General features: G+C 63.0%; 55 protein-coding genes and 5 tRNA genes (1 of these 60 only partly in view). 23 read left to right on the forward strand and 37 right to left on the reverse strand.

Going from position 1 to position 55,585, the window contains the following annotated elements:
• Positions 1-47: 47 nt before the first annotated feature.
• Complete coding sequence (locus DBR47_RS21090) at positions 48-800, reverse strand: protein-L-isoaspartate(D-aspartate) O-methyltransferase (RefSeq protein WP_124453926.1); 753 nt, start codon at positions 798-800, stop codon at positions 48-50.
• 200 nt (positions 801-1,000) lie between these two features.
• Complete coding sequence (gene surE / locus DBR47_RS21095) at positions 1,001-1,750, reverse strand: 5'/3'-nucleotidase SurE (RefSeq protein ID WP_124453803.1); 750 nt, start codon at positions 1,748-1,750, stop codon at positions 1,001-1,003.
• 122 nt (positions 1,751-1,872) lie between these two features.
• On the opposite strand from surE, the gene DBR47_RS21100 reads away from it, so the two are divergent.
• The gene (locus DBR47_RS21100) at positions 1,873-2,850 is read left to right on the forward strand and encodes an NADPH:quinone oxidoreductase family protein (RefSeq protein ID WP_124453806.1); all 978 of its coding nucleotides are present in this window, start codon (positions 1,873-1,875) and stop codon (positions 2,848-2,850) included.
• A 122-nt stretch (positions 2,851-2,972) separates the two neighbouring features.
• Complete coding sequence (locus tag DBR47_RS21105; RefSeq protein WP_124453928.1) at positions 2,973-3,716, forward strand: response regulator transcription factor; 744 nt, start codon at positions 2,973-2,975, stop codon at positions 3,714-3,716.
• A 191-nt stretch (positions 3,717-3,907) separates the two neighbouring features.
• On the opposite strand, the gene DBR47_RS21110 is transcribed toward DBR47_RS21105, so the two are convergent.
• The 8 genes from DBR47_RS21110 to uvrC form a co-directional block, all read right to left on the reverse strand.
• Positions 3,908-3,983: transfer RNA gene (locus DBR47_RS21110), tRNA-His, on the reverse strand.
• 146 nt (positions 3,984-4,129) lie between these two features.
• Positions 4,130-6,040 carry a SurA N-terminal domain-containing protein gene (locus DBR47_RS21115; protein WP_124453808.1) on the reverse strand — a complete coding sequence of 637 codons (1,911 nt, stop codon included), beginning with the start codon at positions 6,038-6,040 and terminating at the stop codon, positions 4,130-4,132.
• Positions 6,041-6,175: 135 nt separating this feature from the next.
• Positions 6,176-6,251: transfer RNA gene (locus DBR47_RS21120), tRNA-Val, on the reverse strand.
• 24 nt (positions 6,252-6,275) lie between these two features.
• Positions 6,276-6,548 (reverse strand): HU family DNA-binding protein, encoded by a 273-nt coding sequence (locus DBR47_RS21125; protein WP_124453810.1) that lies wholly within the window; start codon positions 6,546-6,548, stop codon positions 6,276-6,278.
• A gap of 253 nt (positions 6,549-6,801) precedes the next feature.
• On the reverse strand, positions 6,802-7,749 hold the full coding sequence (locus DBR47_RS21130; protein ID WP_231512432.1) for a DMT family transporter: 948 nt from the start codon (positions 7,747-7,749) through the stop codon (positions 6,802-6,804).
• 43 nt (positions 7,750-7,792) lie between these two features.
• On the reverse strand, positions 7,793-8,359 hold the full coding sequence (gene pgsA / locus DBR47_RS21135) for a CDP-diacylglycerol--glycerol-3-phosphate 3-phosphatidyltransferase (protein ID WP_124453812.1): 567 nt from the start codon (positions 8,357-8,359) through the stop codon (positions 7,793-7,795).
• Between the two features lie 97 nt (positions 8,360-8,456).
• Positions 8,457-8,804 carry a hypothetical protein gene (locus tag DBR47_RS21140; protein ID WP_197047208.1) on the reverse strand — a complete coding sequence of 116 codons (348 nt, stop codon included), beginning with the start codon at positions 8,802-8,804 and terminating at the stop codon, positions 8,457-8,459.
• Between the two features lie 316 nt (positions 8,805-9,120).
• Positions 9,121-11,022: an excinuclease ABC subunit UvrC gene (gene uvrC / locus DBR47_RS21145; protein WP_124453933.1), complete on the reverse strand. Its 1,902-nt coding sequence runs from the start codon at positions 11,020-11,022 to the stop codon at positions 9,121-9,123.
• A 174-nt stretch (positions 11,023-11,196) separates the two neighbouring features.
• Between uvrC and earP the strand changes: the two genes are divergently transcribed.
• A complete protein-coding gene (gene earP, locus DBR47_RS21150; RefSeq protein WP_124453814.1) occupies positions 11,197-12,312 on the forward strand; it encodes an elongation factor P maturation arginine rhamnosyltransferase EarP in 1,116 nt (371 codons plus the stop codon).
• A gap of 273 nt (positions 12,313-12,585) precedes the next feature.
• Positions 12,586-13,140 (forward strand): elongation factor P, encoded by a 555-nt coding sequence (gene efp, locus DBR47_RS21155; protein ID WP_124453817.1) that lies wholly within the window; start codon positions 12,586-12,588, stop codon positions 13,138-13,140.
• 80 nt (positions 13,141-13,220) lie between these two features.
• On the opposite strand, the gene ilvB is transcribed toward efp, so the two are convergent.
• A complete protein-coding gene (ilvB, locus tag DBR47_RS21160) occupies positions 13,221-14,999 on the reverse strand; it encodes a biosynthetic-type acetolactate synthase large subunit (protein ID WP_124453819.1) in 1,779 nt (592 codons plus the stop codon).
• Between the two features lie 97 nt (positions 15,000-15,096).
• Here ilvB and DBR47_RS21165 point away from each other — a divergent pair, with 97 nt between their 5' ends.
• On the forward strand, positions 15,097-15,564 hold the full coding sequence (locus DBR47_RS21165) for an Lrp/AsnC family transcriptional regulator (RefSeq protein ID WP_124453821.1): 468 nt from the start codon (positions 15,097-15,099) through the stop codon (positions 15,562-15,564).
• Here the strand turns inward: DBR47_RS21165 and DBR47_RS21170 are convergent, their stop codons facing one another.
• From DBR47_RS21170 to DBR47_RS21210, 9 genes are all read right to left on the reverse strand, one after another.
• Positions 15,565-15,927, reverse strand: a complete 363-nt coding sequence (locus tag DBR47_RS21170; protein ID WP_124453823.1) for a hypothetical protein — start codon at positions 15,925-15,927, stop codon at positions 15,565-15,567.
• 49 nt (positions 15,928-15,976) lie between these two features.
• On the reverse strand, positions 15,977-16,822 hold the full coding sequence (locus DBR47_RS21175) for a 2OG-Fe(II) oxygenase (RefSeq protein WP_124453825.1): 846 nt from the start codon (positions 16,820-16,822) through the stop codon (positions 15,977-15,979).
• Positions 16,823-16,851: 29 nt separating this feature from the next.
• Positions 16,852-17,634, reverse strand: a complete 783-nt coding sequence (gene yaaA / locus DBR47_RS21180; RefSeq protein ID WP_124453826.1) for a peroxide stress protein YaaA — start codon at positions 17,632-17,634, stop codon at positions 16,852-16,854.
• A 134-nt stretch (positions 17,635-17,768) separates the two neighbouring features.
• Complete coding sequence (locus tag DBR47_RS21185; protein ID WP_124453828.1) at positions 17,769-19,127, reverse strand: TolC family outer membrane protein; 1,359 nt, start codon at positions 19,125-19,127, stop codon at positions 17,769-17,771.
• Positions 19,128-19,217: 90 nt separating this feature from the next.
• Entirely contained in the window at positions 19,218-19,556 is a 339-nt protein-coding gene (locus tag DBR47_RS21190; protein ID WP_124453830.1) for a rhodanese-like domain-containing protein, read from the reverse strand.
• Between the two features lie 16 nt (positions 19,557-19,572).
• The gene (locus tag DBR47_RS21195; protein WP_124453832.1) at positions 19,573-20,226 is read right to left on the reverse strand and encodes a protein-L-isoaspartate O-methyltransferase; all 654 of its coding nucleotides are present in this window, start codon (positions 20,224-20,226) and stop codon (positions 19,573-19,575) included.
• Between the two features lie 49 nt (positions 20,227-20,275).
• Positions 20,276-23,509, reverse strand: coding sequence for an efflux RND transporter permease subunit (locus DBR47_RS21200; RefSeq protein ID WP_124453834.1), 3,234 nt, complete (start codon positions 23,507-23,509; stop codon positions 20,276-20,278).
• A 12-nt stretch (positions 23,510-23,521) separates the two neighbouring features.
• A complete protein-coding gene (locus DBR47_RS21205; RefSeq protein ID WP_124453836.1) occupies positions 23,522-24,682 on the reverse strand; it encodes an efflux RND transporter periplasmic adaptor subunit in 1,161 nt (386 codons plus the stop codon).
• An 85-nt stretch (positions 24,683-24,767) separates the two neighbouring features.
• Positions 24,768-25,442 carry a TetR/AcrR family transcriptional regulator gene (locus tag DBR47_RS21210; RefSeq protein WP_124453838.1) on the reverse strand — a complete coding sequence of 225 codons (675 nt, stop codon included), beginning with the start codon at positions 25,440-25,442 and terminating at the stop codon, positions 24,768-24,770.
• 220 nt (positions 25,443-25,662) lie between these two features.
• Between DBR47_RS21210 and DBR47_RS21215 the strand changes: the two genes are divergently transcribed.
• The 11 genes from DBR47_RS21215 to DBR47_RS21265 all read left to right on the forward strand — a co-directional run bounded on the left by DBR47_RS21215 (position 25,663) and on the right by DBR47_RS21265 (position 35,839).
• Entirely contained in the window at positions 25,663-26,400 is a 738-nt protein-coding gene (locus DBR47_RS21215; protein ID WP_124453840.1) for a TetR/AcrR family transcriptional regulator, read from the forward strand.
• Entirely contained in the window at positions 26,397-26,915 is a 519-nt protein-coding gene (locus tag DBR47_RS21220) for a DUF2867 domain-containing protein (RefSeq protein WP_124453842.1), read from the forward strand. The genes DBR47_RS21215 and DBR47_RS21220 overlap by 4 nt, the downstream gene beginning before the upstream one ends.
• On the forward strand, positions 26,912-28,246 hold the full coding sequence (locus DBR47_RS21225) for an AarF/ABC1/UbiB kinase family protein (RefSeq protein ID WP_124453844.1): 1,335 nt from the start codon (positions 26,912-26,914) through the stop codon (positions 28,244-28,246). Before DBR47_RS21220 ends, DBR47_RS21225 begins: the two co-directional genes overlap by 4 nt.
• A complete protein-coding gene (locus DBR47_RS21230) occupies positions 28,246-28,608 on the forward strand; it encodes a DUF6463 family protein (protein WP_231512433.1) in 363 nt (120 codons plus the stop codon). The genes DBR47_RS21225 and DBR47_RS21230 overlap by 1 nt, the downstream gene beginning before the upstream one ends.
• A 61-nt stretch (positions 28,609-28,669) precedes the next feature.
• Entirely contained in the window at positions 28,670-29,494 is an 825-nt protein-coding gene (locus tag DBR47_RS21235) for an undecaprenyl-diphosphate phosphatase (RefSeq protein ID WP_124453846.1), read from the forward strand.
• Positions 29,495-29,550: 56 nt separating this feature from the next.
• Positions 29,551-30,363, forward strand: a complete 813-nt coding sequence (map, locus tag DBR47_RS21240) for a type I methionyl aminopeptidase (protein ID WP_124453848.1) — start codon at positions 29,551-29,553, stop codon at positions 30,361-30,363.
• A gap of 5 nt (positions 30,364-30,368) precedes the next feature.
• Complete coding sequence (locus DBR47_RS21245; RefSeq protein WP_124453850.1) at positions 30,369-33,002, forward strand: [protein-PII] uridylyltransferase; 2,634 nt, start codon at positions 30,369-30,371, stop codon at positions 33,000-33,002.
• A complete protein-coding gene (gene mnmH / locus DBR47_RS21250; protein WP_124453852.1) occupies positions 32,999-34,066 on the forward strand; it encodes a tRNA 2-selenouridine(34) synthase MnmH in 1,068 nt (355 codons plus the stop codon). Before DBR47_RS21245 ends, mnmH begins: the two co-directional genes overlap by 4 nt.
• 150 nt (positions 34,067-34,216) lie before the next feature.
• A complete protein-coding gene (locus DBR47_RS21255) occupies positions 34,217-34,999 on the forward strand; it encodes a DUF2189 domain-containing protein (protein WP_231512434.1) in 783 nt (260 codons plus the stop codon).
• Between the two features lie 5 nt (positions 35,000-35,004).
• Positions 35,005-35,214 (forward strand): DUF2788 domain-containing protein, encoded by a 210-nt coding sequence (locus DBR47_RS21260; RefSeq protein WP_124453854.1) that lies wholly within the window; start codon positions 35,005-35,007, stop codon positions 35,212-35,214.
• Positions 35,207-35,839, forward strand: coding sequence for a YitT family protein (locus tag DBR47_RS21265; protein WP_231512435.1), 633 nt, complete (start codon positions 35,207-35,209; stop codon positions 35,837-35,839). The genes DBR47_RS21260 and DBR47_RS21265 overlap by 8 nt, the downstream gene beginning before the upstream one ends.
• Positions 35,840-35,864: 25 nt before the next feature.
• Here the strand turns inward: DBR47_RS21265 and DBR47_RS21270 are convergent, their stop codons facing one another.
• The 11 genes from DBR47_RS21270 to glpD all read right to left on the reverse strand — a co-directional run bounded on the left by DBR47_RS21270 (position 35,865) and on the right by glpD (position 48,280).
• Positions 35,865-38,123: a S9 family peptidase gene (locus DBR47_RS21270; RefSeq protein WP_197047209.1), complete on the reverse strand. Its 2,259-nt coding sequence runs from the start codon at positions 38,121-38,123 to the stop codon at positions 35,865-35,867.
• Between the two features lie 59 nt (positions 38,124-38,182).
• Positions 38,183-39,052, reverse strand: a complete 870-nt coding sequence (locus DBR47_RS21275) for an alpha/beta hydrolase (RefSeq protein WP_124453856.1) — start codon at positions 39,050-39,052, stop codon at positions 38,183-38,185.
• A gap of 139 nt (positions 39,053-39,191) precedes the next feature.
• Positions 39,192-40,058, reverse strand: coding sequence for a nickel transporter (locus DBR47_RS21280; RefSeq protein WP_124453858.1), 867 nt, complete (start codon positions 40,056-40,058; stop codon positions 39,192-39,194).
• Between the two features lie 201 nt (positions 40,059-40,259).
• Positions 40,260-41,993: an ABC transporter substrate-binding protein gene (locus tag DBR47_RS21285; RefSeq protein ID WP_124453945.1), complete on the reverse strand. Its 1,734-nt coding sequence runs from the start codon at positions 41,991-41,993 to the stop codon at positions 40,260-40,262.
• Between the two features lie 105 nt (positions 41,994-42,098).
• Positions 42,099-42,407, reverse strand: a complete 309-nt coding sequence (locus DBR47_RS21290) for a DUF2160 domain-containing protein (RefSeq protein ID WP_124453860.1) — start codon at positions 42,405-42,407, stop codon at positions 42,099-42,101.
• The gene (locus DBR47_RS21295) at positions 42,400-42,774 is read right to left on the reverse strand and encodes a hypothetical protein (RefSeq protein WP_124453862.1); all 375 of its coding nucleotides are present in this window, start codon (positions 42,772-42,774) and stop codon (positions 42,400-42,402) included. The genes DBR47_RS21290 and DBR47_RS21295 overlap by 8 nt, the downstream gene beginning before the upstream one ends.
• Positions 42,774-43,589 (reverse strand): carbohydrate ABC transporter permease, encoded by an 816-nt coding sequence (locus tag DBR47_RS21300; RefSeq protein WP_124453864.1) that lies wholly within the window; start codon positions 43,587-43,589, stop codon positions 42,774-42,776. The genes DBR47_RS21295 and DBR47_RS21300 overlap by 1 nt, the downstream gene beginning before the upstream one ends.
• The gene (locus tag DBR47_RS21305; RefSeq protein ID WP_124453866.1) at positions 43,582-44,466 is read right to left on the reverse strand and encodes a carbohydrate ABC transporter permease; all 885 of its coding nucleotides are present in this window, start codon (positions 44,464-44,466) and stop codon (positions 43,582-43,584) included. Before DBR47_RS21305 ends, DBR47_RS21300 begins: the two co-directional genes overlap by 8 nt.
• A complete protein-coding gene (locus DBR47_RS21310) occupies positions 44,463-45,584 on the reverse strand; it encodes an ABC transporter ATP-binding protein (protein ID WP_124453867.1) in 1,122 nt (373 codons plus the stop codon). The genes DBR47_RS21305 and DBR47_RS21310 overlap by 4 nt, the downstream gene beginning before the upstream one ends.
• Positions 45,584-46,678 carry an ABC transporter ATP-binding protein gene (locus tag DBR47_RS21315; RefSeq protein WP_124453869.1) on the reverse strand — a complete coding sequence of 365 codons (1,095 nt, stop codon included), beginning with the start codon at positions 46,676-46,678 and terminating at the stop codon, positions 45,584-45,586. The genes DBR47_RS21310 and DBR47_RS21315 overlap by 1 nt, the downstream gene beginning before the upstream one ends.
• Positions 46,679-46,735: 57 nt before the next feature.
• A complete protein-coding gene (gene glpD / locus DBR47_RS21320; RefSeq protein WP_231512439.1) occupies positions 46,736-48,280 on the reverse strand; it encodes a glycerol-3-phosphate dehydrogenase in 1,545 nt (514 codons plus the stop codon).
• A 253-nt stretch (positions 48,281-48,533) separates the two neighbouring features.
• On the opposite strand from glpD, the gene DBR47_RS21325 reads away from it, so the two are divergent.
• Positions 48,534-49,298, forward strand: coding sequence for a DeoR/GlpR family DNA-binding transcription regulator (locus DBR47_RS21325; protein ID WP_124453873.1), 765 nt, complete (start codon positions 48,534-48,536; stop codon positions 49,296-49,298).
• Between the two features lie 30 nt (positions 49,299-49,328).
• Entirely contained in the window at positions 49,329-50,822 is a 1,494-nt protein-coding gene (glpK, locus tag DBR47_RS21330) for a glycerol kinase GlpK (RefSeq protein WP_124453875.1), read from the forward strand.
• Positions 50,823-50,837: 15 nt separating this feature from the next.
• Here glpK and DBR47_RS21335 read toward each other — a convergent pair whose 3' ends face one another.
• Both DBR47_RS21335 and DBR47_RS21340 read right to left on the reverse strand, forming a co-directional pair.
• Positions 50,838-51,134, reverse strand: a complete 297-nt coding sequence (locus DBR47_RS21335) for a hypothetical protein (RefSeq protein ID WP_124453877.1) — start codon at positions 51,132-51,134, stop codon at positions 50,838-50,840.
• Positions 51,134-51,394: a DUF3297 family protein gene (locus DBR47_RS21340; RefSeq protein ID WP_124453879.1), complete on the reverse strand. Its 261-nt coding sequence runs from the start codon at positions 51,392-51,394 to the stop codon at positions 51,134-51,136. The genes DBR47_RS21335 and DBR47_RS21340 overlap by 1 nt, the downstream gene beginning before the upstream one ends.
• 204 nt (positions 51,395-51,598) lie before the next feature.
• Between DBR47_RS21340 and DBR47_RS21345 the strand changes: the two genes are divergently transcribed.
• From DBR47_RS21345 to DBR47_RS21365, 5 genes are all read left to right on the forward strand, one after another.
• Complete coding sequence (locus DBR47_RS21345; RefSeq protein WP_124453881.1) at positions 51,599-51,973, forward strand: YciI family protein; 375 nt, start codon at positions 51,599-51,601, stop codon at positions 51,971-51,973.
• 196 nt (positions 51,974-52,169) lie between these two features.
• Positions 52,170-52,568: a VOC family protein gene (locus DBR47_RS21350; protein WP_124453883.1), complete on the forward strand. Its 399-nt coding sequence runs from the start codon at positions 52,170-52,172 to the stop codon at positions 52,566-52,568.
• Positions 52,569-52,648: 80 nt separating this feature from the next.
• Positions 52,649-52,879, forward strand: a complete 231-nt coding sequence (locus tag DBR47_RS21355) for a DUF4287 domain-containing protein (RefSeq protein WP_124453885.1) — start codon at positions 52,649-52,651, stop codon at positions 52,877-52,879.
• A gap of 49 nt (positions 52,880-52,928) precedes the next feature.
• Entirely contained in the window at positions 52,929-53,339 is a 411-nt protein-coding gene (locus DBR47_RS21360; RefSeq protein ID WP_124453887.1) for a VOC family protein, read from the forward strand.
• Complete coding sequence (locus DBR47_RS21365) at positions 53,336-54,637, forward strand: RNA polymerase sigma factor (RefSeq protein ID WP_370454941.1); 1,302 nt, start codon at positions 53,336-53,338, stop codon at positions 54,635-54,637. Before DBR47_RS21360 ends, DBR47_RS21365 begins: the two co-directional genes overlap by 4 nt.
• Positions 54,638-54,731: 94 nt before the next feature.
• Here DBR47_RS21365 and DBR47_RS21370 read toward each other — a convergent pair.
• The 4 genes from DBR47_RS21370 to dnaQ form a co-directional block, all read right to left on the reverse strand.
• Positions 54,732-54,806 (reverse strand) — tRNA-Val (locus DBR47_RS21370).
• Between the two features lie 106 nt (positions 54,807-54,912).
• A tRNA-Val gene (locus DBR47_RS21375) sits at positions 54,913-54,987 on the reverse strand.
• Positions 54,988-55,077: 90 nt separating this feature from the next.
• A tRNA-Val gene (locus tag DBR47_RS21380) sits at positions 55,078-55,152 on the reverse strand.
• 117 nt (positions 55,153-55,269) lie between these two features.
• Positions 55,270-55,585 carry the 3' end of a DNA polymerase III subunit epsilon gene (gene dnaQ / locus DBR47_RS21385; protein WP_124453889.1) on the reverse strand. The gene runs 407 nt beyond the window's last position, so only the last 316 of its 723 coding nucleotides appear in the window; its start codon lies beyond the right edge, outside the window; it ends in the stop codon at positions 55,270-55,272.

Below are 55,585 nucleotides of genomic sequence, written 5' to 3' on the forward strand. Positions count from 1 at the left end.
CACTTCGCGCTGCCGGCCAGATGAGAAAGCCGCGAGGCTTCTTCAATCTATAACACGCCTGATTTTAGAGGCACGAAATGCACAGCCTCATACTCGCTGCGAACATAGCGGCTGATGCCGGCCTCGACCAGATGATCCACCAGCACCAGGATTTGCCCGCGCCCACCCGGCGCCACCATGGGCGCCACCAAGCGACCACCGGGCGCCAGCTGAGCCAGCCAAGCGGCCGGCAAATCCTCGCCACCCGCAGCGGCGATGATGGACTCATAGGGAGCCGACCCACCATGCCCCAGACGACCATCACCGTAAATCAAACGTATCTGACTCAGTTGCAAGGACTGTAAATTGCTCAGCGCCTTGTCATGCAAAGGCTTGAGTCGCTCAATTGAAACCACTTGTTTCGCCAGGCGCGCCAGCACAGCCGCCTGATAACCACAACCCGTGCCAATTTCCAGCACCTTGCCCAGATGCCCTTGCTGTTGCGCGGCCGCCCCCCCCATCAGCATGGCGATCATGCGCCCCACCACCGATGGCTTTGAAATGGTCTGCCCATGGCCAATCGGCAAGCTGGTGTCCTCGTAGGCCTGAATCGCCAGAGCGCTGTCGACAAACTCATGCCGGGGCACTTCGGCCAAAGCCTGTAGAACTCGCTCGTCCTGCAAACCCGCTTGCTTGAGCCGCTGCACCATGCGGTGGCGCACATGAATCGAGTCCAAGCCCAAACCGCTGGGCGCCGTGCGACGCGCCGCATCCGCGGCCGCCTCGCGCAGATGACGTTGCGGCATCAAGACTTCACGCATCGCCGCGGTCGACTTGCCCGCCGACAAAACACCGGAACTGTTCGTGCCCGCGGCACTGAAACCGGCCGCAGCGCCCTGAGCGCTTGAGCCCGAGCCTGCAGCAGCCGAAGCGTTAAAACCATTGCCCACACTGGCCGAACCCAGCTTGTTGAGTGACAGTGGAAAGCGCTGCGGTCTGTTGACCGGTTTGACCGGCTTGTTCATGCGGGGCGGCCGAGGCGCTGCGACCAGGCCGGCAGCGCGGCATGATGGGTCAGGTCCACCTGCAAGGGAGTGATGGAGATCTCGCCCGCGGCCGTGGCATGGAAGTCGGTGCCCTCGCCCGCCTCCCGCGCATCGCCCGCAGGGCCAATCCAGTAAATCGTTTCACCGCGCGGGCTTTGCTGGCAGATGACCGGCTCACTGGCATGACGCCGGCCCAAGCGGGTCACGCGGCGCGGCAAGCTCAGGGCATCGGCACGATTCGGGATATTGACGTTCAGCAAGAAAGGCTTGTCCAGCCCGCCAGCGATCACCTGTTCGATCAACTGCCTGGCCACCGCCGCCGCCGCGTCGAGTTCAGCCCAGCCCTTCTCGACCTGCGAGAAAGCGATAGAGGGGATGCCGAAAAGATAACCCTCAGTCGCAGCGGCTACTGTGCCGGAGTACAAGGTGTCGTCGCCCATATTGGCGCCGTTATTGATGCCGGACAACACCAAATCAGGCTTGTAGCCCAGCAAGCCTGTCAAAGCCACGTGGACCGAATCCGAAGGTGTGCCATTGACGTAACGAAACCCGTTGGCCGCGGTGTACACCGACAAGGGTCGCCCCAAAGTCAAGGAATTTGAGGTGCCACTGGCGTTTTGCTCGGGGGCGATTACCTCGATCTGCCCCAAACCTTCACAAGCCTTCACCAGGGCATGCAGCCCAGGCGCCAGGTAGCCGTCGTCGTTCGCTATGAGTATGCGCATGGCGCGCATTGTAGGCATCTCGTCACCTGTGCGACCCGCAATCCAGCGCGCGCTTCATATCATCCGCGCCACGCCTCCTGAAAACTTCGGGAGACTTCTTACCGACGAATTGGAGCGACGCAATGAAAGCTTGGTTGTGCGAGAACCCTGTTGGCCCGCAGGCCTTGGTCCTGCAAGAGCTGCCCACACCCGAGCCCCAAGCCGGCCAGATCCGTGTGGCCATCAAAGCGGCCAGCCTCAACTTCCCTGACCTGTTGATCATCCAGAACAAATACCAAATGAAGCCGCCCCTGCCATTTGTGCCGGGCACCGAGTTCGCGGGCGTCGTCGAGGCCGTTGGCGAAGGCGTGAAGGGTTTCAAGATCGGCGACCCGGTCGCCGCCTTCTCAGGCACCGGTGGTTTTGCCAGTCATGCCTGCATCTCTGCGGCCCTGGCCATGCCGCTGCCGCAAGACTTTGGCTTCGAGGACGCCGCCGCCTTCATCTGCACCTATGCCACCAGCTATCACGCACTGATGGATCGCGCCGCGCTGCAAGCGGGTGAGACCGTGCTGATTCTGGGCGCAGCCGGCGGCGTGGGCACGGCCGCCATCCAGATCGCCAAGGCCGCTAGCGCCCGCGTCATTGCCGCCACCTCCAGTGATGAGAAGTGCGCTCGCTGCCTGGCGCTGGGCGCCGACGCCACGATCAACTATGGCAAAACCAATCTGCGCGAGGAACTCAAAACCCTGACCGAGGGCCGCGGCCCAGACGTGATTTACGACCCGGTGGGTGGCGATCTGGTGGAGCCCGCCTTCCGCTCCATCGCCTGGCGCGGCCGCTACCTGGTCATAGGTTTTGCCCAGGGGCAAATTCCGTCTCTGCCCATCAATCTGGCCTTGCTCAAAGGTGCTTCCCTGGTGGGCGTCTTCTGGGGTGAGTTTGCCAAGCGCGAGCCCAAGGCCAATGCCGAAATGCTAGGGCGATTGGCGCACTGGTATGCAGCCGGAAAAATCAAACCCGTGCTGGATGCCGTGATGCCGCTGGATCAACTACCGCAGGCGTTTGCCCGGATGGCAAGCCGTCAAGTAGTCGGCAAGATTGTTTTGCGCTGCGACTGATGGCATTCGCTCTGGCGAGGTCTCAGGGCAACACCTGAGGGCGGCAGCGGACTTGCGCGTAAGCACTGTGCGCTATCCGTGCAGTTGTGAGATACGATGAAAGCTGTCCGGAACTATTCGCTATGGCCGTCAAAGTACTCATCATTGAAGACAATCCGGTTGCCCGAAGCTTTTTGTGCCGTGTGGTGCGAGAGAGTTTCAGCGATCCCATGGAAATCACCGAAGCTGGTGATCTCGAAGGCGCACGCCGCCAAGTCGCCAAACTGGCTGAAACCAGTCCTGACGTCGGTTTCAAACTGGTACTCGTCGACCTGGAGTTGCCTGACGGCAATGGCATGGAGTTTCTGGCGGAGTTTGCCGCCACCCCAGCGCTGAAAATCGTCACCAAGCTTTATTCGGACGACGACCACCTCTTTCCCGCCCTGCAATGCGGCGCCGACGGCTATTTGCTGAAGGAAGATCGTTTCGAGGTCTTGGTGGAGGAGTTGCAGCGTATCGTGCGCGGCCAGCCGCCTTTGTCGCCGGCAATCGCGCGCCGCCTGCTGTCCCACTTCCGCCCTTCGCCCGGCGCCGATAGCGGCCCCATGGCCCTGAATTCGGGCTTTGGCAGCCTGTCTTCCAGCACACCATTCAATAGTGGCCGCGGCGTAGTGCTGGATCCACCACCCGAATGGGAGCGCCTGACGCCCCGAGAGAGCGAAGTGCTGACTTATCTCAGCAAGGGCTTCACGATCAAGGAAATCGCCAATCTGATGGGCATCAAGTGGTTCACTGTGAACGACCACATCAAGTCCATCTACAAAAAGCTCAATGTCTCCAGCCGTGCAGAAGCAGCCGTGTTGGCCAGCAAACAAGGGCTTGTTTAGAGCCTCAGACCTGCACACAAAGAAAAGGCCCGATCGATTCGGGCCTTTTTTGTGCGCAACTCAAAGCGAGCTTTAGTGGTACGGGAATTCAAACTCAAGCTACCCCGAGACGGCAGGCACCGATGGCTAGCCCTGGGAGTATCTGAAGCACAAAGCAAAACAGGCACCCGAAGGTGCCTGTTTCATTTTTTTGGGGTGGCTGATGGGGCTCGAACCCACGACAAACGGAATCACAATCCGTGACTCTACCAACTGAGCTACAGCCACCGTAGAGACTCTCATTATAGTACGTTTTCAACGTTCTGGAGAGTTTTTCAAAAAAACTTTTTTAGAGTTTCTTTGATCGAGGAAACTTTGATTTAGCGCTAGGCGTTAAATGTCGTTCCCTCGAAGCCCGCTAGTATAACACTAAATTAGGGCGCAGGGGAAGAGGCTGCAACAGAAGGCGCTTTCATCACGACCTTGAAGCGTGTCTTCAGCGCATTCGCATAGGCCTGTGCTTCGGCCGCAGTCCAGGCTTGAGCATATTGCTGAGCAGCACGCTTGGCATCGACCACAGCCGGATCGCGATCCAGCAGCTTGACCAGGCGGGCAACAATATAGGCGCCCTCAGCTGTATCCACGCCGATGAAACCGGGCAGCTTGCTTGCATCCGCTGCCAGCACAGCCTCCAAGACCTTGCGTGACAAACCTTGCGGTTGGGCGCGCGACACCACCAGCGGTGCTGACAGGCCAGCCACATCAGCGCCCTTTTGCAGCGCAGCCAAACGCGCCTGACCCGCCTTCACCGCCTCGTCCATGGCCAGCTTAGACAGGACTTGGGCTCGAACCTGAGTCTTCACTTCGGCCAAGGGCTGCATCTGAGCCGGCTTGTGCAGGATCACATGGGCCGCCGTCATCTGATTGGGCGCGGTTTCCAGCGCCTCGGTATTGCGCTTATTGCGCAAGGCGTCATTGCTGAAAACAGCCTCCAGCAGCTTGGCCGAAGCCAAGGGGCCGGTGGCGCCAGGCGCAGGCGTGCGCTGCACGGTTGCTGTGGCGATGCTCAGCTTGAGCTTGTCGGCAGCAGGCTGCAGCCCATCGGCTTGCTCGTAAACCAGATTGCTGAATTGCTCGGCCGCTTCCGAGTAGCGCTTTTGCGCCAGCTGCTTGCGCACCTCGGCCTCGACTTCCGCATGCACGGCCTCGAAGCTCTTCTTCTCACCACCGCGAACACCAGTCAGCTGAATGACGTGGTAGCCGAAGTCAGACTCCACCGGCAAGCTGACCTCGCCCTTTTTCATCGCGTAAGCCGCGTCTTCAAAGGGCTTGACCATGGCGCCGCGGCCGAAGAAATCGAGGTCGCCACCGTTGACGGCCGAACCTTCGTCTTGCGAGTTCTTGCGTGCGAGCTCGGCAAAGGCCGCAGGATTCTTGCGGGCCTCGGCCGACAGCTCTTCGGCACGCGCCTTGGCCTTGCTGCGCTCTTCGGCAGAAGCGCTCTTGTCGGCCTTGATCAAGATGTGGCTGGCGCGGCGCTCTTCGGCCACCGAGTAGCGCGAAGCGTTCTCGTCGTAATACTTGCGCAGTTCTTCCTCATTGACGGTGACACCCGCCTTCAGCGCCTCAATATCCAGCACCAGATACTGGATCTGGGCCGATTCCGGCAACTGGAACTGCGAGGAATGGGCCGGGTCTTTGTAATAGGCCTCGATCTGTGCCTCGGTCGGCTCAATGCGCGAGGCAAAGTCCTTGGCTTCAAAGCGCTGCAACTGAACTTCGCGCTGCTGCAGCAAAGCGTCGAAAGCCACCGCTGCATTGGCATTGCTGGCAGGCACCGTACCGGCCACGCCGGCCGTCACCTGACGCAGGGTCAGGTCTTGCCTCAGACGCTCAACAAACATCTGTGAGCTCATGCCCTGCGAAGCAATCAAGGCCTTGTTGACCGTCCCATCCGGATTGCGCAGGAAGGCAAACTGAGGATCGTTCAGGAACAAGGCCTGCAGGCGCTCATCGCTGACGATGAAATGCTGGTCCTTGGCCGCGGCTTGCAGCACGCGCTCGCGCACCAGGCCTTCCAGGGCTTCGCGCTGGGCCTCGGGCGAGTCCAACAGCTTGGGATCCAGGTTCGGCATCTGCGCGCGCAGGCGCTCGGCCTGCTGGCGCTTGGCGTTATCCCATTCGGTTTGCGTGATCTTGTGGCCATCGACCGTCGCCACGCTTGCATTGGCGCCGTCCATAAAGCTTGTATAGCCCTGCATGCCCACCAAGGCAAACGAAGGCAGGATCAGGATCAGCAGGATGAACTGAAACAGGCGTGTGTGTTTACGGACGAACTCAAACATCGAAAAACCTCAGACATGCATGCGAATGCGACAAAGGCGAACCGAGGTCCGCCTTTGAATGAGCTGGCATTGTGGTTGATGCCATGCACCAATCGAATTCAATCGAACTTGGTACCGTACTTCCATGGAAATATTTGGTGGGTGCTGACGGGCTCGAACCGCCGACCTGCGCCGTGTAAAGGCGACGCTCTACCAACTGAGCTAAGCACCCGGGAAACCCGTAACTATACGGGATTTAATTGACTGCATCCTTCAATGCCTTGCCGGGACGGAATTTTGGCACCTTGGCGGACTTGATTTTGATGGTATCGCCGGTGCGTGGATTGCGCCCCGCACGCGCGGCACGCTTGGTGACGCTGAAGGTGCCAAAGCCCACCAAAGACACCGTGCCATTCTTCTTGAGCGTGGTCTTGACGCCGCCGATCAGCGCTTCCAGGGCACGTGCCGCCGCCGCCTTGGAGATATCTGCTTGCGTGGCAATGTGATCGATCAGTTCAGACTTATTCACGAAGTTACCTCTCAAAGATGGCTGACCATGCCGTCCGCAAGTGAGGCGGAGGGCAAGAAGCGCGCTGAATTGGAAGCCGACCGAGGCCCAAACTTGCCGTGCGACAAGTCTGCAAGTCGCCTATCGACGGCTCGGGGAAGCGGATTCTATGCGGATTGGCGAGACCTGCCTTGCAGGGAAAAGTCCTGATACACAAAGCATGGGCAGCACCATTTCCCACGCCTGGCCGGCCCGCATTTGAGGCCTATTCGGCTCAGGCGCGACGCACCACGAGCAATACGCCTATCGCACTCACCAACATGCCCAGCCACATCGCCAAGCCGATCGGATCCCCGAACAGCAACCAAGCCAGCAAGGCTGCACAGGGCGGTACCAGATACATCAAGCTACTGACTCGCGTGGCCGCCCCCTTGCGCAAGAGCAGGTAGAGCAAGGAACTACCGCCCAGGGTGAGGCCGAGCACCGACCAGGCCAAGGCGATCCAAAAATCACGGTGCCAGACCACGGGCTCGGACTCGAACAAGGCCAGCGGCGCGGCGATCACGAAGGCGGCCAACAACTGCACAAACATTGCCGTGCGGGCATCACCGGGCTGGATGAAACGCTTTTGATACAGGCCACCAAAGCTGATGGCCAGCAAGGCCCCCAAGCCCAGGGTCAGATTGAAAGGCGTCATCTCGCCCTGCCCCAGTTTGGCACTCACCACCAACACCAGTCCGCACAGGCCCAGCACCAGACCTAGCCATTGACCGAGGCGCAGACTTGCCTGCGCCGCATCACCAAAGCGATGCAGCCACAAGGCCGTCAGCAAAGGTTGCAGGCCGACGATCAAGGCCATGGTGCCCGCACCCAAGCCTTGCTTGACGGCGGCCCAGCCGCAAATCAGATAGATCGCATGGGTGCTGGCACCCAGCACGATCAGATGCAACCATTGATCCCGGCCCTGTGGCCAGCTGGCAGCTGAGACAAAGACCCAAAGCCCAAAACACAGGGCCGACAAGCCAAAGCGTATGGCCAAAAAAGTAATGGGCGGGGCATAGGGCATGCCCAGGCGCGCCGCCACAAACCCGGTGCACCAAATGGCCACAAAAACAGCCGGCATCAGCGCCAGCAAAGCGGGGTTGACGGGTGCGGCCGCGACGACTGCGGGGCTTTCTGCCAGCCCCGCGGGCTTGGGTTTCAGCGCCGCATCATCAGTCATTCGCTATGAGCTGAGAGCTTAGGCGCCACGAACCCTGGGTCGATCAACGCGCCTTGGCGCGAATCTCGGGCAGAGCCTTCTGCAGGTAATAGACCATGGACCAGATGGTCAGCACCACGGCCAAATAGATCAGCCATGTTCCCCAGACGCGGGTCGAGATCAAGCCGAATAGCGGACCATCAAACAGCAGAAAAGGAATGGCCACCATCTGCACCGTGGTCTTGAGCTTGCCGACCATGTGCACGGCCACGCTGCGCGAGGCGCCAATCTGCGCCATCCACTCACGCAAGGCCGAGATGGTGATCTCCCGGCCGATGATCACCAGGGCCACGAGGGCATCAACACGGCCAAGCTCCAGCAATATCAACAAGGCTGCGCAGACCAGAATTTTGTCGGCCACCGGGTCGAGAAAAGCGCCAAATGCCGAGGTTTGATTGAGCTTGCGCGCCAGGTAGCCGTCCAACCAATCCGTCAAAGCCACCAGCACAAACAAAGCGGTCGCGAACAGGTTTTTGCTGTCGGTGGGCAGGTCGAGGTAGTACACCCCAATGATCAAAGGGATGGCGACGATGCGCGCCCAGGTGAAGAGTGTTGGCAGCGTGAAGAACATGTGGGGCATTGTGCACAACAAACGGGCGCAGGCCCGGCCGGGCGGGCGCTGTTTGTCGCTTTATTGTTGCAGGGGCAAGCTCGCGGGCGCGATCCCCTCAGTCCAGGGTCCGAGGCTTGAAGCGACGCTCGTCATTGAACAAAAAGGTCTCGGTAAATTTCCAAGGCTGAGGCATGCGTGAGACATCGCCGAATGGCGCTGCACGATGGACCGCGTCGATGGCCATCTGCAGCGTCTCCAAGGCTTGGCCGGGGCGGCGCAGCACATGGACGTTTTTAACCGTGCCATCGCGCCGCAGTTCCACCTCCAAAACGGGGATGGCCAGCAAGATGTCCGGCACCTGACCCAAATAGATTTGATCGGGGTTGGCCGCCACCAAGCGCTGAGCCGCCTGCTTGCGCAACTCATCACCATTGCGCACCGGCTTGGGCGGATCCAGCTTCACCAAAGGTCGGGCATTGCCTGCGGGCGCGCTTGGCGTTTTGCTGCCTGCCCCAGCGTCGCCTTTGGCGGGCGCAGTCCCAGCTTGAGTAGACGCGCCTGACGGCCCTGCGCTGCTATTGCCTGGTGCGGAGGCCGCGGGGGTATTGCCGCCTGGCAGCAAGGAGCAGCCCGACATCAAACCCGCCAATCCCAAGGCCAGGCTCAGGCACGCCAGTTGACGTGGCCAGTTCGGGCCTTGAGGCTGCCCCTTGCCGGCCCGGTCTTGTTCAGACCTCGAATTCAGTTCAAAACAAGACACGATGCTTCCCTCGTTCCATTCAATGCAGCACACGATAAATTTCTTCGGCAAGTTCCTTTGAGATGCCTTTGACGCTGGCAATCTCCTCCACACTCGCCTGAGCCACCCCTCGCACACCGCCAAAGCGCTGCAGCAGTTGGGCCCGCTTCTTCGGGCCTATGCCGTCCACATCCTCCAGGCGCGAGCCACCCGTGCGCACAGCCGCCCGCTTGGCTCGCATGCCGGTGATGGCGAAGCGATGCGCCTCGTCGCGGATCTGCGCCACCAGCATCAAGGCGGCCGAGTCACGACCCAGGCCTATCTTGGGGCGGCCATCGGCAAACACCAGCTCTTCCAAGCCAACCTTGCGACCCTCGCCCTTCTCCACGCCCACGATCAGGCTCAGGTCCAGGCCTAGCTCCTCGAACACCTCGCGCGCCATCGAGACCTGACCCCGCCCGCCGTCCACCAAGACCAGATCGGGCAAGCGCCCGGTACCGAGCTGCGCGGCCTCGGCCAGCTTGCTGTAGCGTCGGGTCAAGACCTGGCGCATGGCGGCATAGTCGTCGCCGCCGGTAATGCCTTCGATGTTGTAGCGGCGGTACTCGCTGCTCTGCATCTGATGCGCCTCGAACACCACGCAGGAGGCCATGGTGGCCTCGCCCGCCGTGTGGCTGATGTCAAAGCACTCGATGCGGAAGCTGTTGATGTCCTCCACCGTCAGGTCCAGGGCATCGAGCAAGGCGCGGGTACGAGCCTGCTGCGAGCCCTCTTCCGAGAGCAGGCGCGCCAGGGCCAGTTCGGCGCCCTTGACGCACATCTCCTGCCAGATGCGGCGCTGGCCGCGCGGTTGCGCCTGAGTTGTGACCTTGTAGCCCGCCTGCTCGCTCAGCGCCTCGGCCAGGGATTCATCCACCGCCTCGCTCAACACGATCAGCGAAGGCACATGGGCATCCAAATAATGCTGGGCCATGAAGGCCTCCAGCACCTGGCGCTCGGGCGAGTAGTCGTCCGGCTGATCCTCCTCGGCCAAACGGGTGGCCGTGGCCTCTTCCACGTGTTTGGGGAAGTAGGCACGGTCGCCCAGATGGCGGCCACCCCGTACCATGGCCAGGTTGACGCAGGCGCGCCCGCCTTGCACCTTGGCGGCCAGGATGTCGACATCGCGGTCCCGCCCGGTGGCGCTGTTCTCATCCACCGACTGCTGTTGCAGCACCCGGGCCAAGGCCTGGATCTGATTGCGCACTTCGGCCGCCAACTCAAACTGCAGGGCGTCGGAGTAAGCCATCATCTGCGCTTGCAGGCCGTCCATCACCTCCTGGGTCTCGCCCAGCAAAAAGCGCTCGGCATTGCTGACATTGCGCGCGTAATCCGCCCCCTGCCCTTCGGGCACGCAGGGGCCGGAGCAACGGCGAATCTGGTAAAGCAAGCAGGGTCGGCTGCGGTTATTGAAGACCGTGTCTTCGCAGGTGCGCAGTTTGAAGACCTTTTGAATCAGCTGGATGGACTCCTTCACCGCCCAGGCGCTGGGGAAAGGCCCGAAATAGCGATGCCGCCTGTCCACCGCGCCGCGGTAATAGCTGATGCGCGGGTAGGCGTGGCCGCTGAGCTTGAGATAGGGGTAGCTCTTATCGTCCCTGAACAAGATATTGAACTTGGGGTTCAAGGCCTTGATCAGATTGTTTTCCAGCAGCAAGGCCTCCGCCTCGGTGCGCACCACCGTCGTGTCCAGGCGGGCGATGCGTGCCACCATCATGCCGATGCGGGTGCCACCATGGTCGCGCTGGAAGTAGCTGGAGACGCGCTTCTTCAGATGCTTGGCCTTGCCTACATACAAGACCTGATCCTGGGCGTCGAAATAGCGGTACACCCCCGGCAGCGCTGGCAGGGCGGCCACCTGGGCCAGAATTTTTTCGCGGCCCGCCGAGGCGGCGGCTTCCATCTCAGCGACCCGCGCGGCTTCGGCGGCCTCCAGCAACTGGCGCTCTTGAGCCCACTCGGCTTGTTTGCGAGCACCCAAGGCCGCCGCCTCGTCTTTCGGGTCCGCGGTATCGGGTATCGATGGCTTCTCTGACTCTTGCATAGGCCGGATTGTGCCGCCCTCGATAATCGCCCCATGGGAAAGCAATGGGATTTGTTCTGCCGGGTGATCGATAACTTTGGCGATATCGGGGTGAGCTGGCGCTTGGCGCGCGATCTCGCGACGCGGGGTGAGCAGGTGCGGCTCTGGCTGGACGATGCCTCGGCCCTGGCCTGGATGGCGCCCAGCGGCATCCCGCCAGGCATTGAGATCAAGCCCTGGCATCAAGCCACCCAAGCCCCGCTGATGCTGGCCCGAGCTTGCGATGTCCTCGTCGAGACCTTTGGCTGTGATCTCCCCGAAGCCTTTCTCAGCCAGATGGCCGCGCAGGCCGCAGGGGGGCATGCGCCGCAGTGGATCAATCTGGAATACCTCAGCGCCGAGCCCTATGTGGAACGCAGCCACGGCCTCAGTTCACCCCAGTTCAGCGGGCCGGCAGCAGGTTTGAACAAGGTCTTCTTCTACCCCGGCTTCACCCAGCGCACCGGCGGCCTCTTGCGCGAGCCCGGCTTGCTGCAAGCACAGGCGGCGTTTGACCCGCAGGCCTGGTTGGCCGCTCAAGGCGTGGCGGACCAGGCAACAAGCGGCGAGCGTCTCGTCAGCCTATTCGCCTACCCGAATGCGCCACTGCCCCAGTTGATCGCGGCCTTGGCCGATAGACCCACCTTGCTGCTGGTTTGTGCCGGCCAGGTGCAGGCCGATCTGCAGAGCTTGAGCCTGCCAGCCACGCTGAGGCTGCATGCCCTGCCCTATCTCAGCCAGGATGATTTCGACCGCCTGCTCTGGGCCTGCGACCTCAATTTCGTACGCGGCGAGGATTCTTTCGTGCGGGCGCAATGGGCGGGCAAACCCTTTGTCTGGCAAATCTACTCACAGGACGACGGCGCCCACGGCCCCAAATTGGAGGCCTTTATGGATCTGTGGCTGGCGCAAGCGCCTGCCGAGTTGGCTGCGCAGTGGCGGGCGGCCTGGCGGCGCTGGAATGGCCTGGCGCCTTATTCAAGCGCCGAACTTCTGACGCTGCCGCCAACGGACACCGGCAGCTCCGCCCTCGCCCATGCTCGCCAGTGGCGTGAAAATTTAGCCTCGCAGCCCGACTTACTCAGCCAACTCAGCGCGCATTTGCTAAAGCATTCGCACAAATCAAGTTAAAATCTCGGGCTTTGCCGCGCCACGGGGAGTTTTTTGGCGCGCATTGTCGATGCAGCCGGTGGAAATCTGAGCTCAAGTTCTCAGCCAAAAACCAGCACAAAGACAGTAGGCAATGAATCCAATGCTGTATTGGCCAGGGGCATGAACCCAAGGCTGGGGCGATGAATCCTGCTGGATTCATTCACGAATTTGCACGAGCAAAAAAGTCGCCAGCTTGTTCCGTCCACCCAAGGCCACCCCGAAATACCTGTCCCTCCCAATATCGGAACACTCATGAAGATCGCTCAAGAAATCCGCGCCGGCAACGTGATCATGCACGGCAAGGACCCCATGGTCGTGCTGAAGACTGAATACAGCCGTGGTGGCCGCAATGCCGCCACCGTGCGCATGAAGCTCAAGAGCCTGCTGAACAACTCCGGCACCGAAGTTGTGTTCAAGGCCGACGACAAGATGGACCAAATCATCTTGGAGAAGAAGGACTGCACCTACACCTACTTCGCTGATCCGATGTATGTGTTCATGGACACCGAGTACAACCAGTTCGAAGTGGAAGCCGAGAACATGGGCGACGCCGTTTCCTACCTGGAAGACGGCATGGCCGTGGAAGTGGTGTTCTACGACGGCAAGGCCATCTCGGTTGAAATGCCCACCTCCGTGGTGCGTGAAGTGACCTGGACCGAACCCGCCGTCAAGGGTGACACCTCGGGCAAGGTGCTCAAGCCTGCCAAGATCGCGACCGGCTTCGAAATCCCCGTGCCCATCTTTGTGGCCCAAGGCGACAAGATCGAAATCGACACCCGCACCCACGAATACCGCAAGCGCGTCTAATCAACGCCAGCGTTTAAAAAGGCACCCTCGGGTGCCTTTTTTCATGCCTGCCTCAGTTCGGGCAGCTCAGTTCAGCCACCTCAGTTCGGGCGGTACAAACGCCCCTTGGCCAACAAGACCTCGTCATGCCCGGCGCCCGCCGGAATCATGGGGAAACAGTTTTCCTCCGCCGCAACCTGCACATCGAGGAAAAAAGGCCCCACCGAATCCAGGCACTCGGCAATGGCCGCGTCCAGCTCCTCCAATCGCTCCACCCTTCTGGCCTGCCAGCCAAAGGCGCGGGCCAGGGCCACAAAGTCAGGCAAAGCCTCGGTATAGCTGTGGCTGTAGCGCCCGCCATGGATCAGCTCCTGCCATTGCCTGACCATGCCCATGCGCCCGTTATTGCTGAGCACGAGCTTGACGGGCAAGCGGTGCTGCACGGCGGTCGACAGCTCCTGAATATTCATCAGCACCGAAGCATCGCCGCTGACGCAAACGACCAAGGCCTGCGGATGGGCGACCTGAGCGCCGATGGCGGCCGGCAGGCCGTAGCCCATGGTGCCCGCGCCGCCCGAGGTGAGCCAGCGGCGCGGCCGCTCAAACTGCAAGTGCTGGGCCGCCCACATCTGGTGCTGGCCCACATCGGTGCTGACGATGGCCTCGCGCGGGCCAAGCGCCGCCTGCAGTTGACGCATCAGGCGCTGAGGCAAGACCTGACCCTCGGGGGCACTCTCATCCACCCCTAACGAATCTTGCGCCCGCCACACGCCAATCTGCGACCACCAGGCGCTTAGATCCTGGCCTCGCCCGCCCCGCGCTTGCAGGCTCGCCTCCAGGGCCTGCAGGCTGGCCAGGCAATCGCCCACCAAGGCCACATCGGCGTGCCGGACCTTGCCGATCTGGCGAGGCTCCACATCCAGATGAATCACCCGGGCGTCGGGGCTGAAGCGATCCAGACGGCCGGTGACACGATCATCAAAACGCGCGCCCACACAGACGATCAGGTCTGCGTGGTGCATGGCCAGATTCGCCTCCAGGCTGCCGTGCATGCCCAGCATGCCGAGGTACTGCGGATCCGAGGCCGGGAAGGCGCCCAAGCCCATCAGCGTCAAGGTGCAAGGCGCATGCAGGGCGCGGGCCAGGCGGCTGAAGGCGGCGCAGGCGGCATCGCCGGAGTTGATCAAGCCACCGCCGCCATAGAACACCGGGCGGCGGGCGGTGAGCAGCAAGTCTAATGCGGCGGCAATCGAATCGCTCTGCGGAGCACGTGCTGCGAGAGGAGGATCCGACTGCAGCTGCGCAATCTCACCCTCGCCTCGCAGCGCCTGCTGCAAGTCCTTGGGGAAGTCCAACAAAACCGGGCCCGGCCGCGCCGAGCAGGCATGCTGAAAGGCCTCGCTCACCAGGGCCTCGATGTGGGCCACCGAGCGGATTTGTGCATTCCAGCGCGTCACCGGGCGAGACAGGCCCAGGGCGTCGCACTCCTGAAACGCGTCCGTGCCGATGGCGGCGGTGGCGACCTGGCCGCTGATGCACAGCACCGGGATGGAGTCGCAAAAAGCATCCAGCAGACCGGTCACGGTATTGCTCATACCCGGCCCCGAGGTCACAAAGACCACCCCCACCCGCCCCGTGCTGCGGGCATAGCCTTCGGCCGCATGAACGGCGGCCTGCTCATGGCGCACCAGCACATGGCGCAGGCGCGACTCGGCATACAGGGCGTCGTAAAGCGGGAGGACGGCACCGCCGGGGTAGCCGAACACGGTGTCCACACCGAGCGCTAGCAAGGCGGCGATCAGGCGCTGAGCGCCATTGGCATTGCACTCAATCGGCCCGGCCGCTGTGTCGGAAGATGTTTCTTGTAAAGGCTTGCTCATGCCCTCACTGTGCCCGGCATGAGGCGGTAAAGGCTGCTGAATTTTCCAGCACCAAACTAAAATTCAGAAAATCCTTCTGAATTTCCTGGAAACCACAGTGAAACTGGACAAATTCGATCTCGCCATCCTCAAGGCTTTGCAGCAAGACGCGCGCATCAGCCTGCAAGAACTCAGCAGCCAGGTGGGCCTGACCAGCTCACCCTGCTGGAGCCGCATCAAGCGCATGGAAGATGACGGGGTGATCGAGGGCTACTCGGTGCGGGTCAATGCCGCCAAGGTGGGCCTGGCCGACACGGTGATCGTGCAGGTCACCCTGGACAATCATTCGGACGAGGCCTTGTTCGAGTTTGGCCGCGCTTTGGAGCAAATCCCCGAGGTGCTGGAAGCCTTCCTGGTCTCGGGTGACTACGACTACTACGTGCGCATCGCCGTGGCCGACACCCGTGACTACGAGCGCCTGCTGCGCGAGCGGCTCTACAAAATCCCAGGCATACGGCACAGCAAGTCCAGCTTTGTGCTGCGCCAGCTCAAGCAAAGCCAGCTGCCCCTGCGCTGGCCGAATTGATCAGGCCTTGTTGAGCTTTTTTCCGGCCTTCGCGGTCTTGCCGCCCGCCTTGCCAGATTTGGCTTGAGACTTTTTGCTGGCCTTGCCGGGCTTTTTGGCCGTGGCCTTTTTGCCTGCGCTCTTCTTGCTGGCCGCGGCCTGCTTGGACTTGGCCTTGCTCTTGGCATGGGCCGAACTCTTGGCCGCAGCCTGCTTCTTCTCGACCGGAGCCTGGGCCGCTGCCGGGTCAATCGCGCGACCCGCCACGGCCGGCGGCAGGGGCTGAGCCTGCTGTTGCGCCGGTTGCGGCGGCGGCAGTTGTTGGGCCAGAGCGAGGCTGCAAGCCAAGCTTGCCAGGGTCAGAGCGAAGATTTTCTTTTTCATCAGGAGCGGAAGTTGGGATTGCTATAGCTCCTGATTCTAGGCTCGCCCCTCAGTTGAACTCGCCCTGCCGCAACCACTTGGTCGCCACCCATTTTTCACCCTCGCGCACCGGCGCGCCGCCGTGCAAGGTTTTGGTCCGAGGGTGCGGGCTGTCATAGCTGAAAAAGACGGCATTGCCCTTGACCGGCGAGACCGCCAGATTGACATCCGGGAAGGTGGTCGCGCCGCCCGCCTGGGGCGTGTTCAGGTACATCACCAAGGTGCCCACGCGCTGACCGCCGCGCTCCAGAATCGCTGGCGTGGCGCCATGCTCGGGGTCGAAGTAGTCGTAATGCGGCTGGTACTCGGCACCGGGGCGGTAATGCAGCACTTGCAAGCCCTCACCGTAAATCACCGGCCAGTTCAGCAGCTTGGCGATGCGTGTTTCGACCCGGCGGACGATCTCGCTCTCACCACGCGCGAAGAACATGCCGTCGCTGGTGCGCGCCGTGTTGACCTCGCTGCCAACAGCGGAATCGGCCACCGTTTCGGAGCGACTCAGGCGGCTGCGCGCTTGCGCCACCAGCTCATCGCATTCCGCCTCGCTGAGCAGGCCGCCAAACACCAGCACCCGCGGCTGGGCCATGCTCAGCAAGACATGGATGCAATGCCCGTCGATCTCAATCTGGGTCTGACCGCCCGACAAATCGGGCTCGGGCACGCTGCCACTGGGCGCGATAGAGACCACGGGCGGCAAGACCTGGCCACTCGCCACCTCCAACAAGGCCTGCTCGGCCACATCGGTGGTCCAGCCACTGGCCCGCATCGCGGCCTTGAGCTGCTCAGGCGTGTAGCCCTCCTGCAACTGCGCGGCGATCCAGCTGCGCACTTCGGCGGTGATCATTTGCACGGCCATGGGTGTTTCCTTCGTTTCCTCGTTGGTTTTCAGGCCAGGCGGCGGCGGAACAGCAGGCGCTCAGGCGTGGATTGCTCGGGCGCGTAGGCATAGCCCTCGAGATCAAATCCTTGCAGCCCGGCCGGCGTGTCGATCCGCTGAGTGATGGCGTAACGCGCCATCAAGCCACGGGCGCGCTTGGCGAAAAAGCTGATGATTTTGTACTGCCCGTTCTTCCAGTCCTCGAACTGGCATTCGATCACCCGGGGCTTCAAGCAACGCCTGTCCACCGCCTTGAAGTACTCCTGCGAAGCCAGGTTGACGATCACCGGCACCTGGGCAGCCGCGGCCTTGGCATTCAGATGCTCGGCCAGGCGATCGCCCCAGAAGTGGTAGAGATTGCCACCCGCTGGGTTGGCCAGGCGCGTGCCCATTTCCAGGCGGTAGGGTTGGAGCAGATCCAGCGGCCGCAACACCCCGTACAGGCCCGAAAGTATGGCCAGATGCTGCTGGGCCCAGGCCAGCTGCTCCAGGCTCAAGGTCTTGGCCGAGAGCCCGCCGTACACATCGCCATCAAAGGCAAAGGCCGCCGGCTTGCTATTGGCGTGGCTGAACTTCGGAACCCAGCTTTGATAGCGATCCACATTGAGCCGAGAGAGATCTTCAGAAAGATGCATCAGCGCAGCCACATCCGCGGGCGTCTTTTGCTTCAGGATCTGAATCAACTCGCTGGACTGCGAGATGAATTGAGGCTGGGTAGCCAGGGCTTGCACCGTAGGCGGCGTGGGCGTTTCGTAGTCCAGAGCCTTGGCTGGAGAGATCAGATAGAGCATCGCGTCATTTTCACCCGGCAAGGGAAAGGCGGGGCCGGGCTTGCCGGTTCAAGGTGCGCAGGCCGACAAGACCCGCATGAAAAAACCCGCCGCAGCGGGTTTTGGAGGAGTGCTTGTAAAGCTCGCTGCGGTGTTTACTTGCTCAGCAAGGTGTTCACCGCGCTGATGTCCTCGGGCTTGAGTTGGCCCGAGGCCTGGCGCAGCTTGAGGCTGTTGACCAGTACGTCGTAACGCGCCTTGGCCAGATCGCGCTGGGTGGTGTAGAGCTGGGTTTGCGCGTTCAAGACGTCCAGATTGACCCGCACACCCACTTTGTAGCCCAGCTGCGTTGCGTCCAAAGCCAGCTTGGAGGAAGACTCGGCCGCCTCGTAAGCATTGACCTGTGCACGCAGGGATTGCACGCCGAAGAAGGCGCGCTTGGTGCCTTCGGCCACCGAGCGGCGAGCGTAGTCCAGATCGTTACGGGACTTTTCCTCCAGGGCCAGGGTTTCCTTCAAGCGGTTCTGAATCGCGCCACCGGCATACAGCGGGTAGTTGATGGACAAGCCCAGATTGGCGACCTTGGCGGTGCCGGCACCGGCTTGCAGATTGGCCAGACCCGAGAGATTGTTGTGCTGATTCTGCACATTCAGGCCACCGGTCATATCGACGGTGATGCCGTCGGCCGCACGCGATTTGGCGGTTTCCAGCTGAGCCACTTCCAGGCCCAGACGGGCCTTGCGAATGGCGGGGTGCAGCTCATCGGCCTGGTTCACCCAAGGATCCACATTGACCGGCATCACGGCGGGCAAGGCGACCGGTTGAGCCAGGGATTTGGGCTCAACGCCCACACGGCCCACCAACTGATCCAGCGTCACGCCTTTGACGCGCAAATCATTCTCCGCCCCCAACTCCACCGCGGTGGCCAGATCGAACTTGGCCTGCGCTTCACGGCTGTCGGTGATGGTGGCGGTGCCGACCTCGAAATTACGCTTGGCCGAGGCCAGTTGCTCGGCGATCGCCGCCTTGGCGGCGCGTGTGGTGGTCAGCGTGTCCTTGGCTGCCAGCACATCGAAATAAGCTTGTGCCACGCGCACGATCAGATCTTGCTCGGCCAATTCCAGATCGGCCTGGGCCACGCTCAGGGCGCGCTGGGCTTGTTCGATGCTCAAGGAATTGCCGCGGTTGTAGAGCGCGTACTTGCCGTTCACCCCGGCCTGCAAGGTGGCGGAATTGAAGTTGGTGCCGGACGCAGGCTCGGTGCGCTGACCGGTCAGGCCCGTGCTCAGACCCACGCTGGGGCGAGCCAAGGCATCGGCTTGAGCGGCCTTGTACTGGGCCGAGTCCGCCAAGGAACGCGCCGACAGATAGCTGGCATCAAAGCCACGTGCCGCGTCGTACAACTCCTGCAGGCTCTGCGCCTGGGCACCGGCGGCAGCGCCGAAAGCCAGCACCATGGCCAGACCGAGACGAGTCAGGGATGAACGCGATGGGTTTGCACGACGGTCTGACATGGGCATCCTTGTGAACATGATTTTGTGGAAACTTTTTCTAGGTCTTCAAAAACGATCAGCGGGGCCCGAGGAGGCAGAACCCATCTGCAATCAATACCTGGGCACCGAGGGGTCCACATCTTGCGACCACGCATCAATACCACCGGCGAGGTTATAGACGGAATCGAAGCCTTGCCGCCGCAAAAATGCGACGACTTGCAGACTTCGCACCCCGTGATGGCAATAACAGACGACAGGCTGCGCGGGGTCCAGTTCCTCCCAGCCCTGCCCCACCTGGCCCATGGGCATCAAGCGCTGGGGCAAGCCCGGCAACTCGATGCGCGCCAGCGCCGCCTCCCAGGGCTCCCGCACATCCAAAAGCAGGGGTCCGGCTTGGCCCTCCGTCAATTGGGTACACAGGGCCTGCAATTCAAGAGCGCTGACTTGCATCGGTGGGTGAATCCGCTCAGAACTTGAAGCTGCTGGGTTCGGCAAAGCCCTGCAGGCGCGGCGCCACCGTGTCGAACAGATGGGTCGTGCGGAACTCTTTTTCGCTCACGCGGGTGATCAGCTGCGCGCGCATGACCGGCTCCTCGCCCACGATGGCGGCCAGGCGACCACCGACCTTGAGCTGGTTCAGCAGCTTGGCCGGCACCTCAGACACCGAGCCCGACAGCAGGATGGCATCGAAAGGCGCCTCGCCGGCCAAGCCTTGGCTGCCGTCTTGGGCCAGCACCGTCACATTGCGCACACCGGCACGCTTGAGATTGTCGTTAGCCAAAGCCACCAGCTCGGGCTGGGTTTCCAGGCTGAAGACCTTCTGGGCGCGATGGCCCAGCAAGGCGGCCATGAAGCCGCTGCCGGTGCCGACTTCCAGCACCTTCTCGTGGCGGGCGATCTTCAGCTCTTGCAAGAGGCGGGCTTCCACGCGCGGGGCCAGCATCTGCTGGCCGCCGGCCAACGGCACTTCGGTGTCGGTAAAGGCCAGGCCTTTGTAGGCGGCGGGCACAAAATCCTCGCGCTTGACCACAGCCAGCAGCGCCAACACACCCGCATCCAGCACGTCCCAGGGACGGATCTGCTGTTCGATCATATTGAAGCGGGCTTGTTCGATATTCATCACTATTCCTCTGTGCTGCGGGGTTCGCTGCGGGGTTCAATTGACAGGTTCAAGCCGGAATTCTAGAGCCTGCCCACTTGCGCTTGGCCCATTGACCCAAGTCATCGAGATAGCAGTAGATCACCGGCACCACCACCAAGGTCAGCAAGGAGGAGGTGATGACGCCGCCAATCACCGCCTGGCCCATGGGGGCACGCTGCTCCGAGCCCTCGCTAAGCGCAAAAGCCAGCGGCACCATGCCGAAGACCATGGCCAGGGTGGTCATCAAAATCGGGCGCAACCGCACCCGGGCGGCATGCAAAAGCGCTTGTTCGCGCCCCATGGGCTCGGCATCCACGCCGTGGCCATGCTCGCCCTCGCGGGAGCGGATGGCGAAATCGATCAGCAAAATCGCGTTCTTGGTCACCAAGCCCATCAGCATCACGATGCCGATGATGCTGAACATATTCAGCGTGGAATTGAAGGCCAGCAGGGCCAGCACCACGCCAATCATGGTCATGGGCAGAGAACTCATCAGCGCCAGCGGCTGCAAAAAGCTCTTGAACTGGCTGGCCAGAATCATATAAATAAACACGATGGCCAAGCCCAGCGCGCCCAGGGCATAGCTAAAGGACTCGTTCATATTCTTGGTCGAGCCGCCAAAGCTGTAGCGGTAGCCAGGCGGGAAGGCGGTGTCGTCCAAGACTTTTTTGATATCGGCCGAGACCTCGCCCGAGCTGCGCCCCAGGGCATTGCCGTCGATGGTGATCTCGCGATTCAGGTCGCGGCGATTGATCTGGTTGGCGCCCGTGGAGGCCTGCACCTCGGCCACCTGGCTCAGGCGCACGACCCGCGGTGAGCCATCGGCAGCGGCGGCCACATTGATGGGCAGATTGCGCAGATCGCTGATGGCGTCCCGGCTTTGCGGGTTCAGGCGCACGATGACGTCGTAGTTCTCCCCGTCCGGCGCGCGCCAATTGCCCACCGTCGTGCCCGCCACCAGGGTGCGCAGGCTGCTGGCCAGGGCATTGACGTTCAAGCCCACATCGGCAGCGGCATCGCGCTTGACCTCGACCGAGACCGTCGGTTTATTGGGTTTGAGGGTGGTGTCCAGATCCACCAGGCCGGGGATTTTCTGCAGCCGCACCATCACCTGCTTGGAGATGCGCTCCAGCTCGCCCAGGTCCGAGCCCTGGATGGAGAACTGCAGACTCTTGCCCCCGCCCAGATCGGTTTGGCCGATATTGGTGACGGTGATGCCGGGCACGGCCGCCAGCTTCTCACGCATGGGCGTGGCCAAGTCGGCGACGCTGCGCTTGCGATCCTTGCGGTCCTTCAGACGCACATAGACCGCGCCATAAATCTTGCCGGCCGCGAAGCCGCTATTGATGGTGGTGACGGTGTAGCGCACCTCGGGGAACTCGCGCAGCAAGCGGTCGATCTGCTGCGCCCGCGCCTCGGTCACCTCTAAGGCCGAGCCCACCGGGGTGTAGAAATTGATTTGCGTCTCGGACAAATCGGCCTTGGGCACAAACTCCTTGCCGACACCGGACAGCAGCGCGCAGCTGCTCAAGAGCGTGGCCAAAGCAATACTCAAGGTCGCGCCCTTGTGCCGCAGGGCCCAGCCCAAAATGGTTTGATAGCCGTCCGACAACCATTCGGTGAAACTATCAAAGGCGCCGGTCACCCGACCCAGCGTCTTGTCATACAGCGTCACCGGCGGCCCCTTGTGCACGCCATGCGCGGCCGGGTCATGCCAGACGCTGGACAACATCGGGTCCAGGGTGAAGCTGACGAACATCGAGATCAACACCGCCGCCACGATGGTGATGCCGAACTCGTGGAAAAACTTGCCCACGATGCCGCCCATAAAGCCAATGGGTAGAAACACCGCCACGATGGACAGGGTGGTGGCCAAGACGGCCAGGCCGATCTCCTCGGTGCCGTCCAGCGCCGCCTGGCGCGGCGAGGCGCCCATCTGCACATGGCGCACGATGTTTTCGCGCACCACGATGGCATCGTCAATCAACAAGCCCACGCACAGGCTCAGGGCCATCATGGTGATGTTGTTGATGGTGAAGCCAAAGATGTACATGAACAAGAAGGTGCCGATCAGGGCGATGGGCAGGGTCAGGCCGGTGATCACCGTCGAACGCCAGGAGTTCAGGAACAAGAAGACGATCAAGACCGTCAAGGCCGCGCCCTCGAACAAGGTGCGCTGCACATTGGCCACCGAGACGCGGATGGCGCGCGAGTTGTCGCGGTTGACTTCCGTCTTGATGCCCTTGGGCGTGAGTGCCGCCGACTCCTTCAGCGCCGCTTGCAAGCCGTCCACCACATCGATGGTGTTCTCGCCCTGGCTCTTCTGCACGCTTAGCAAGACGGTGCGCTGGCCGTTGTAAAGCGCCAGGCTTTCCACCTCCTGCGGGCCGTCCACTACCTCGGCCACCTGCCAGAGCTTGACGGAGGCCCCGGCCTTGCGCGCGACCACGATGTCGCGGAAGTCCTCGGGGCGCTTGAGCCGCGCATTGATCTGCACCACCTGTTCTTTTTCCAGCGAGCGCAGATTGCCCAGGGGCAGCTCCTGGTTCTCGCTCTTCACGGCCGCTAACACCTGATCCACGGTGACACCCAAGGCTTCCATGGCCTGGGGGCGCAAGAGTAGCTGAATCTGCCGCTGCAAGCCGCCCACCACCGTCACCGAACCGACGCCGCGCACATTCTCCAGGCGCTTTTGCAGCACCTGGGTGGCCCAGGTGGTCAGCTCCTGGGTGCTGAAGCAATTGGCCCCCACGGCAGCGCCCGCGCTGCCTACCCCCCGAGGGGGCGCGTCCGCCTTGGGGCGGCCCGGCACCGGACAGCCATCTTCAGCCAAGACCGCCACATTGAAGATGGGCGCGCTTTGCGGGTCAAAGCGGGAGACCCGCGGCTCCTTCACCTCGTCGCGCAAGGTCGGTCGCATCAGGGCCACCTTCTCGCGCACATCCTCGGCGGCCTTGCGGCCGTCCACATCGAGGTTGAACTCGATGATGACGACCGAGGTGCCTTCGTAGGAACGGGACGTTAGCGCATTGATGCCGGCCACCGTGTTGACGGCCTCCTCCACCTTCTTGGTCACCTCGCTCTCGACGATCTCCGGCGAAGCGCCGGGATAGTCCATCTGCACGACCACGGTGGGAAAGTCGATATTCGGGAACTGATCGACCGACAGGCGCTGATAGCTGAACAAACCCAGCACCACAAAGGCCAGCATGACCATCACGGCCATGACGGGGTTTTGAATCGAAACGCGGGTGAACCACATGGCGAGCGGCCCTCAGCGTGCAGCGCTGGCTGCTTGGGCTGGGGCTGCCAGCTTGACCGGCGTGCCCTCCGCCACCTGGCCGGCCGAGGCCGCCAGCAATTGGGCCCCCTCCTGCAAGCCACTATCGGGCCGCAGCCTCAGCTCGACCACCGCCTGCCCCTGCGCATCCCCGGTCTGCCCGGGCTCCACCGTCACGGCCTTCAAGCGGCCGCCCTGGATCAGCATCACATAAGGCTTGGCCTTGTCCTGGCGCAAGGCCGAGACGGGTACCACCCAGGCCTCATGCTCGTCCAGCAAGAGCTTGCCGCGGGCGAACATGCCGTGGCGCAGTCCTGGCTGACCGGCCATCGCCAGATAAACCACCACCGCTCTGGAGCCGGCCTGGGCCATGGGGTTGATGCGCGCCACCACAGCCGGCACCTCCTCGCTCAAGCCTTCGATCTGCAAGCGCGCCTTGTCGCCCAGCTTGACCCTGGCGGCGTACTCGGGCGCGATGGCGGCCTCCATTTCCAGCTTGCTGAGGTTGACGATTTCCAGCACACGGCCATCGATGGCCACCCGCTCGCCCGGCTGGGCCAGGCGCTGCGAGACCAGTCCCGAGATGGGCGCGATCAGCTGCGCATCATTGCGCTGCTTGCGCGCCAGCTCCACGGCGGCCTGCGCCGCCAGCAAGGTCGCTTGCGCCCCGGCCTCGCTGGACACCGCCGCGTCCATGGCTGTGGGCGAGATAAAGCCTTGGGCCACCATGGCGCGGTTGTTATTCAAAGTGCGTTTGGCGATTTCCAGCTGGGCACGGCTGGCCGCAGCAGTTTGCTCGGCCTGGCGCAAGCGCCAATCGAGTTCGGTCGTTTCCAGCTGACCGAGCACCTGCCCTGCCCGCACGCTATCGCCCTCGCGCACCTTCAGCGAAGCCAGCTCGGCCGCGACCTTGGCCTTGATCACCGCACTGTCCACCGCACGCACATTGCCGGAGATGTCCAAGCTGCTGTTGAAGCGCTGGCGTTTGAGTGTCAGCACATCGATGGGCGCCAACTCCAGGCTGGCGCCCTGGCTGGGTTTGGCCTGGGCCAGGGCTTGCGCCTGAGCCTGCCTGGCTTTCAAAAGGCGGTTGCCGCCCAAAGCAAGCAGCAGCAACACGAGCAGGACCAGAACAATCTTCAACCAGGACTTCATCGTCGACGAGCTTTCAATCAAAAAGCACAAGCGCTTGAAACAGGGCAAAAAAAGAGGTGAATCACGGCCAGCTCCTGGCTGAAGCTCAGCCGGGCGGCGGCTGCAGCATCAGGCCGCGCAGCACCAGGTCCAGTTGGACGGCGAGCACATCAGCGGCATGAACCTCCATGCAGGGCAAGCCGCAACTCCCCAATGAATGCTCATGAATGATGAGGTGCAGCAAGGGTCCAATCAGGATGGTGATCATCTCGGGCACGGGGACAGGCCGAAACTCGCCGAGGCTGATGCCACGCTGTAGCAATGCACCGAGCACGGCGTCCGTGGGCACGATGACCTCATCCCGATAGAAGTTCGCCAACTCAGGAAAGTTGCGGGCCTCCGACAGCATGATTTTGACGATGCCGCCCATGCCTCCGCGCCCCAGCTCGACGCACCAGGCCTCCATGACCTGACGCAGAAGCAGGTCGCTTGGCCCCTCGAAATTGGCCACAAATGCGGCCGTCTCGGCAATATGTGCGGTCAGGTTCTCTCGCACCACCGCCTTGAACAACTCTTCCTTGCTGGGGTAGTAGCGGTACAGCGTGCCCTTGGAGACGCCGGCGCGCAGGGCTACCTCCTCGCTGCGGGTGGCGGCAAAGCCGCGCTCGACGAACAAGGCCAGGGCGGCTTCCAACAATTCTTGCGGGCGCGCCTCCTTGCGCCGCTGGCGGGGCCGGGGGCTGCTGTCTGCGGGTGGCGGCGGGCTGCTGGAAGGGCTCAATGCGGGGGACCGGCTAGCCGGAATAGAGGGGCAAATCGGAACTACTGACTGACTGGTCAGTAATGTATGCGCCCGCGCTTGGCCGGGTCAATATCCGTTCTGGAAGATCCCAAGCCCTGGGCTGCGCAAGCCCTGCCCTGCCCAGGCGTCAAAAGCGATTAAACAATACTTGCTATCTTTTAATCAGCGTGAGAGACTTGATTAAACAAAGCAAGGCACTATGCGAACCTCTAAATCACAGCAAGCCAAGACCCACCGGCTGATCATTCAGACGGCCGTGGACCTGATGACCCAGCAGGGCTTCGAGGCCACGACCATGAAGCAGATTGCCCGCGAGGCCAAGCTGGGCGACGCCACCATCTACAAATACTTCCCCTCCAAGGAAAAGCTGGTGCTGGCCTATTTCGAGCTGGCTTATGAGGAAGGCCTGGCCCAGTGGCGCCAGACCCCGCAGGCCGACTTTCAGTTGCAAGAGCGTTTGCAACTGCTGCTGGACTCGCTGCTGGAGCGCCTGCAGGCAGACCGCGAGTTCGTCACCCTGGCCCGCGATCTGCTGCGCCGTGCACCCCTGCTGATGCTGGGCGAGGAGCTGCCCGGCAAGCGCGCCCTCAAGCACGAGGTGGAGGCCTTGCTGAGCCAGGCCGAAGAGGCGGGCGAGATCGCGCCCTGCGGCTTCAAAAGCGCCCTGGCCGGCCTGCTGGCCGACTACAGCTACGGCGTGATTGGCTTTTGGCTGCGCGACACTTCGGAGCACTTTGGCGACACCACCCAGCTGCTGGATCTCAGCCTCTCGGTGCTGGTGCTGGCCTTGCAAACCGGCATGGTCAACAAGCTGCTGGACCTGGGCAGCTTCATGCTCCGCAGCCAGCTCTTGCGCCTCTTGCAGCAGGACGACTCGGGCTTGATCGATCTGCTCAAGCTGGCCCGCCAAGGCCTGACGGCAGGAGCACGCCCATGAAGCTGCGCATCTGCCCCGTACCGCCGCAAAGCCGCATCGCCAGCGAACTGCCCGGCGCGGACTTCCATGACTGCTACGAGCTGCCCGCCCCCCAGCCCGAGGCCCCGGCCTTGCAAAGCTGGCTGCAGCTGATAGGCCAGACACCGGGCTGGATGGAGTGGCTGATGCGCATGCGCAATCGCGTGGTCGGCCTGGTCGGCTTGAAGAACCTGGGCGGCCTCGGACGCATCGATCCACAACGCTCGCTGGACAGCTACCGCGTCGGCCAGACGGTGGGCATCTTCCAGCTGCATTCACTGAGCGAAGACGAAGTCGTCTGGCAAGACGATGACCGCCATCTGCGGGTACAGGTTTCGCTCAGCAAGGGCTGGGCGGGCGATCAGGCCGTGCTGCGGCTGGCCACCGTGGTCCACATCCACAACCGCCTGGGTCGCATCTATATGGCCGTGGTCGGCCCGGCCCACAGCTGCATCGTGCCTCTGATGCTCAAGCAAATCACGCGGAAAAAGGCATGAGCAGCACACCCCGTCAAGGCCGGCTGGCCCGCAGTGGCGTGGCCGGCCTGGCCCTGGCCAAAGTCGGCCTGGCCAAGATAAGCCATGGCGCGGCGCAGCTCGCCCGCGACGAGGCCAGCCGCCTGCAGGCGCAAGCTGCACACGAAGAGAAGCTGGGCCGCATCCTGTTCAGCGCGCTCAACCAACTCAAGGGCACGGCCTTGAAAGCCTCCCAACTTCTGAGCATGGAGCTGGGCCTGCTGCCCGAGGGCTTGCGTGAGCAACTGGCCCAAGCCCATTACCAGGCCACGCCGCTGAACCGCGCCCATGTGATCAAGCTCTTGCGCCAGGAATTCGGCCAGGGGCCGGAACAGTTGTTTGCCGAGTTCCAGCCCCAGGCCTTTGCCGCCGCCAGCCTGGGCCAGGTGCATGAGGCGCGGGCCCACAGCGGCGAGCGCCTGGCCGTCAAGCTGCAATACCCCGGCATGGCGGCCACCATCGCCAGCGATATGAGCTTGCTGCGTGGCCTGCTACGCGGCTTGCAAGGCGGCGGTCTGGCGGGTTTGCCGGACGAAAAGCTGCTGAAGTCGGTGCTGGCCGATATCGAACTCAAACTCGCCGAGGAGCTGGACTACCAGCGCGAGGCCGCCGAGCTGAGCTGGTTTGCGCAACAAGCGCTGCCGCCCGAACTCGTCGTGCCCAAGCTCTTCCCCGGCCTGAGCAGCGGCCGGGTCTTGAGCATGGAGATGTTGGAAGGGCTGCATCTGGAGGCCTGGCTGGCCCAGCATCCGAGCCAAGCCCTGCGCGATCACTTCGGCCAGTTGCTGCTGACGCAGTTTGTGCACAGCCTGCTAGGCTTGCGCCGCCTGCAAGCCGACCCACACCCCGGCAACTACCTCTTCATGGCCCAGGGCCGCCTGGGCCTGCTGGACTTCGGCCGGACCTTGGATCTGCCCGGTGCTTTTGTGGACCTGATTCAATCCGCCTGGCGCGCCCGTCTGGCGATCGACGACGCCGCACTTTTGCAAACCTACCGCGAGAGCGGCTTGATCGCACCCAGCCTGAGCCTGCGCGAGTTTCAAGCGCAGCTGCTACCCATCCTGGCTCCGCTGCTGGATTGGCAGTTGGAGCCCTGGCGGCATGCGCACTACGACTTCGGCCAGCTCAAGCCCCTGCCCCGCATGGACGCTGCCGCCCAGGCCCAAGCCATGGCCTTGCTGCACCAGCTGCCACCCGAGCTGCCTTTTTTTGACCGTGCTTACCTTGGCCTGCTGCAAATGCTGCGGCGCCTGGGCGCCCGGGTCACCATGCCCCGCGACTGGCTGAGTCGCGATCGCCATCAGGAGCTTTGATGCTGAAGACTGTTTCACGCCCATGGATTGGCCACTGGCTGCTGGCCGTGGCCCTGCTGCACACCCTGGTCAGCGCCCTCATGTTTGGCCCCACCCTGCAAGCCATGTGGCAGCAAGGCCTGTTCAACACGGTCGGCGGCGACGCGCTGCGCGGCGCTGTCAGCTGGTTTGTCCTGTTTGGTTTCTTGCTGGCCCTATTGGCCCTGGCCATCACGCCGCTGGAGCGCCAAAGCCAGAACCAGGCTTTGCGCCGCCTGGGCTGGGGCACCCTGGCACTGACGGCCGTGGGCCTGTTTTTGATGCCCCTCTCGGGCTTTTGGCTCGCCTTGCCAGCCGCACTGGCCCTGCTGCTCAAGCGCTGATCTGGGCAGAACCGACTTGTAGGGCAGCTATCATGCCGCACCTCGAATCTGGAGTACCGCGTTGGATACAGTGTTGTTGATCAAGGCCGCCATCATGGGCATCGTCGAAGGCCTGACCGAGTTCTTGCCCATTTCTTCGACGGGTCATTTGATCCTCACCGGCTCCTTGCTGGGCTTTGACGATGCCAAGAGCAAGGTATTCGACATCGCCATCCAGACCGGCGCCATCTTTGCCGTCATCCTGGTCTACTGGCAGCGCCTGCGCGAAGTCGCCGCCGGCTTGGGCTCAGACGCCCGTGCCCGCCGCTTCGTCACCAATGTGGCCATCGGCTTCTTCCCCGCGGTCATCCTGGGCCTCTTGTTCGGCAAGGCCATCAAGGCCCATCTCTTCACCCCCACCGTGGTGGCCAGCACCTTCATCATCGGTGGCCTGATCATTCTCTGGGCCGAGAAACGCCCGGCCAGCGCCGTGCGGGTGGAGAACGTGGACGATATGTCGCCCATGGATGCGCTCAAGGTCGGCGTTTTGCAATGCCTGGCCATGGTGCCCGGCACCAGCCGTTCGGGTGCCACCATCATCGGCGGCATGCTGATCGGCCTGTCGCGCAAGGCCGCGACCGACTTTTCCTTCTTCCTGGCCATCCCCACCTTGATCGGTGCCGGCCTCTACAGCCTCTACAAAGAGCGAGCCCTGCTCAGCGCGGCTGACATTCCCATGTTCAGCGTCGGCCTGCTGTTCTCCTTCATCAGCGCCTGGATCTGCGTGCGCTGGTTGCTGCGCTATATCTCCAGCCACAGCTTCACCCCCTTCGCCTGGTACCGCATCGCCTTCGGCATCGTGGTCTTGGCCACGGCCTGGAGCGGCCTGGTGGTCTGGGCGGATTAATTCACCAAATGCCCTGCTGGGTCGGCCGGGCTTGAGGGCCCACGTAAAATGATGGAATGACCATCACCCTCAAAACCGGCGCCGATATCGCGGCCCTGCGCATCGCCGGGCGCCTGGCCTCCGAAGTGCTGGACATGCTGACCCCGCATGTGCGCCCCGGCATCACCACCGAAGCTCTGGACAAGCTGGCGCACGACTACATCGTCGATGTGCAGCAAGCCATCCCCGCCCCGCTGAACTACACGCCGCCGGGCTATATCCCCTACCCCAAGTCCATCTGCACCTCGGTCAACGATGTGATCTGCCACGGCATCCCCGATGGCCGGGCGCTGAAGAACGGCGACATCGTCAATATCGACGTCACCGTCATCAAGGACGGCTGGCACGGCGACACCAGCCGCATGTTTGTGGTGGGCGAAGGCTCCATCGCCGCCAAGCGCCTATGCGCCTTCACCTACGAGGCCATGTGGAAGGGCATCGCCAAGGTCAAGCCCGGCGCTTACCTGGGCGATATCGGCCACGCCATCCAGACCTTTGCCGAGAACGCGGGTTTCTCCGTCGTGCGCGAGTTCTGCGGTCACGGCATCGGCCAGGTCTTCCACGAAGAACCGCAGGTGCTGCACTACGGCCGCCCCGGCACCTTGGTGCAGCTGCAGCCCGGCATGGTCTTCACCATCGAGCCCATGATCAACGCCGGCCGCCGTGAGATGCGCGAGCACAACGACGGCTGGACCATCAAAACCAAGGACCGCTCGCTCTCGGCCCAATGGGAGCACACCCTGGTGGTGACCGAAACCGGTTATGAGGTCTTCACGCTCTCGGAAGGCAGCCCCGCCTTGCCCGCCTTCATCAGCTCGACCAAGACCTGAGTTCCATGCCCAACTCTCCCGGCCCAGCGCCCAGCTCCAGCCCCGCGGTGGCCAGCGTGGCCGAGATGCGCCAGGCCTTCAAGGCCGGCAAACTGGCCTTGATCGAAGATTTCCGCAAGGCCAAGCCCACACTGACCGCGGCCAGTGGCCTCTTGCGCCGCTTGGCCCGCCATGTGGATGCCAGCCTCAAGACCTTGTGGACCCAAGCCCAGCTGCCCGCCGGCGCCAGCCTGGTGGCGGTGGGGGGTTACGGGCGCGGCGAGTTGTTCCCCTATTCCGACGTCGATGTGCTGGTGCTCTTGCCGGACGGCGTGGAGGCGCATCTGGACGGCGCCGTCAAGGCCGGCATCGAGCACTTCATCACCGCCTGCTGGGACATCGGCCTGGAGATCGGCTCCTCGGTGCGCAGCCTGGATGAATGCCTCAGCGAGGCCGCCGCCGATGTGACGGTGCAGACCTCGCTGCTGGAGTCACGCCTGCTGATCGGCTCGCGCGGCCTGCACGCGCAGCTGGAGCAGCGCCTGCAGCAGGCCATGGACGCCAGCGCCTTTCTGCGCGCCAAGACCCTGGAGATGCGGCAGCGCCACACCAAATACGACGAGACGCCCTACTCGCTGGAACCCAATTGCAAGGAAAGCCCCGGCGGCCTGCGCGATCTGCAGGTGCTGATCTGGATCGCCCGCGCGGCGGGCCTGGGGCAAACCTGGCACGAGCTGGCCGCCAAAGGCCTGATCACACCTTTCGAGAGCCGCCAGTTGCAGCGCAACGAAGGTGTGCTCAAGCTGATTCGAGCGCGTCTGCACACGGTGGCCGGTCGGCGTGAAGACCGTCTGGTGTTTGACTTGCAAACCGCCGTGGCCGAGAGCTTTGGCTACCGTGCCAGCCCGGCCCAGCGCGCCTCCGAAGTGCTGATGCGTCGCTACTACTGGGCGGCCAAGGCGGTCAGTCAGCTCAATCAGATTCTCTTGCTGAATCTGGAGGAGCATGTCTACGGCTCGCAGCAAGGGCGGATGCGCCCCATCGCCGGCCATGAACAGCAGTTCCTGGATCGTGCCGGCATGTTGGAAGTCGCCAGCGACGAGCTCTACCAACGCGAGCCGCACGCCATCCTGCGCACCTTCTTGGTCTACCAGCAGACGCCCGGCATCAAGGGACTGTCGGCCCGCACCCTGCGCGCGCTCTACAACGCCCGCGAGCTGATGGACAGCGCCTTCCGCCGCGACCCGGTGAACCGCGCCACCTTTATGCAGATCCTGCGCCAGCCCGAAGGCCAGACCCATGCCTTCCGCCTGATGAACCAGACCTCGGTGCTGGGCCGCTACCTGTGGGTGTTCCGCCGCATCGTGGGACAGATGCAGCACGACCTGTTCCACGTCTACACCGTGGATCAGCACATCCTGATGGTGCTGCGCAATGTGCGCCGCTTCTTCATCCCCGAGCATGCCCACGAGTACAGCTTTTGCTCCCAGCTGGCCGCGCAATGGGATCGCCCCGAGCTGCTTTACATCGCCGCCCTCTTCCACGATGTGGCCAAGGGCCGGGGTGGGGATCACTCCGATCTGGGTGCCGTCGAGGTCAAGCGTTTTTGCCGCGACCACGGCCTGGCAAGACCTGACACCGAGCTGGTCAGCTTTCTGGTCCAGCACCACCTGACCCTCTCGCGGGTGGCTCAGAAGGAAGATCTTTCCGACCCCGAGGTGATCGCCGCCTTCGCCGCCAAGATGCGGGACGAGCGCCATCTGACCGGCCTCTATCTGCTCACCGTGGCCGATATCCGCGGCACCAGCCCCAAGGTCTGGAACGCCTGGAAGGGCAAGCTGCTGGAAGACCTCTACCGCGTCACCCTGCGTGCCCTGGGCGGCGCCAAGCCGAATATGGACGCCGAGATCGAGGCGCGCAAGAACGAAGCCCGCCAGGCCCTGGCCCTGCACAGCATGTTGCCGGGCACCGAAGCAGCCCTGTGGCAGACCCTGGAGGTCAGCTACTTCGCCCGCCACGAGGCCAGCGATCTGGCCTGGCATGCACGCGCCCTGTGGCGCCATGTGGAGGCCGCCACCCCCATCGTGCGCGCCCGCCCCTCGCCGGTGGGCGAAGGCCTGCAGGTGCTGGTCTACTCGCCCGACCGGCCCGATCTCTTCGCCCGCCTGTGCGGATATTTCGACAGCGCCGGCTTCAATATTCTGGACGCCAAGGTCCACACCACCCGCAAGGGTTTTGCCCTGGACACCTTTCAGGTCATCAGCCCCGACTCGGAGCAAAACCACCGCGACCTGGTCTCCCTGGTGGAGACCAAGCTGGGCCAGGCCTTGCTGGCCGACGGGCCGCTGCCCGAGCCGCGCCGTGGCCGGCTCTCGCGCCGGGTCAAGAGCTTTCCCTACACCCCGCGCATCGCCTTGCGGCCGGACGAGCGGGCTCAGCACTGGCTGCTGAGCATCAGCACGACCGACCGCGCCGGCCTGCTCTACGCCATCGCCCGCGTGCTGGCCAGGCACCGCATCAATCTGCAGTTAGCCAAGATTTCCACCCTGGGCGAGCGGGTGGAAGACACCTTCTTGGTCGACGGCGCGGCCCTGCAACAAAACAAAACCCAGCTGCAGATCGAGAGCGAATTGCTTGACGCCGTGGCCTTGCCCCAATGAATAGCGCGCCCCGCTCCACCGTCATCTCGGCCCACGAAGCCCTGGCCGCTCTGGCCGAATTCAGCGCCATCATCGATGTGCGCAGCCCCTCCGAGTTCGCCGAGGACCACATCCCCGGCGCGCTGAACTGGCCGGTGCTGGATGACGAGGAGCGCCGCATCGTCGGCACGCTTTACAAAGACTCGCCTTTTGATGCCCGCAAGCTGGGCGCAGCCCTGGTGGCGCGCAATATCGCCCAGCACCTGGACGCGCATGCCGCCAACATGCCGCGCAACTGGCGGCCCTTGGTCTACTGCTGGCGCGGCGGCCAGCGCTCGGGCGCCATGCACTGGTTTCTGGGCCAGATCGGCTTCAAATCGCGCCAGCTGGCCGGTGGCTACAAGGCCTACCGCGCCGAGGTGCGCGCCGCCCTGGAGACCCTGCCCGCCGGCCTGAATCTGCAAGTGCTGTGCGGCCGCACCGGCAGCGGCAAGACCCGGCTCTTGCAAGCCCTGCGCGAGCAAGGGGGCCAGGTGCTGGACCTGGAGGCCTTGGCCGCGCACCGAGGCTCGGTGCTGGGCGCCCTGCCCGGCCAGCCCCAGCCCAGTCAAAAGGCTTTTGACAGCCGGCTTTGGCAAGCCCTGCGCGAGCTGGACCTGAGCCAAGCAATTTTTGTGGAAAGCGAGAGCCGCAAGATTGGCCAGTTACGTCTACCCGAAAGCCTGCACCAGGCCATGCGCACAAGCCCGCACTGCTTCTGGGTGGACATGCCCGAGGCCGCCCGGGTGCAGCTGCTGCTGGAGGACTACGGCCATTTCAGCCAGCAGGTCGAGAGCTTTTGCAGCCTGATCGACGGCCTGGTGGCCTTGCGCGGGCGGCAGAAAATCGAAGCTTGGCAAGCCCTGGCCCGCGCCGGCGATTTCGCCACCGTCTTCAAAGAGCTGATGCGCGAGCATTACGACCCCGGTTACGAGAAATCACTCAGCGGCCATTACCCAAACTTGGCCCAGGCCCAGCGCGTAGCGCTGGCCGACGGCGGCGGCCCGGCGCTGGCCCAAGCGGCCTCTCAGCTTTTGCGCCGCTGAAGGGGTGGGTTTGAACCGGCATGTGGTTGAAACGCTGCGGTCAATAATCGATCGTCAAAGCCGGGGTCGGCAAAACAGCCAGGTTTTCGCCCCGACTTGATGTCGCTCAAGTTCAGGTCTTGCAGCGGCTGGCACCATTCCCTTCACACCATGCCCATGCTCGAAACCGAAAAAGCTCTTGCGCAATCCCGCCAGTTCGGGGTGAAGCCCATCCCCCTGCTGCGGCCCCTGGGTTGGCTGGCGCGCGGCTGGAAAGACCTGTGGCGCTGCCCCGGCGCCTCCCTGGCTCATGGCCTGGTCATGGCCATCGCTGGGGCCTTGATTCTGTGGCTGGCACGTGATCGTTTCTGGCTGCTGGCCGGTGCCTTCAGCGGCTTTCTGCTGGTGGCGCCCATCCTGGCCACCGGGCTCTACGTCATCAGCCGCGATATCGAGATGGGCCGCACGCCCAGCCTGGCGCGGGTGCTGGAAGCTTGGCGGCCGCGCGATGGCCGCCTGGTCGTGTTCGGCGTGCTCCTGGCCTTTGCTGGCACCGGCTGGGTGATGACCTCGGCCTCGCTGATCACCGGTTTTGCACCCCAGCCCATCCACAGCCCGGGCGATTTTTTGCAGCATGTGGTGCTCAACGACGACTCCCATTTGTTTGAGATTTGGCTAGGCATGGGCGCCTTGCTGGCCGCTCCCATGTTTGCCTCCACCATGATCGCCGTGCCGCTCTTGCTGGACACCCAGATCGGCATCCTGGGCGCCGTCTTCACCAGTTGGCGCGTGGTGATGGAGTACCCGGCGCCGGTGGCGCTGTGGGCGGCCCTGATCATGTTGCTGACACTCTTGGGCATGAGCAGCCTCATGCTTGGCCTGATCGTGATCCTGCCCTGGCTCGGCCATGCCAGCTGGCATGCCTACCGTGATCTGGTCAAAAAGGCCGAGTAGTCCCTATGTTTGGTTATACAGAGCAGCAAATCGCCCAGTTTGGGCTGACCTGGGGCGTTGGCGCCTTCATGGTCTATATGATTTTCATCATCCTGCAACTGGCCCGCGAGTCCAAGGCCGGGCGCTTCGGGACCTTTGTGCTGCTGCTGGCCCTGGGCTTTGGCATGGTTGGCTTCATCGCCAAAGGCATTGTGAAGTGGTGGATGGGTGGCTAAATCAGACGCGCTGCGCGCGGTCAGCCGCAGCTTCAAGCACAGCAATTTCGAAGACATCCAAGCCCTGATCACCGGCACCTTGTTCGTGGCCCTGGGTGTGGCCTTGTTCAAGCAGGCCGGCATGTTGACCGGCGGCACCGTCGGCATTGCCTTTTTGATCCACTACGCCAGCGGCCTGCCATTTGGCGCCCTGTTCTTCGCCATCAATCTGCCCTTTTACTGGCTGGCCTATCGGCGCATGGGCCTGCCCTTTATGCTGAAGACGGTAGTGGCGGTGGGCCTGATGTCGGTCTTGTCGGAGCTGCTGCCGCGCTGGCTACAGATCAGCTCGCTCAATATCTGGTTCGCCGCGATTGCCGGCGGCCTCTTGATCGGCGCGGGCATGCTGATCTTGTTCCGCCACCGGGCGTCTCTGGGCGGGCTGAATGTGCTGGTGCTTTATCTGCAGGAGAAAAAAGGCTGGCGCGCCGGCTATGTGCAGGCCGCGCTGGACGGCCTGATCCTCCTGGCCTCCCTGGCCTTTGTGCCGCCGGATCGTGTGGCCCTGTCCCTGCTGGGCATGGCGGCCATCAACGCCGCCCTGGTGGTCAATCACAGGCCGGGGCGTTACACGGCCGTGTCCTAAACGGCCCGCCCCACCTGTATTCCCATCAAGGCTTGGAAGGCCTGGCCTCGGTCAAACCCCATTGCTGCAGCATGAAGCTGTAGACCTTGGCTCTTTCCTTCATGCCATCAAAACGCCCGGAGGCGCCGCCATGGCCCGCCGTCATATTGATGTCAAAGAGCAGGGGCGCGTCAGCATTGCTCTTGAGCGTGCGCAGCTTGGCCACATACTTGGCCGCCTCCCAGTAAGGCACCTGGCTGTCATTCAAACCGGTGCGGGCCAGGATGGCCGGGTAGGCGCCGGGCTTGAGATTGTCGTAAGGGCTGTAGGCCCGCATCCAGCGGTATTGCTCGGCGATCTTGGGGTTGCCCCACTCGATGAACTCCTCGGTGGTCAGGGGCAGGCTCTCGTCCAACATGGTGTTGATCACGTCCACGAAAGGCACCTCGGCCACCACGGCCTTGAAAAGATCGGGCCGCAGATTCGTCACCGCCCCCATCAAGAGCCCACCCGCGCTGCCGCCCGTGATGATGAGTTGCGAAGGCTCGGTGAAGCCCTGGGCCACCAAGGCCTCGCTGGCGGCGATGAAGTCGGTGAAGGTGTTCATCTTCTTGGCCAGCTTGCCCTCCAGATACCAACGCCGCCCCAGATCGCCACCGCCCCGCACATGGGCCACGGCGATGATCACGCCCCGATCAAGCAGGGACAGGCCCGGCAATGAAAAGCGCGGATCGGAAGAGTTGCCATAACTGCCATAGCCCTGCAACAACAAAGGCTGCGGGCCTGTGCGGCGCAGCTGCTTGGCCCACACCAGGGAGACTGGCACCTGGGTGCCGTCCGCGGCCTGCGCCCAGATGCGGCGGGTCTCGTAACGAGCAGGCTCATAGCCGCCCTGCACCGCTTGGCGCTTGAGCAGATGGAGCTTGCGACTGGCGAACTCATAGTCATAGACCGAGACCGGCGTGGTCATGGACTGATAGCTCAGGCGCAAACTGCCGCTGTCGTACTCCCGATTGAGACCCCGATTGCTGGTGGCGGTGTAGACCGCTTGCTCAAAAGGGATCTCCTGCGGCTTGAAGCGTGCGTGGTCATAGACCCGCAGCTTGACGGAGCCTTGCTCGCGCACCTGCAGGGCCAGATGGGTCTTGAACATGGTCAAGCCCTCCAGCATGGCCTCGTCGCGATGGGCGATCAACTCCTTGGCGGCTGCCAAGTGCTGGGGCTTCAGAGGCAGGCGCTTGAGGTCCGGCAAGGGCAGACGCACCAGGCGGAAATTGGGGCCACGGTCATTGCTCAGCAGATAGAGCTGGCCCTCGCGATGCTCGACCGCGTATTCCTGGCCCGGCTTGCGTGGCAGCAGCAGCGCCCAGGGGCTCAAGGGCTGGCGGCTGGGCAAGAGTCGCACCTCGCTCGCGTCCTTGGAGCGGCTGATCAGACTCAAAAAACGTCCGTCCGCCGTGCTCGACAGGTCGAGGTTGTAGAGCGGGTCCTTGTCTTCATAAATGAGGACGTCGGGCGTGCTGCCGTCCAGGGCATGGCGCCAGAGGCGGTCGCGGCGTTTGGCCTCGTTGCTGGTGATGTAGAAGAGGTAGCGGCCGTCGGCCGACCACTGCACCGAGGCCACTTTCTGTGCCCGCCAGCCCAGGTCTTGGCCCGTGCCCAGATCGCGAATCTTCAGCTCGAAATCGCGCGCACCGGTCTCGTCGGTCGAGTAGGCCAAGCGCTGGCCGTCCGGGCTCACCATCAGGCTGCTCAGGTTCATGAACTTCTTGCCCTTGGCCAGCTCGTTCACATCCAGCAAGACTTGCTCGGCGGCGGCAGGGTCAAAGCGACGTTCGCTCCCCTGGGCCGCTCGGCGAATGAAGACGGGGTATTGGGCGCCCTCCAGAGTTCGGCTGGAATACCACCAGCCCCCTTCGCGCACCGGCACGGCCTCGTCCTTTTGCTGGATGCGGCCTAGGATCTCTTGATACAGCCGCTCTTGCAGGCCGGCCAGGGGCTGGAACCAGGCCGCCGTGTAGGCGCTCTCGGCGTTCAAATACGCCATGACCTCGGGCTGCTGTTTTTCACGCAGCCAGAAGAAGTCGTCGATGCGGGTATCGCCATGGATGCTGACGTCCTTGGGACGGCGCTCGGCCATGGGCGGCTGGGCCTGGCCAGACGCGCTCGCCACTGGAATTGGCTTGGCCGCCTCTGGACCCTGCGCCATGGTCAGCGTAGCCTGGGCCATCAGCAGGCCTGCGAACAGCGCTGGGGACAGGCTCGCAGGCAGGCTGCGGCCTGCAAACTTGGATGCAATCTTCAAACGTTTTCTCCCTCGATGGGCCGTGGACGGCCTTCAAACTCATTCTCTATCTCAGCGCATCAGAGCAGCGGGCTGTACCAGCGCAACTCCAGCAGCTTGCGCGCCAGCAGATGCAAGCGCCCCGCCGGGTCGGCCAGATTGTGCAGGATGTCAAAGTGATTGCAGCCCGGCAGCTCCTCGCAGATGGGCACGGCGCGCGGCCCCCAGGCCTGGCGCAAGAGCTGGTTCTGGCGCTTGAACTCTTCACTCTCCAACTCGCCCACCACGGTATAGATAGGCGCCAGTGGCGCCGGGAAATGCACCGGGCTCAGGCGCCGCACAGCCTGGGCGTCGAGCTGCAGATCGGCCTGCAAAAAAGGCGTTTGCCGGATCGGCGCCAGATCATGCACGCCCGAGATGCTGAGCACGCCCTTGACCAATTGGCGCGGCAGGTCCAGGCCCACCGCCTTCCAATCACAGCAGGCCAGCATGCTGGCCAGATGTCCGCCGGCCGAATGGCCCAGCAGAATGATTTGGTTCGGGTCGCCGCCGTACTCGGCCGCATGCCGCCACACCCAGGCCAGGGCCTGGGTGAGTTGCAGCGGGATTCGGTCCAGGCCGACCTCGGGGCAGAGCCCGTAGTTGGGCACGATCACCAGCGCCCCTTCCTCGGTGAAACTGCTGGCCAGAAAAGACAGGTCCGACTTGTCCAGCGAGCGCCACCAACCGCCATGCAGCACCACCAGCACCGGCGCCTTGGAGGCCTCGGTGCGGAACAGATCCAGGCCTTCGCTGGCGGCCTCGCCATAGGGCAGGTCGAGCACGCAGGCCGAGTTCTCGCGCACAAAGCGCGAGGTGCTGGCCCAACGTTGCAACACGGCGGCGCTATCGGCCACGCGGGCGCGGTTGTTGTACTGAGCGTCAAACCAGGCGGGCGAGCGAGCTGACATGAACAGTCCTTCAGGGCAGGAAATGAGATCGGGCCATGGGCGCCGATTTCACCAAATTTCCAAGCGCCTGGCACTGAGAAAAAGCGGGGTTTGGCGAAAGCCCCACTAACGCCGCATCCCGGCGCAAGACCGGGGTGCCTCAGCGCGGCGCAGCACCCGGGCTCGCGGCGCCCCCGAGTTGCCGACTGAGCTGCCGACTAAGCCTTAGCGCCAAGCCATAGCTGAGCGCCAGGCCCAGCAGCAGCAAGGCCGCCAGGCCCAGCTCCTTGCCCTCCATCCAGGCCTGCAGAGCGGGTGAGGCCAGCTTGGCCAAACCTAGGCCGGCCACCGCCAGACTCAGTGCGGCCACCGCCAGGCTCATGATGCGCGAGGCCAGGGCCGCGATTTGATCGGCTCGGGCGATCAGATGGGCGATCCACCAGCCGTTGAGCCCATCAGCCACCACCATGCCCAGCACAAAAAGCAGGCCCAGGCTCAGGGCATGAGCCAGGCCGCCGAACTGCGCCGCCATCACCGCAAACAAGGCCGACTGGCTGACGGTGTCAAAAGACAGGGCGAACAAAGCCCCCACCAGGGCCGAGCCCCAGGGCTTGCCGCCGGACGATGCGGGCAGCCAGCGCAGCAGCAGCCCGCTTTTCAAGCCTTGCAAGGCCACGCGCTGATGGCTTGGCGTGCTGAGCACCGCCCATAGATTGAGCACACCCAGCAGCAGGAGAAAGGCGATGGACACCCAGGCACCGAACAGCTCCAGCCAGGCCGGCGTGGCCCAGTGCTCACTCATCACCCCGACCAGGCCCGCAATCAAAAGCACCACGGCGCCATGGCCCAGGGAGAAAAGCGCACCACAAAAGCGCGCATGCGCCCCGCCCTGGCGCGTGGCCAGGCGGCTCAGACCATCAATCGCGGCCAGGTGATCGGCGTCAAATCCATGTCGCAGACCCAGCAGGAAAACCAGGGCACACAGACTGGCCCAGTCGCCACTCGCGATTGACGCTAGATCTCCCATGCTGGCCTCCCCTTGCCTTTGTGCTCATGTTCGCAGCCTAAAACAACAGGCGTCTAAACCATACACAAATCGTGCCAAACGTGAAGACCGCGCTGACCACACCCAATGGCGGGAGCAAAAACAAGCAAGCCCGGCAAACGGCCCCAGCTTTGTAGCTGGGCCGCATGCCGAGCTTGAGATCAAAGCAAGCTCAGGCGCGGATCAACGCACCCGGCCTTCCTTCCAAGCGCCCAGCAGCTTGTTGTAGTCGATGGTCTCGCCCTTGGGCTTTTCATTGGCCAGCTTGGCCCAGGGCGCGCCCTTGTCGCTCAGCCATTTGGCCGGGCTTTCCTTCTTGTTCAGCTTGGGCGGGCACTTGGCCATGCCGGCGCGCTCCAGCCGAGCCATCACCGCGTCCATTTCCTCGGCGAGGTTGTCCATGGCGCCTTGCGGGGTCTTCTCACCCGTCACCGCCTGGGCCACGTTCTTCCACCACAGCTGGGCCAGCTTGGGGTAGTCGGGCACATTGGTGCCGGTGGGCGTCCAGGCCACCCGTGCAGGGCTGCGGTAGAACTCGATCAGGCCGCCGTATTTGTTGGCGTTCTTGGTGAAGAAGTCGCTGCGGATATCGCTGTCGCGGATGAAGGTCAGGCCGGTGATGCTTTTTTTCAGGCTGGTGGTCTTGGCCGTGATGAACTGGGCGTAGAGCCAGGCTGCGGCCACCTTGTTGGCATCGTGGTCCTTGAAGAAGGTCCAGCTGCCCACGTCCTGGTAGCCGTTTTGCATGCCTTGCTTCCAGTAAGGGCCGTTGGGGCCAGGGGCCATGCGCCATTTGGGCGAGCCGTCCTCGTTGACCACGGGCAGGCCTTTTTTGGTCATGTCCGCGGTGAAGGCGGTATACCAAAAGATTTGCTGCGCGATCTGGCCCTGGGCCGGAACCGGGCCGGCCTCGCCAAAGGTCATGCCCATCGCCTCCTTGGGCGCGTACTTCTTCATCCAGTCGATGTATTTGGTTAGGGCGTAGACGGCAGCCGGCGAATTGGTGGCACCGCCGCGGCTGACCGAAGCACCAACCGGCGTGCATTTGTCGTCCGCCACGCGGATTCCCCACTCATCCACCGGCATGCCATTGGGGATGCCTTTGTCCGCCGTACCCGCCATGGACAGCCAGGCATCGGTGAAGCGCCAACCCAGGGAGGGGTCTTTCTTGCCGTAGTCCATATGGCCGTAGATGGGCTTGCCATCGATGGTCTTCACATCCACGCTGAAGAATTCGGCGATGTCCTCGTAGGCGCTCCAGTTGAGCGGCACGCCCAGCTCGTAGCCATACTTGGCCTTGAACTTGGCTTGCAGGTCTTTGCGAGCAAACAGATCGGCGCGGAACCAGTAGAGGTTGGCGAACTGTTGGTCGGGCAGTTGGTAGAGCTTGCCATCGGGCGCGGTGGTGAAGCTGGTGCCGATGAAGTCTTTGAGGTCCAGGCCGGGATTGGTGAAGTCCTTGCCCGCGCCCGCCATATAGTCGCTCAAGGCCATGATCTTGCCGTAGCGGTAATGGGTGCCGATCAGGTCGGAGTCCGAGATCCAGCCGTCGTAAATGCTCTTGCCCGACTGCATGGAGGTCTGCAGCTTCTCGACCACATCGCCCTCCTGGATCAGGTCGTGCTTGACCTTGATGCCGGTGATTTCTTCAAAAGCCTTGGCCAGAGTCTTGCTCTCGTACTCGTGGGTGGTCAGGGTCTCGGACACGACCGACACCTCTTTCACGCCCTTGGCCTGCAGTTTCTTGGCGGCTTCGATGAACCACCTCATCTCGGCCATCTGCTGGTCTTTGTTCAGCGTGGAGGGCTGGAACTCGGCGTCAATCCACTTCTTGGCCTCGGCCTCACCGGCCTGGGCCGTGGTGCCCGCCACCGCCAGCACAGCGGCGATTGCGAGCGCGCTGTAGTGGCACTTCATGCGACTGTCTCTCATGCTTGTCTCCATCTTGCGTGTTGTCAGCCCCCGGACCGAGATTCAACAGACAGGGCCCCGGGGACGCGGGCCATGTCCATGGCTATTGAGCTAGCCCTTTTTCATAATCAGACCCAGCACGGCCATGGACAGCACAAAGCTGATCCACACCGAGGGCTCGGTCTCCAAGGCAAACCATTCCATGGCCTTGGCCGACAGACCCACAAAAGCCAGATTGATATAGGCCGCCGTCAGCAAGCCCACAAAGAGCCGATCGCCACGCGTGGTCCGCATCGGTAACCAGCCCTTGCGCATCACCGTGGGTGACTTGATCTCCCAGACCGTCATGCCCACCAGCATCAGGGCGATGCAGGAGAAGAACACGGCAACGGGGGTGGTCCAGACCATCCAGTCAAACATTTGCTAGCTCCTTGATATGCGCAACAGAGCGGGCAGCTCTCACGCCCAAGCTCGCCGCGATCGGCCGGTCGCCAAGTGACTCGGGGTGTTGCTGAAGCGAAGTAAAGGAGGAGGAGGCGAAGCCGACGGGGGACATGAGCGGAAGCAATGCGCCGAGGCGCTTGGCTTGCGCCAGACCATTTTTTCTATCGTTCAATCCTGCAAGTCGGGCGGTGATCAGGCCGCTCGGGTGCTCTGCTCCGCTCATGTCCCCCGGACTGGGCTTCGCCCAGCCCTCCTCCTTTACTTCGCTGCGCAGAACACCCAAGCGACCTGATCCGGCGAAGGCTGATAGGAAGCCCGCCAAATTTGCGAACAGCATCACCATCACACCCTCCCCATCGCAAAGCCCTTGGCGATGTAGTGGCGCACAAACCAGATGACGATGGCGCCGGGCACGATGGTCAGGGTGCCTGCGGCAGCCAGGGTGGCCCAGTCCATGCCGGAGGCGCTGACGGTGCGGGTCATGATGGCGACGATGGGCTTGGCGTTGACGCTGGTGAGCGTGCGCGCCAAGAGCAGCTCCACCCAGGAGAACATGAAGCAGAAAAAGGCGGCCACGCCCACGCCGGCCTTGATCAGGGGCAGGAAGATGGTGGCGAAAAAGCGCGGGAAGGAATAACCGTCGATATAAGCGGTCTCGTCGATCTCGCGCGGGATGCCGCTCATAAAGCCTTCCAGAATCCACACCGCCAATGGCACATTGAAGAGCAGATGCGCCATGGCCACGGCGATATGCGTATCCATCAAGCCCAGGGTGGTGTAGAGCTGGAAAAAGGGCAGCAGAAACACGGCCGGCGGCGTCATGCGGTTGGTCAGCAACCAGAAGAACACATGCTTGTCGCCCAGAAAGCTATAGCGGCTGAATGCGTAGGCGGCCGGCAAGGCCACGGTGATGGAGATCACCGTGTTGATGCCCACATAGATCAGGCTGTTGATATAGCCCGAGTACCAGGACTCATCGGTGAAGATGGTCTTGTAGCTGGCCAGCGAGAAATGCTGGGGAAAGAAACTGAAGCTGGACAGAATCTCCTCATTCGTCTTGAAGCTCATATTGACCATCCAGTAGATGGGCAGAAGCGCGAAGACGAGGTAGGCGATCAGGAACAGCGTGCGTTTCTTGAAGCGCTTGTCTTCATGCATGGCTCGCGCCCTCCTTCTCGGTCTGGCCCAAGGCCTGCATCCAGTTGTAGAGGATGAAGCAGAGCAGCAGGATGATCAAAAAGTAGATCAGCGAGAAGGCGGCCGCCGGCCCCAGGTCAAACTGACCCACCGCTTTTTGCGTCAGGTATTGCGACAAAAAGGTGGTGGCATTGCCGGGCCCGCCACCGGTCAGCACAAATGGCTCGGTGTAAATCATGAAGCTGTCCATAAAGCGCAAGAGCACCGCAATCATCAGCACGCCCCGCATCTTGGGCAGCTGGATGTAGCGGAACACGGCGAACTTGCTGGCCCCGTCGATACGCGCAGCCTGGTAGTAAGCATCGGGGATGGAGCGCAGGCCGGCAAAGGCCAGCAAGGCCACCAACGGCGTCCAGTGCCACACATCCATCACCAGCACCGTCAGCCAGGCGTCCAGCGAATTGCCGGTGTAGTTGTAGTCCACGCCCAGAGCCTTGAGCCCGGCACCGAGCAGACCGATATCGCTGCGGCCAAAAATCTGCCAGATGGTGCCCACCACATTCCAGGGAATCAGCAGGGACAGCGACACCAGCACCAGGGTGGCCGAAGACTTCCAGCCTTGCGCTGGCATGGACAGGGCCAGAGCGATGCCCAAAGGAATCTCCACCAGCAGCACCGAGAGCGAAAAACCCAGCTGCCGCCACAGGGCCGCATGCAGCTCTTCGTCCCGCATCACGGCGGCAAACCACTCGGTGCCGACGAAGACCCGCCGCTCGGGCGAGATGATGTCTTGCACCGAATAATTGACCACCGTCATCAAGGGCAGGATGGCCGAGAAGGCCACGCAGATGAAAACCGGCAAGACCAGAAACCAGGCTTTTTGATTAACGGGCTTCATGCCTGCACCTCCGTGGGGGTGATGAGTTGCTCATCGGCACCATAAAAACAGCTGTGCTCACCCAAGACTTGCAGCCAGACCAGATCGCCCGCCGCCGGTGGCCTGGCCTGCGCATTCAGGCGCACGCGCAGGGTCTGACCCGCGAGTTGGGTCGTGATCAGCCAATAAGTGCCCACGTCCTGCACCTTGCTGACTTGCACCTCCACACAACCAGGCTGATGCAGGGGCTGCAGCTGCACATACTCGGGCCGCACGCCCAGAGTGAACTCACCCAGCTGATGCAAGCGAGCGACTATCTCTGGCTTGAGCGCGCTGGCCGCCAGGCTCAGGCGCTGGCCGCCTAGGGTCAGGTCTTGCCCCTGCAGTCGCGCGGGCAAAAAGTTCATGCCCGGCGAGCCGATGAAATGGCCCACAAACATATGCTGGGGCCGCTCGAACAAGGCGTCCGCTGCCCCCATCTGCACCGCGCGGCCCCGGCTCATCACCACGATCTGCTCGGCAAAGGTCAGGGCCTCCACCTGGTCGTGGGTGACGTAGATCAGGGTCAGTTTGAGCTCGTGATGGATCTGCTTGAGCTTGCGCCGCAGCTGCCATTTCAGATGCGGGTCGATAACGGTCAAGGGCTCATCGAACAAAACGGCCGACACATCCTCGCGCACCAGGCCACGGCCCAGTGAGATCTTTTGCTTGGCGTCGGCCGTTAAGCCGGCGGCGCGCTGGTTCAGCTGGGCGCTCATCTCCAACATCTCGGCGATGCGCCCCACCCGCTCCTTGATGCGGGCCGCGGCCACGCCGCGATTCTTCAGCGGGAAGGCCAGGTTCTCGGCCACCGTCATGGTGTCGTAGATGACCGGGAACTGAAACACCTGGGCGATATTGCGCGCCTGCGGCGTGAGCTGGGTCACATCGCGGCCATCAAAGCTCACCCTACCCTGCGAGGGTTGAACCAGGCCGGACATGATGTTGAGCATGGTGGTCTTGCCACAGCCCGAGGGGCCTAGCAAGGCATAAGCGCCACCGTCTTCAAAGTCCATCTTCAGCGGCAGCAGCGCGTAGTCGCTGTCCTGCCGAGGATTGGCCTTGTAGGCGTGGGCCAGATCGAGTGTGATGCGTGCCATCAGCCCTGCCCTCCCATTGCCTGCAGGCGCCGGGGTGCCAATAGCAAGGCCTCTTGTGCGTCAAACACATAGGCTTCTGCGGCCTGCAGATACAAAGTTAGCGCGGCGCCCAGCTCAAAATAATGCACGCCGCTGAGCTGGGCCACCAAGGACCCCAGCTCGCTGTGCAGATGGACAAAGGTGTCCGAGCCCGAAATTTCCGCCAGCTCCACCACGCCAGGCAGGGCGAGATCGCCGGCCTGGGCCTGCAGGCGCAGGCTGTTGGCGCGCAGGCCCACCGTCAGCGCAGCACTCGCACCCGTGGGCAAATTCAGATCCAGCGTCAAACCAGGCTTCAATTCGATGCCCTGCGCCGTGGCTCGCGCCGGCAGAAAATTCATCGGCGGGTCGCTGAAGGCCCGCGCCACCCGCAGCGAGGCCGGGCGGTGGAAGACCTCGGCCGTGGGCCCGTACTGCAGCAACTCACCGGCGTCCATCACGGCGGTGTAGCCGCCTAGCAGCAAGGCCTCGGCAGGCTCGGTGGTGGCGTAGACCACGGTGGAGTCGCCAGCGGCGAAGAGCTGGCTCAACTCCTCGCGCAACTCCTCGCGCAGCTTGTAATCCAGATTCACCAGTGGCTCGTCCAGCAACATCAAGGGCGCGTTTTTGGCCAGGGCACGGGCCAGGGCCACGCGCTGCTGCTGGCCACCGCTGAGCTGGGCGGGCAGCTTGTCCAGATGCATCTCGATATGCAGGCGCTCGGCCAGGGCTTGCACCTGGATCTGGATGGCCTGGGCATTCAGACCACCGCGCAGCTTGAGCGGCGAGGCGATATTGTCGGCCACCGTCATCGAGGGGTAGTTGATGAACTGCTGGTAGACCATGGACACATTGCGCTCGCGCACCGGCAGGCCGGTCACGTCCACACCGTCCACCTGCACCCGGCCTTCGCTGGGTTTGTCCAGGCCGGCCATCAGGCGCATCAAGCTGGTCTTGCCGGCCTGGGTGGCGCCCAGCAAGACCGTCACCGCACCGGGCTGCAAGGCCAAGTCCAGCGGGTAAAGAAAGGCCTCTGCACCGACTCGGTGGCTGATGCCTTGCATGCTCAGTTGCATCAAAACTCCTCGCGTTCGCTCTTGTTTTGACCCCGCCCCGCTGCGCGCCTGATGCCGCTACACCGGACGGGGAGTTTGGGCCGAGAACCAGGCGCTGACCTGGGCGCGCTGGGCCGCGCTGTAATGCAGGCCCAGCTTGGAGCGTCGCCACAGCACATCGTCCGCCGACAGCGCCCACTCCTCGCGCATCAGGTAGCGCAGCTCAATTTCATACAAACCGGGTGCCACCTCGACCCCCAGATCCGCCAGCGACACCGCCGCGCCCAGCACCCGCGAGATGCGCGAGCCATAGGCCCTGGAGAGTCGCCGTGCCAGGGCCTCCGGCAGATAGGCATAGCGTTTTTGCACCACCTGCACCAGGCGCTCGAAATCGGTATCGGGGCGTTGCGGCTTGCCAATCCAGGCACTCAGATCGCCGCCAGGCAGATAGGCTTTTTCGGTCCAGGCCGGGCGGCTCGGTTGACCCAACATCTCGCCCAGCAAATCGGCCGCATCCTCGGCCAGCTTGCGGAAGGTGGTGATCTTGCCGCCCCACACGCTCAGCAAGGGCGCGCCCAGGGTATTCGTTTCCAGCGAATAGTCGCGGGTCACGGCCGAAGCGTCGCCCGAGGCATCGTCCAGCAAGGGGCGCACGCCCGCATAGCTCCAGACCACATCCTCACGCTGGACCGGTTTCTCAAAATAACGGCTGGCCTGCTCACACAGATACGCCACCTCCTGCGCATCGATCTCGGCCTTGGCCCCGCCCGCTATTGCCGCCTGCGGCAGCTCCACGTCGGTGGTGCCGATCAAGGTGTAGTCGCGCTCGTAGGGGATGGCGAAGATGATGCGCTTGTCGGGGTTCTGGAAGATGTAGGCGTGGTCGTGCTCGAAACAGCGCTTGACGATGATGTGGCTGCCCTTGACCAGGCGCAGGCTCTTGGTCGCCAGGGTCTCGCCGCGGGCGGCCTCGGTGCTTTCGCGCAAAAAGGATTCGGCCCAGGGCCCGGCGGCATTCACCAGAGCACGGGCGCGCACGATGCGCTCGCCCGTCGGCGTCTGGATATGGGCCGTCCAGCCCTGCGCATCGCGTTTGACGCGGGTGCAGGGGCTGCGAGTCAGCAGTTCCGCCCCTTTGGCTTGGGCGTCCAGGGCGTTCAGCAAGACCAGGCGGGCGTCATCCACCCAGCCATCGGAATAGACAAAGCCGCGCTCGTACTTGGCCTTGAGCGGCGCCCCCAGAGGCGAGCGGCGCAGCTTCACGCTCTTGGAGCCCGGCAGGACCTCGCGGCGCGCCAGGTGGTCATACAAAAAGATGCCCATGCGAATCATCCAGGCCGGTCGCATCGCCGCGTCGTGTGGCATCACAAAGCGCAGCGGCCACATGATGTGGGGGGCGCTCTTGAGCAACACCTCGCGCTCCTGCAAGGCCTTGCGAACCAGGGAGAACTCGTAATACTCCAGATAGCGCAGGCCACCGTGGATCAGCTTGGTGGATGAAGACGAGGTGTGCGAAGCCAGATCATCCCGCTCGCACAACAAAACCTTCCAGCCACGCCCGGCCAGATCGCGCGCAATGCCCGCGCCATTGATACCGCCGCCGACGATGAGCACGTCCAGCACATCGTGCTCATCAGTGTTTCGCCCCGCCCTCTGGGCTGCAGGCTTTTCGCTGGCATTCACAAACAGTCTCCAAGATCGAAAGATTCGTTATTTTGTCTTTCTTTTTCGTTTGTAACGCGCTTTTGTGCGAATTGACACAGGGTTAACCAGATTCTCTGTTCGAATTGATTCCAATTAGGCTGGGATACGACGCGAATTGACGCGTTTCAGGCTCATACGAATGCCCCGCATGCCGCCCTCTACACTTGGCACCATGGTTCCCAATCTCCGTCAAACAGAGCTGCTCGCCGAGGTGCGCGCGCGCGGCTCGATCAGCGTCGAAGCCCTGGCCGAAAAATTCGGTGTCACTCTGCAAACCGTGCGCCGCGATGTGCAGCGCATGGCCGAAGCCGGCCTCGTCGCCCGCTTCCACGGCGGTGTGCGCGTCCCTGCCAGCACCACCGAGAACATCGCCTACCGCCAACGCCAGGCCTTGCAGGCCGAGGGCAAGGCCCGCATCGCCCGCGCCATCGCCCAACGCATTCCGGCGGGCTGCTCGCTGATCCTCAATCTGGGCACAACCACCGAGGCCGTCGCCCGCGAGCTGCTCAAACACCAGGGCTTGCGCGTCATCACCAACAATCTGAATGTGGCCATGATCCTGGCCGACAACCCCGATTGCGAGCTGGTGATGGTGGGCGGCGTGGTGCGCTCGCGCGACCGTGGCGTGATCGGCGAGGCGGCGGTGGACTTCATCCGCCAGTTCAAGGTGGACATCGGCCTGGTCGGCATCTCCGGCATCGAGGACGACGGCTCGCTGCGCGACTTCGACTACCGCGAGGTGATGGTGGCCCGCACCATCATCGAGCACTCGCGCGAGGTCTGGGTGGCCACCGACCACAGCAAATTCAACCGCCCCGCCATGGCCGAGGTCGCTCGCCTGGCCCAGGTCGATGCCTTGTTCACCGATGCGCCGCCGCCCGAGCCCTTCCCCAGCCTGATGCGGGATGCGGGTGTGGAACTGGTGGTGGCGGACTGACGCAAATCTCTCACAAAAAATACCCAAGCCATGACCTATTTGCTCGCCCTGGACCAGGGCACCTCCAGCTCTCGCAGCATCGTGTTCGATGCCTCCGGCCGAGTCTTGGCCATGGCCCAGCGCGAGTTTCGCCAGATATTCCCGCAGCCCGGCTGGGTGGAACATGACGCCAACGAGATCTGGGACAGCCAGCTCGCCACCGCCCGCGAGGCTTTGGCCAAGGCCGGCTTGCAAGCGCAGCAGATCAAGGCGCTAGGCATCACCAACCAGCGCGAAACCACCGTGCTGTGGAATCGCAAGACCGGCCTCCCCCTTCACCACGCCATCGTTTGGCAAGACCGCCGCGCCGAACCCATCTGTGCCGAGCTGCGCGCCCAGGGCCTGACCGACTTGGTGAAGGAGAAAACCGGCCTGGTGATCGATGCCTATTTCTCCGGCAGCAAACTCAAATGGCTGCTGGACCATGTACCCGGCGCCCGCGCCCAGGCCGAACGCGGCGAGCTGGCTTTTGGCACCGTCGATTCCTGGCTGATGTGGCGTTTGAGCGAAGGCCGCATCCACGCCACCGACGTCAGCAATGCCTCGCGCACCATGCTCTTCAATGTGCGCCGCAACGAGTGGGACGAGGATCTGCTGGCACTGCTGCAGATCCCACGCGCGCTCTTGCCCGAGGTCCACCCCAGCGCCCATGTCTACGGCCAGGCGGCGGCCAAGCATCTGGGCGCCGAGATCGCCATCGGCGGCGTCGCGGGCGATCAGCAAAGCGCCCTCTTCGGCCAGGCCTGTTTCAAGGCCGGCATGGCCAAGAACACCTACGGCACCGGCTGCTTCATGCTGATGCACACCGGCGAGAAGTTCCAAAGCTCGGCCAATGGCCTGATCACCACCAGCGCCGCCCAGGCCAGCCGCAAGCCGGAGTTTGCGCTGGAAGGCAGCGTCTTCATCGGCGGCGCGGTGGTGCAGTGGTTGCGCGACGGCCTGCATGCCATCCAGGGCAGCCAGGAGGTGCAAAGCCTGGCTGAAAGCGTGCCCGATGCGGGCGGCGTGATGTTTGTGCCGGCCTTCACCGGCCTGGGTGCGCCCTACTGGAATGCGGAGGCGCGCGGCGCCATCGTCGGCTTGAGCCGTGGCAGCACGGTCGCGCATATTGCCCGCGCGGCGCTGGAAAGCATTGCCTTTCAAAGCGCCGCACTCTTGCAGGCGATGAGCAGCGACGCGGTCGCGGCGGGCGGCGCGCCCGTGACCGAGCTAAGGGTAGACGGCGGCGCCTGCGTCAACAATCTCTTGATGCAGTTCCAGGCCGATCTGCTGGGCATCCCGGTGCTGCGCCCCCAGGTGATCGAGACCACCGCCCTGGGTGCGGCCTATCTGGCCGGCCTGAGCACCGGCGTGTTCAAAAACCTGGGCGATCTGGAACAACATTGGCGGGCGGAGCGGGTCTTCCATTCCACCATGAGCCGTGACCGCGCCCAGAGCCTGATGCGCGACTGGGAGCGCGCCGTGCGCCAGACCTGCACGCTCTGAACGCAGCGCCAAGACTCAGGATGGCTGCTGAGTCATCCGGTCCTTCATCATGGACATCGCAATCGCCAAAGCCGCGCCACCCAGGGTCTTGATCAGACCCGTGTGCTGCGCATAAAAACTCACCAACTCATCGGCGATGCCTGGCTTGGCTGGTGCGCTTGCGTCACCAACTCCTGCTGGCGCAGCACCTGCTGCAGGCTCAAGAGGGAAGCGTGATCTGGGAGCGGCCACCCAGGAGTTTGCCTGTCGCACTTTCGCGCCCTGCACCGTCTCCAGCACCCACAAAAAAGCCCGGCGAACCGGGCGTGGCATCAACGGTAGAAGGCTTCGACCCGGCCCTTGAGCTTGAGCATCAGGGGCTGACCTTTGCGGTCCACGGTCTTGCCGGCGCGGAACTTGATCCAGCCTTCGCTGATGCAGTACTCCTCGACGTCGGAACGCTCCTTGTCGTTGAAGCGGATGCCGATCTCATGCTCGAACACGGCCGCATTGTGGTGCGGGCTGCGCGGATCAACCGACAGATGGTCGGGAATGGGAGGACGGGCATCGGCGGGGACTTGGTTTTCGCTCATGGTATTGGCTGGCTTCTCTGTTCGTTCTGCCTGGCTGGTTCGCGCAGGCGCCTTGAATTGCAGCTCCGATTTTCGCGGATTTGTGCGCCCAGACTGCCGGGAAGGCAAAACAGTTTGAAAAGATCCCACTGGCGCCAGGGGCATCGCGCTTTTGCAGGCCAGAGCTAGACTTGGCCGGACCAAAAAAATATGAAAAGGGAGACCATGTCCTACGCCTTGTTGATCATCGAAGACCCGGCTCAACGCCCCGAGCGCAGCCGCGCAGAAGGGGAGGCCTTGTACGCGGAGATGGCGGCCTTCAGCGCCGCCCTGCATGAGAAGGGGCAGCTGCAAGCCGCCGAGTCCTTGGGCTCGCACGCCAGCGCTCAGCGCGTGCGCAGCGGCCCGCAAGGCCGCCTGCAAATCACCGATGGGCCCTTTGCCGAGGTCAAGGAGATGATCGGCGGCTTCTTCCTGCTGCAAAACGTCAGCCATGAGGAAGCACTGGCGATCGCCCAACGCTGCCCGGCCGCCCAATGGGCCACGGTGGAGCTGCGCCCGCTCATGCCTTGCTACGACGGCAGCGGCGGCCCGGCCTGAGGCCAGCAAGCAGGGCAAGACCGACTTGGGTATTCCTACCCAAACTCCGGACAGATGTCGAAGACTCGCCGCCTGCTTCGTCGTCCTCCATGAAGCGCAGGAGGATTGTTGGACTCGGGCCTTGCGGCCAAACCAAAAGCCGAGCCTCTCCCCTCCTGCGCCGACGACCCAGCCACTCAAACGGAGACCGATTGCCATGAACCCCGTGATTCACTTTGAACTGCCCTATCTCGACCGCGCCCGAGCCGCCCGCTTCTACGCCGAGGCCTTCGGCTGGCAAACCCAGATGCTGGGCGAGGAAATGGGCCACTACCTGCTCTTGACCACGGCCACCAGCGATGCCCAGCCCGGTGCACCCGCGGGCAGCATCAATGGCGGCATGTTTCCCCAGGCCAAAGAGGGCCCGCCGCAAGCCCCCTCCATCGTCATCGGTGTGGAGGCGCTTGAAGCCGCGCGCAGTCGCGTCATCCAGGCCGGCGGCGAGTTGCTGGGCGAGGCCATGGACATCCCGGGTGTGGGCCGCTACGCCAACTTCAAGGACAGCGAGGGCAACCGGGTGGGTTTGCTACAGCCCCTGCCCGGCTCTTCCTGCTAAGTCCTGGGCCAAAGCCCTTGCTTTGCCTTATTCCACCGCAGCGTTTGTTTACCCACACCGTCCTGGTCGGAGCCCACACCATGTCATTCCAAGCCTATCTCGACACGATTCAGAGCAAAACCGGCAAAAGCCCGGCTGACTTCAAAGCCCTGGCCAAGGCCAAGGGCTGGATGAAGGGGCCGAGCCTGAGCGCCGAGATCAAAGCCACCCAGGTGGTGGACTGGATCAAACAAGACTTCGCCCTGGGTCACGGGCACGCGATGGCGATCTACGCCTTGCTCAAAGGCCTCAAAAAAGAAGGCCAGGCCTGAGCACAAGCGCGGCTCGTTCCCCACTCATTCATTCAGAACTGGAATCACCATGCTTCGCCAAATCTTCGTCAACCTGCCCATCAAAAACATGGCGCGCTCCCAAGCCTTTTTCAAAGCCTTGGGCCTGCACTTCAATCCGCAATTCACCAATGAACAAGGTGCCTGCCTGCAGATCGCCGAGAACATCTTTGCCATGCTGCTGGTCGAGCCCTTTTTCCAGGGCTTCACCAAGCTACCCATCTCGGATGCGCACAAAAGCACCGAGGTCTTGATCGCTCTGAGTTGCGATAGCAAAGCCGAGGTCGACGAACTGGTCGGCAAAGCTCTTGCGGCGGGCGGCACGACACCGAATGAAGCCAGAGATATGGGCTTTATGTACCAGCACGGCTTCACCGACCCGGACGGTCATCAGTGGGAGGTGTTCTGGATGGATATGCAGGCCGCCCCGGCCCAGGCTTGAGCGTTTTGCACGCCGGACTTCATCTGGCCATTGCCGCCATCTGGCGGCAAGAGTCGCCGAGCGTGGTGGCCTGCCTCAGCCGCCTGCTGCGCGACCTGGATCTGGCCGAGGACCTCGCCCAGGAGGCCTGCTTGGCCGCCCTGGAGCGCTGGCCCATGCAAGGCCTGCCCGACAAACCCGGCGCCTGGCTGATGAGCACCGCCAAGAACCGCGCCCTGGACTATCTGCGGCATCGCAAGATGGCCCAGCAGCGCCAGCAAGAGTTGGCGCAAGACCTGCTCGCGCAAGAAATGCATCAAGCCCCGGACTTTTTGGAAGCCCTGGACCAAGCCCGACAAGACGAGGTGGGCGACGATATGCTGCGCCTGATCTTCATCGCCTGCCATCCCGATCTACCGCCCGAGAGCCGGACCGCCCTAACGCTCAAGCTGCTGGGCGGCCTGACGACGCAGGAAATTGCCCGCGCCTATTTGCTGCCGGAGGCGACGATTGCCCAGCGCATCGTGCGCGCCAAACGCCGCATCAAAGACACCCATCTGGCATTTGATCTGCCACGCGGCCCAGCCTTGCAGCAGCGCCTGGACTCGGTGCTGGAGGTGATCTACCTGATCTTTAACGAAGGCTATGCCGCCAGCAGCGGTGCCGAATCGATGCGCCCCATCCTCTGCCAGGAGGGCTTGCGCCTGGGCCGCCTGCTGACGCAGATTCAGCCGCAGGCCGCCGAGGCCCAGGGCCTGCTGGCCTTGATGGCGCTGCAAGCCTCGCGCCTGGCGGCACGCCGCGATGCGCAGGGTCACCCGGTGCTGCTGGAGGCGCAAGATCGCAGCCGCTGGGATCAGGGTTTGATCGAGCAGGGCTTGCAAGCTCTGGCCCTCGCAGCGCACAGCGAGGCCGAACTGGGTCCCTACGGCCTGCAAGCCGCCATCGCCACCTGCCACGCCCGCGCCCGCAGTGCCGATCAAACCGATTGGGCCAAGATCGATGCACTCTATTTCGCGCTCCACCGCCTGCACCCCTCACCCGTGATCGCCCTGAACCGGGTGGTGGCCCACGCCATGCACCAGGGCCCGGCCGCCGGACTGCAAATGCTGGCCCCTCTGTTGCAAGACCCCGCCTTGCAAAGCTACCCCTGGCTGCCCGCGGTGCAGGGCGATTTACTGGAGAAGCTGGGGCAGACCGAGCAGGCCAGCCAGGCGTTTGAAGCCGCAGCCGCCTTGAGCGGCAATGCGCAGGATCGCCAGCAGATGCTGGAGCGGGCCCATCGCTTGAAGGCGCAAATCAAAACCTCCGAGACCTAAGGCGAAACCTAAGCGGCGGCGACGCCCGAGAGCGGGCCGACTGAAACCACCAAAGGAAAAGCCCACAAAGTCTTTGGACCTTGTGGGCTTGTTCTGGTGGGCGGTGCAGGGTTCGAACCTGCGACCCCTGCCGTGTGAAGGCAGTGCTCTACCACTGAGCTAACCGCCCGGTATTGGGTACCGGTTGCACATCTTGTGCCAAATTGTCGACCCGCGCGCGGGCCGTCGGTTTGAAGACTGATCTCGATTCGATTGCCGAGATCTTGCTCAAACCTTGGTGGGCGGTGCAGGGTTCGAACCTGCGACCCCTGCCGTGTGAAGGCAGTGCTCTACCACTGAGCTAACCGCCCGGTATTCCTGACCGGGAACTTTCTAGTATTGACCGCAGCCTGGCTGAGGATTGAGCTCGATACGATTGCCGAGTTCATCATCAAAAAGACTGGTGGGCGGTGCAGGGTTCGAACCTGCGACCCCTGCCGTGTGAAGGCAGTGCTCTACCACTGAGCTAACCGCCCGATTTGGTCAATTTCTTGGCAAATTTTGTTCGCTTGGCTTGCTTGATCTGCTTTCGCATTTCTCGCTAACCGCGAAGCCCACGATTATGCCATGACTTTTTAGGCCGAATCGAAACTTCAAGCAGAAATTTGCTCGCTCGCCTTCCAAACGCGCTTGCCGCCGCTGGCCTTGTCCAGCTCCAGCAGCACTTTTTCATGCGCAGCCAGTTCTTCTTCGCTGGCCTGGGGCACGGGCAGCTGGAAGCTGCGCAGATCGACCGCAGCCACGCGGAATTCGTTCGAGTCCGAGCCCTCATCGCCCGAGTCGTCCATCACCAGAGAGTCCTGGCCCCGGGTCAGGCGGATGTAGACCTCGGCCAGCAGCTCCGCATCCAGCAAAGCGCCGTGCAACTTGCGATTGGAGTTGTCGACCTCCAGTCGGCGGCACAGAGCA

This window comes from Paucibacter sp. KBW04 (genome assembly GCF_003852425.1).
Taxonomy (GTDB): Bacteria; Pseudomonadota; Gammaproteobacteria; order Burkholderiales; family Burkholderiaceae_C; genus Paucibacter_A.

What these genes read in the sequence shown, in the direction of transcription:
- DBR47_RS21090 (WP_124453926.1), bottom strand. Translation starts at nt 800, where the DNA reads ATGCGTGAAGTCTTGATGCCGCAACGTCATCTGCGCGAGGCGGCCGCG.
- surE (WP_124453803.1), bottom strand. Translation starts at nt 1,750, where the DNA reads ATGCGCATACTCATAGCGAACGACGACGGCTACCTGGCGCCTGGGCTG.
- DBR47_RS21100 (WP_124453806.1), top strand. Translation starts at nt 1,873, where the DNA reads ATGAAAGCTTGGTTGTGCGAGAACCCTGTTGGCCCGCAGGCCTTGGTC.
- DBR47_RS21105 (WP_124453928.1), top strand. Translation starts at nt 2,973, where the DNA reads ATGGCCGTCAAAGTACTCATCATTGAAGACAATCCGGTTGCCCGAAGC.
- DBR47_RS21115 (WP_124453808.1), bottom strand. Translation starts at nt 6,040, where the DNA reads ATGTTTGAGTTCGTCCGTAAACACACACGCCTGTTTCAGTTCATCCTG.
- DBR47_RS21130 (WP_231512432.1), bottom strand. Translation starts at nt 7,749, where the DNA reads ATGACTGATGATGCGGCGCTGAAACCCAAGCCCGCGGGGCTGGCAGAA.
- pgsA (WP_124453812.1), bottom strand. Translation starts at nt 8,359, where the DNA reads ATGTTCTTCACGCTGCCAACACTCTTCACCTGGGCGCGCATCGTCGCC.
- uvrC (WP_124453933.1), bottom strand. Translation starts at nt 11,022, where the DNA reads ATGGAAGCCGCCGCCTCGGCGGGCCGCGAAAAAATTCTGGCCCAGGTG.
- earP (WP_124453814.1), top strand. Translation starts at nt 11,197, where the DNA reads ATGGGAAAGCAATGGGATTTGTTCTGCCGGGTGATCGATAACTTTGGC.
- efp (WP_124453817.1), top strand. Translation starts at nt 12,586, where the DNA reads ATGAAGATCGCTCAAGAAATCCGCGCCGGCAACGTGATCATGCACGGC.
- ilvB (WP_124453819.1), bottom strand. Translation starts at nt 14,999, where the DNA reads ATGAGCAAGCCTTTACAAGAAACATCTTCCGACACAGCGGCCGGGCCG.
- DBR47_RS21170 (WP_124453823.1), bottom strand. Translation starts at nt 15,927, where the DNA reads ATGAAAAAGAAAATCTTCGCTCTGACCCTGGCAAGCTTGGCTTGCAGC.
- DBR47_RS21175 (WP_124453825.1), bottom strand. Translation starts at nt 16,822, where the DNA reads ATGGCCGTGCAAATGATCACCGCCGAAGTGCGCAGCTGGATCGCCGCG.
- yaaA (WP_124453826.1), bottom strand. Translation starts at nt 17,634, where the DNA reads ATGCTCTATCTGATCTCTCCAGCCAAGGCTCTGGACTACGAAACGCCC.
- DBR47_RS21185 (WP_124453828.1), bottom strand. Translation starts at nt 19,127, where the DNA reads ATGTCAGACCGTCGTGCAAACCCATCGCGTTCATCCCTGACTCGTCTC.
- DBR47_RS21190 (WP_124453830.1), bottom strand. Translation starts at nt 19,556, where the DNA reads ATGCAAGTCAGCGCTCTTGAATTGCAGGCCCTGTGTACCCAATTGACG.
- DBR47_RS21195 (WP_124453832.1), bottom strand. Translation starts at nt 20,226, where the DNA reads ATGAATATCGAACAAGCCCGCTTCAATATGATCGAACAGCAGATCCGT.
- DBR47_RS21200 (WP_124453834.1), bottom strand. Translation starts at nt 23,509, where the DNA reads ATGTGGTTCACCCGCGTTTCGATTCAAAACCCCGTCATGGCCGTGATG.
- DBR47_RS21205 (WP_124453836.1), bottom strand. Translation starts at nt 24,682, where the DNA reads ATGAAGTCCTGGTTGAAGATTGTTCTGGTCCTGCTCGTGTTGCTGCTG.
- DBR47_RS21215 (WP_124453840.1), top strand. Translation starts at nt 25,663, where the DNA reads ATGCGAACCTCTAAATCACAGCAAGCCAAGACCCACCGGCTGATCATT.
- DBR47_RS21220 (WP_124453842.1), top strand. Translation starts at nt 26,397, where the DNA reads ATGAAGCTGCGCATCTGCCCCGTACCGCCGCAAAGCCGCATCGCCAGC.
- DBR47_RS21225 (WP_124453844.1), top strand. Translation starts at nt 26,912, where the DNA reads ATGAGCAGCACACCCCGTCAAGGCCGGCTGGCCCGCAGTGGCGTGGCC.
- DBR47_RS21230 (WP_231512433.1), top strand. Translation starts at nt 28,246, where the DNA reads ATGCTGAAGACTGTTTCACGCCCATGGATTGGCCACTGGCTGCTGGCC.
- map (WP_124453848.1), top strand. Translation starts at nt 29,551, where the DNA reads ATGACCATCACCCTCAAAACCGGCGCCGATATCGCGGCCCTGCGCATC.
- DBR47_RS21245 (WP_124453850.1), top strand. Translation starts at nt 30,369, where the DNA reads ATGCCCAACTCTCCCGGCCCAGCGCCCAGCTCCAGCCCCGCGGTGGCC.
- mnmH (WP_124453852.1), top strand. Translation starts at nt 32,999, where the DNA reads ATGAATAGCGCGCCCCGCTCCACCGTCATCTCGGCCCACGAAGCCCTG.
- DBR47_RS21255 (WP_231512434.1), top strand. Translation starts at nt 34,217, where the DNA reads ATGCCCATGCTCGAAACCGAAAAAGCTCTTGCGCAATCCCGCCAGTTC.
- DBR47_RS21260 (WP_124453854.1), top strand. Translation starts at nt 35,005, where the DNA reads ATGTTTGGTTATACAGAGCAGCAAATCGCCCAGTTTGGGCTGACCTGG.
- DBR47_RS21275 (WP_124453856.1), bottom strand. Translation starts at nt 39,052, where the DNA reads ATGTCAGCTCGCTCGCCCGCCTGGTTTGACGCTCAGTACAACAACCGC.
- DBR47_RS21280 (WP_124453858.1), bottom strand. Translation starts at nt 40,058, where the DNA reads ATGGGAGATCTAGCGTCAATCGCGAGTGGCGACTGGGCCAGTCTGTGT.
- DBR47_RS21285 (WP_124453945.1), bottom strand. Translation starts at nt 41,993, where the DNA reads ATGAAGTGCCACTACAGCGCGCTCGCAATCGCCGCTGTGCTGGCGGTG.
- DBR47_RS21290 (WP_124453860.1), bottom strand. Translation starts at nt 42,407, where the DNA reads ATGTTTGACTGGATGGTCTGGACCACCCCCGTTGCCGTGTTCTTCTCC.
- DBR47_RS21295 (WP_124453862.1), bottom strand. Translation starts at nt 42,774, where the DNA reads ATGGTGATGCTGTTCGCAAATTTGGCGGGCTTCCTATCAGCCTTCGCC.
- DBR47_RS21300 (WP_124453864.1), bottom strand. Translation starts at nt 43,589, where the DNA reads ATGCATGAAGACAAGCGCTTCAAGAAACGCACGCTGTTCCTGATCGCC.
- DBR47_RS21305 (WP_124453866.1), bottom strand. Translation starts at nt 44,466, where the DNA reads ATGAAGCCCGTTAATCAAAAAGCCTGGTTTCTGGTCTTGCCGGTTTTC.
- DBR47_RS21310 (WP_124453867.1), bottom strand. Translation starts at nt 45,584, where the DNA reads ATGGCACGCATCACACTCGATCTGGCCCACGCCTACAAGGCCAATCCT.
- DBR47_RS21315 (WP_124453869.1), bottom strand. Translation starts at nt 46,678, where the DNA reads ATGCAACTGAGCATGCAAGGCATCAGCCACCGAGTCGGTGCAGAGGCC.
- DBR47_RS21325 (WP_124453873.1), top strand. Translation starts at nt 48,534, where the DNA reads ATGGTTCCCAATCTCCGTCAAACAGAGCTGCTCGCCGAGGTGCGCGCG.
- glpK (WP_124453875.1), top strand. Translation starts at nt 49,329, where the DNA reads ATGACCTATTTGCTCGCCCTGGACCAGGGCACCTCCAGCTCTCGCAGC.
- DBR47_RS21335 (WP_124453877.1), bottom strand. Translation starts at nt 51,134, where the DNA reads ATGCCACGCCCGGTTCGCCGGGCTTTTTTGTGGGTGCTGGAGACGGTG.
- DBR47_RS21340 (WP_124453879.1), bottom strand. Translation starts at nt 51,394, where the DNA reads ATGAGCGAAAACCAAGTCCCCGCCGATGCCCGTCCTCCCATTCCCGAC.
- DBR47_RS21345 (WP_124453881.1), top strand. Translation starts at nt 51,599, where the DNA reads ATGTCCTACGCCTTGTTGATCATCGAAGACCCGGCTCAACGCCCCGAG.
- DBR47_RS21350 (WP_124453883.1), top strand. Translation starts at nt 52,170, where the DNA reads ATGAACCCCGTGATTCACTTTGAACTGCCCTATCTCGACCGCGCCCGA.
- DBR47_RS21355 (WP_124453885.1), top strand. Translation starts at nt 52,649, where the DNA reads ATGTCATTCCAAGCCTATCTCGACACGATTCAGAGCAAAACCGGCAAA.
- DBR47_RS21360 (WP_124453887.1), top strand. Translation starts at nt 52,929, where the DNA reads ATGCTTCGCCAAATCTTCGTCAACCTGCCCATCAAAAACATGGCGCGC.